Here is a 57671-nt window from a genome sequence, read left to right as displayed (position 1 = left end):
CTGCCTTCAACCCCGCCCGCTACCCTGATGCCCTAGTTATTTTGGACGAAGCGGAGCAGGTCATCTGGCATTTACTCAACTCCAGCACCTGTCAACGTAATCGTCCCGCCATTCTGGAAACCCTGACCGAATTACTCAATGGAGCCAGCCAAATCATCCTCAGTGATGCCGACCTAACCCGCATCAGCCTCGATTACCTAAATGGGCTATTAACCACCCAATCCGCCCCTTGGGTAGTGGTCAACAAATATAACCCCGCCAACGTCCGTAAAGCGTTCCTTTATGACAAACCAGAGGCTTTATTCTCCGATGCCTTGGAATGTATCCAAAACGGCGAGCGCCTGATGATCCACACCGGAGCACAAAAAGTCAGCAGTAAATGGGGAACTATTAACCTAGAGATAACCTTATCAGGAGCATTCCCAGAACTGAAGATTTTGCGGATTGATGCGGAATCCGTAGCAGAACCAGGACATCCAGCCTATGGGGTAATGGGCAACCTGAACACCGTCCTTCCCCTCTACGACATTGTTATTGCTAGTCCAACCCTGGAAACCGGGGTCAGTATTGATATTAAAGGGCATTTCCACCGCGTCTTCTGTTTTGCCCCCGGCAGTCAAACCGCTGAAGCCGTCTGTCAATCCTTAGCCAGGGTACGGGAAGATATCCCCCGCCATCTCTGGGTTAAAAAATATTCCAATCAAAGGATTGGTAACGGCTCCACCATTCCGAAAATATTAATCAACTCCCAGCAAAAACTCTTTCAAGCCAACTCCCTCCTATTGGGACAAGCGGAAGCGCTCGCCAACCTTGATGGCCATTCCCCCCGCCACTTAGCCACCTGGGCAACCTATGCCGCCATTCACAACCACGGCTTTAAAAAATATCGGGATGTGATCCTCAGCCGCTTGGAAGGGGAAGGATATACGATTATCTCCCCTGACCCCCCCGACGATGGGCAGAGCATAGGAGAGTTAATGAAAGCCTACACTGAGGCCAACTATCAGCAACACTGTGAAAAGGTAGCCGCTGCGCCCCTACTCGATGATCTAGAATTTGACCGCATCACCAAAGCCCGGGCCAAAAGTGAACCAGAACGATTGTCAGAACAAAAGACGGCAATCTCCAAACGGTACCTCACCGATGAAATCACCCCTGAACTGGTTACCCAGGATGACAAAGGGCTATATGGTCAGTTGCAGCTGCGCTATTACTTGACCATGGGGCGGGAATTTTTAGCTGACCGGGATAACCATCGGGTCAAAAAGCTCAGCAAACAAACCGGGGAAGCCTTCACCCCCGACATTAACAGCGCCTGCTATAGCGCCAAAGTAAAAACCCTGGAAATTATCAATATCGGGCAATTCCTGGACGGCTCTGCCCATACCTCCGAGAGTCTACGGGATTGGTTTAAGCATATCTGCCAGTTCCGCCATGACATCAAGACCTTCTTGAATCAATCCATCAACCCCGAAGGGGATACGCCCATCGCCGTTGCCCAAAGATTACTGGGATTAATGGGTCTGAAAATGACAAGGAAACAATGCCGGATCAATGGAGGACGGCAACGGATTTATGCCTTGGTAGATCCCCCCCCCGGCGATCCAGCCCTAGCCATTATGGAAAGGTGGTTCGAGCGGGATTCTAACCGTGTCACTTGTCACACCTCCCCTTTAAAAGAATTATGTAGGGGGATAGGGGCATGAGTTAATGGTTATTCCTTCCCTTTCACCCATGTGATGCCTATTTGAGCTTCTAGCCCTAACAGCATCCCCTGACAACCCCAAAAAGTGCCCTAAATCAAGGGACAGGGGCAAAAAAAGCACCATCTCCCGTGGGGGAAATAGTGCAAAGTAGGGACAGAATCTAATCAGTCAACTTATGGGTGAGATCATGACAATTACGACAGATACAGATAATAGTATGGGGAAAAAGAATCTCCTGCCCGCGGAAGTCGTAATTCAAATGATGAACATCTAAAGTATCCCTCAGGCCGCAAAACTGACATCTATACCAGGCGTTGTACCTACAATTACGTGCCACAACCCGCCAATAATCAGTGCGGAGGAAATCCTTATAATTAAGGGCAGCAAGGTGATCCGCCTCAGCCTGATCGTAAGTCAACAGCTTATGCCAAAGGGAATATCGTTCCTTCCAGTGACCATATCCATCATCCAAAACAGCATAAGTAGCAATCTGATTGCGGACATGGCAAAGATGAGAACTGATAGTGGCATGAAATTGCCGGGAATATTTCTCCTCCGGTAAGCTGAAATACTCCTCCAGAAACTTTAAATAAGGGGCAAAAAAATAACCAATAGATTCAGGAGTAGCGGTAATGATCCTCGACCAATGGGGCTGTAGTGCATTCCACAAAGATAAACTAGGTTCAGTAACAGCCCCCTCAAACAAAGCTGTCCGCATTATAAAGATACCAGCCTGGGCATGGTGTCGCCGATTAAGGAAAGTGAGTAATCGAGTAGAGTACTCTTGATAGCGCACCTCCTTGGGACGAGCAAAATACTGCTTATAGGTGTAGTCGTGGTAAGACCGCAAAGCCAAATCAACGGATAAAATATCCTCCTCAATAAACAAATAGTAGGGTTGAAGTTTTTGCACAGAAACCATCGATAAAAATTGCTTGATATTCTGTGCTCGAACAGGATCGACGTAAACCATAACTGTCTGCTCCGATGGGCAATAAACAGTCGAGAAAAAAACAGCGAAATTAACCCCGCCCAAAGGAGAGGATAGGAGGTATTAAAAAGAAGTAAATGCCTTAGTAACGAGACGGAGACAAGAACCCTGATACGCGCCTTATCTCGCTGTAATATCTTCTCGACTCGTAATACAATTATATCATAAATAGAAACATTTATACTATATTTATAATCTTCTTTCTCGTGAAGTAAATATTCTTTTTGACGACCCCATAAGCTTGAGGCTCAGATTAATTATTTAGTAGAGTTAGTTTAGGTTGTTAATGTCTTATTTTATAGGTCAATTTCAATAGTCTGCCATTGCACGATTGAAATAATTATCATGTTTATGGTTAGTGTTTGTTCATCCATAAGTTCCCCCAGTTCTGTGGCCATATTCTAGTTTGCCATAGCGCCAACTCATAGAATGGAGACGAGACTCATTATTAAAATCTCTTGTTCTTTTCTGAGCCTTACTTTCCGTCTCAAGCTATGTTTCAAAAGCCCCTTTAAAATCTTTGTATATTTTCTCAAATTCACTAACTTTGTATGATTTATTCTGAGAATTATTAATAGCCTTATAGCAAACATTAATAACAAATGATGAACAAGAATCTTTAGATTTATTTATATTAATAATATTTAGCTTTTTTAGGCTTTATATTTTCATAATCATTACTAGATACTATTCTACGCGCTAAACTTAATTTTTTACTAATTAATGTTCTAGTTAGGGAGAATTGTAAATTTTGGCAATATTTTCGATTCAATCAATCGGGACTTTAGAAAAGTCAGGTATGATTTTTGGAAGCGTATAAATACAACATAGGTAAGCAGTCAGGCAGAAATCTATGGAAAAGTCCAAATCAGAATTTTTTAACATTTACAGCCGGGGCGGGGTATTACGTTCTCAAGCTGATGAAGCGGCTTGGTTCAATGACGAAAGCAGATCCCGGCCTATCCGTTGGGCCATTGCCAATGAAATCAAACGACTTAGTCAAGAGGATAGGAAGTTTGCTTGAAACAATTTAAAAAGGGAAACCCCAAGCACTCGAACTTTGGTCGGCGAGAGTGCTTGGGGTTAACAAACAAATCGAACAAATCGAATAAAAGGCTAACCATCCGGCGGGGAGGGGGCCTTGTCCTATGCAATTTTTAGCAATTACCAGGGATGTCGGCAATAGGGCCGGTCAAAAAACTTTAATCCTGGGCAACGGGTTTTCCCTCATTGTACAGCTACCAACCCGGCTATTTATCTGGGTTACAGCCCTGCTGATTTGGTTATGCCCGCGGGCAAAATTTCTTGCTCTGGGTATAGCCGATTGCCATCCGTGGCCATCCGATGGCAGGGGGTGGCAATGGGATTAGCCAAAAGGATGCTAGGGGATCGGCACCAGCCCAGGGGCGTAGTTGCCAGCAATCGAGAAGGGTTGATGGTCAAGATTAATGGACACCTGGAATGTATTCCTATCAGGAAATGGGCAGGGAAAGAAGCCAAGTTGCATTTCTGCCAAGGTGGTTTCCGGGTAATGGTTGAGGGTGGCAACTATTTTGCAGTGGCCATCAAGCCTAAGACTAAACCCCAGCCCTGGGAAGTAGAGAAGCCCATCAAGCTAGACCCCTTGGGGGAAAGGTTTACCCAGTATTTCAACTTTGGGAGCTATGCCATTGTTAACAACGGGGAAGGATGGAAAACATTACAGCACCGCATCAGCACCGCCAAAATTTGGGAGTTATGGAAAGACCCCACCACGGCGATCGGCTTACGGTTTGGCAAAGAAACCACCGTTGGGCTTCTGGACATTGATGCCACCGGGGAATATCACAATGAAGCCGATTTACGGGCAATGCGTGAGGCCTTGGAATCTATTGGCATTGGGGAGCAAGTTTTAATCCAGTCAAGCTATAGCGGCGGTTGGCACCTGTATTTTGCATTCCCTCAGAATCTGCCCACATTTGCCCTGGGCTGTGCTGTACCTGAAGTTTTAGCCCGCTTTGGCTTTGACATCAGCCCCGGCAATTTAGAGATATTCCCTAATCGCAAGGGTTGGACTAAGGGGGAAATCACCAAGTATAACGGGGCTAGGTTGCCACTACAGCCCGGTTCAGGCAGTGCCCTACTTGATGATGATTTTGCTCCCTATAGCCAAAGCCTAGAAGTATTCCTAGACCGCCTGGAAGAATCGGCGGCCGCCTGTGACATTGACTTGCTGTTGGAAGCCTGCACGGAAGCCAGAGCCAATTACAACCCCTTTGCCAAGCCCAACGGATTTGTCCCCCACAACAAAAAAGCAAGGCAATGGAAGTTACAGGATGCCCAAGCCATTGCCCAACCCTGGGAACCTCACGACAGCAACACCCGGTTAGGAATCATTGCCCGCTATGGAGTGGTATTTGAAAGACTGACCGGGGATCACTTAGTTAATTACATTGTCCAAACGGCGATCGGCACCCCGGACTATTCCAAACATTGCAGACACCAAGGGGAGATAGAAGCCTGGGCTAGCCGTTGGGCCCACTGTGCCGAAAGGAAATATTACGCCTATGAACCGAAGAAAAAAAACAAGCCCACTGGCCCTAGCAACGATGAACGGAAGCAAGCGGCCATGGAAAGGCTAATCGAGGCAATAGAAGACCTCAAACTTGGCGGCAAGCTTCCCAATGGCGTGAAGAAACGGGAAGCCTTATTAACCCAATTGATTGGAATATCCAAAAGCACCCTATGGAAGCCGGAATATCTGGAGCTATGGCACCCCCGATTTGACCCTGTACCCCATGGCAATCGCCCACCTATTACGGAAGAAGCCCAACACCAAGCCCAGCAAAGGATGGAGTCAGTAGCCCCACACCCCCCGACAAAAACGTTGAGTTGCCTTTCTCCTTCCCTTACTTGCCCTGATAACGAACTTTTTATGCTTCGCCTGCTGGGTAGAGAGTCCTCTGCAGAAAGACTTCCACCGGCTGTACCAATTTCTTGCGCCTCAACTAAAACCAAAATACCCCAATCCCATACAGGGAGGGAGTTAGACGCATTTTCAATACAAAATACTGTACCAATAAAGCCCAGATTAGTGATTGTGCATAACTCCGAAAGTCAAGCCCAGAGGCAATTCCAGCCATCAGTTAAACCAGGAACTCGAATCATTAACCGCCCGGTGGTGGTTTCGATCGCCGATGATCCAAACCTAAAGCCGGGGGACTGGGTGATTGAACCGGATAGACCCGATCGCCGTGACCGCCTGATGAAGTTAGCTTCGATTGATGCCGATGGGGAATGGTGCCGATTGCATAAGCCAGATTGCCACCGCCCTGGGTTGATTGGGGAGCTTGCCTATCTGCCGGAACTGCTACCCGCCCCGCCTGAATTGATGGCTGAATATTTTCCGAACGGCGATCGAGGCCACCAATCCAATGGAGGAACTGCCCATGGTTAAGCAAACCGCCGCCGCAACAATTCAACTTAGGGATTACCAGGAAAGCTTACTTCAAGGAATCTTTGAGCAGTGGAAGTCAGCCCCCAGGGTTATGGCCCAGTTACCAACCGGGGGAGGAAAGACGGTTATTTTTTCCGCCATTGCCCAAGAATTTGCCCGGCACGGCGATCGGGTTCTAGTCCTGGCCCACCGTGAGGAATTGATTACCCAAGCCGCCGCCAAATTGGAAACGGTAACAGGGAAGCCAGTAGGGATTATCAAGGCCGGTTATGCCCCTAACCCGCTTTTCCCTATCCAGGTTGCCAGCGTTCAAAGCTTGATTAGGAGGTTAAGGGATTGGCCAGACTTTGGGTTGATTGTTACGGATGAAGCCCACCACTCCACCGCCAAGACCTACAGGAAAATCTTGGAGGCTTACCCCGGTTCCTATCAGTTGGGGGTAACTGCGACACCAATTAGAACCGATGGCAGTGGGTTCCGTGACTTGTTTGATGGCCTGGTATGTGGCCCAACGGTGAAGGAATTAATAGAGCTGGGGCACCTGTCCAGGTTTAAGTTATTCGGTGCCAAGCCGATGGAAACCAAGGGAGTCCGCACGGTTGCCGGGGATTTTTCCGCCGCTGGATTAGCCAAAGCAAACAACGTGGTTAAGTTATCCGGTGATTTGGTGAAAGCATATCGGCACCATTGCCCCGATCGCCGTTGCTTGGTCTTTGCCATCAGCGTAGCTTACTCCATGGCGATCGCCGCCCGCTATAACGCCGCTGGTATTTCCGCAATTCACCTTGATGGGGAAACTCCCTCAGATGTGAGGAAGGAAGCCTTAGCCCGGTTTGCTGAGGGGGAAATCAAAGTAATTAGCAACTGCGGACTATTTGGGGAAGGTTTGGATATTCCGGCACTGGAAGCCGTGCAGATTGCCCGCCCCACTAAATCCCTTGGGCTGTGGCTTCAAATGGCGGGAAGGGCATTAAGGCCCGCACCTGGGAAAGATTTTGCAATATTGCTTGACCATACAAAGAACCACATGATCCACGGATTGCCCACCCGGAAACGGATATGGACATTGGAAGGAGTGGAAAATCTTGATGGCGATCGCCGGTTGGAAAGAAAACCTGATGGGGAAATAGTCGAAGTAGAGCCAACCGAAATAGAAGAACAGCCCGCCCAATTGGTGGAAGTGGAGGAATTGGAAAGCCCTTGGGGGGAATGGTGGGGAAACATCCTAGCCGTTCAACAAAGCCGGGGCTACAAAGTGGGATGGCTTTATTACCAAGTGGTGGAAGCTTGCCCCCCTGCTGATGTCTGGATTGCCTACGCCAATTTCCTTGGGCGATCGCCTACCTGGGGAATTAGCCGATTTATTGAACAGGAAACCGCCGGGGAAACCAAAGCAACTCCGCCACCATTGCCCAGCTATGCCCGCAATATTGCCCCCTAATTTGCCCAAAGCACAACACTCCTAGCACCTGACACCATGCGTTATCGACCAAGGACAGAACATAATCAAGCCGAGATAGTCCGCATACTGAGGAAAAAGGGTTGCTTGATATTTGACCTTTCCACAGTTGGACAAGGTTGCCCCGACCTAATCGCATTGAACCCCAAGGGGGAAACCGTTCTGATTGAAGTTAAGAACCATCAACCGTGACCGCCTCACCACTGCACAGGAAAAGGCGATCGCCATGGGGTGGACTATCCACGTTGTCCGAAGCCCAGAGGAAGCCCTTGCCCTAGTGGACAGTACAGAAAAGGCACTCCGTAGGGATTAAAGTAAAGCCCATCAGGGTTGCCCTTTCTATCCCTAGATACGGAAATTTTTATGGGCGGTGGTGGTGGGACAGACAGTTATCTGTGCTTTAATCTATCAATATTATTTGATATAAAGGAATCCTTACCCTGTGCGAGTTTTAGCCATTGGAGGAAGCGATCGCCGTTGTGCCGGTTTAATAGTTTTGTTTTGAATTTGGGAGAATTAGCTTAAAAAACGGTGGGATCGTTGCCCATTTTTTCCTGTGGCGAAATTATTTAAAAGCCTTACCCTGTGGGAGCTCTGGAAGTTTAAGGGATTTTGATATGTCCCAAACCTTTCAACCGTTGCACATAGGATGGTGGGGAACTGAGCCAAGTGTTCGGGGCTTTAATTTACTGCTTTTTTTGCCTAGCCCTGGAAATCTATTAGTCATTGCCACCGCCATTGTCTAAGTCACATTACGTCGGTCAGACCGACCCAATAATTCTCAAAGGGGATACATCAGGCAGACCCCCTTTGTCTTATTCCTCCGCCTGGCAGAGGTAACACCCTTTGATGGGATAAAAGGGCATGGAAGCCGAACACCTCAAACCCTTTACTGTCAAGGGCTACGGTCAGTTTAGGCAGCTTTTGCCGAACACCGACTAACCCGGTTCAACAATTCCGAAAACTTCCTACTGTTCCCAACAGCGATCGCCAATGAAGAGAACTCAGAAAATGATTAGGCGTTGCCGCTGCCAAAAGCTTGGTAGGGAACGGTGAAATATAGTGTTTTAAATTTAGTGGTTTACTTGAACTCGCTGGGTTTCCGATCAACCCGGTTAAAAAATTCTAAAAATTAAGGGCTGTTCTCGATAAAGGCGAGGCTGTGGTTTTGAAAAGAATCTTTTAATTCCGGTACTTTCAGCGATAGGACACTTACCACGATCTCTATTTTGGGTCTTTTTTTTTTGCACTAACATTTGTAGTTCAAACTGGGGTCTATCTAATTTTCCTGCCCTGAATTAATTTCCCCGTAGACAAGAAAACAATACCTCTTTACTGTGTCAACTTGACCAAAAAGTCGCAAACATTTTTCCCGTGTCACAGTCTGCTATGTCAAAAACGGACGATGATGGTAAGCAAGAAAGGGGTCGTGATACTACCTACCCCCCCGCAGTTTAAGCATTTGAAATGGGTTAACCATTAGCACTATGCCTAGGGATTTGGGAAAAATCCAAACTTAATTTTCCTCGTTGACTGGATACCATAGCCCGTTCCTAAATTCCCACGGTGGCACGACGATCGCCTCTTGGCTTCCCTTGGGTCTGTATTCCGGTGGAGTGTTGCCCAATTTCTTGCCCCACTTCTGAACCGTCCGTTCATGAATTCCTAGCCTATCCCCTAGGGCAACACTGGTTAACCCTTCCTCTTTCCCAACGGCGATCAGGGCCACCACTTCCACCGGTTCCACTGCGGGGGTTTCCGGCTTGGTGAGGGACTGGACTAGGCGACGGCTTCGAGCTTTTTTAAATCTTCCACTTCCCTGGCCAAATTGGAGATCGCCGTCTCAAACTCAGACCGGCCAATAGCACCGGGGATGGATTCACCCAAGGCAGATCGGCAAGCGTTTCTAATCCAGTCCTGGACACCGATGCCATTAGCCTCGGCCGCCGCTTTGATTTTGTCCACCAGAACGTCATCCATGCGGACGTTAACCTGCTTATTGCCGTATGCAGAAATACTCACGGGTATCACCTGTTATTTATTGCTAGCTTCTACATCCTAACCTTTTTCTATCTACTGATACCGATTGATAGTATTACCTGATACCATGCGCTAGTTTTGCGACAAAAGTTTAATCGTTGTCCTGTTGCTATCATGTGAAACCATGCGATATACTTGTTGCATAAAGCAAGGGAGAGGCAACCATTAGAAGCCCCCGCTGCCAAAGATGCGGTAGCCCAATGGGAAAAAGCTAAGGTGATCGCCGCCGCCGCTCTGAGCAAATATCAACTGCTCTAGTTTCCGTAGCCCTGGGCAGGGCGTAAAACTACCCACTGGATACATTTACCGGGGCATCCCTTCACCGCCTGATCGTCACACCTACGGAGTTAATCAAAATGGAAAATCTAGCTTGTATCGTTTTAATCAAAGAGGAAGCCACCAAGACGGCGATCGGTACCACTGCCCCTGCTACTAACCTTTCCACTCTGGGAGTCCGTGCCCTGTACAAATTGGCCAGTCAAGCGGGGGTGAAAAAAGTTAAGTCCATGACCAAATCCCAATTAATTCAAGCCCTAGGAGGATTGGAACCTGCCACCATGGCCACAGCCTAGGGCTACCAGGGGGGCTAACATTCTCCCCACCAAAAAACTGTTACCCGAAAAAATGGGGGATTATCCCCCCGCTCTAACATCTAAAGGAAATTTAATCACATGAACACCATCGAAGCCCCCGCCGGATTTACTGCTACTGAATTGGCCTCTCATAACTGGATTGCCAGCTTGCCCCCATCCAAAAAAATCAAACTTGCTCAATTGCTACTACTTGGAAATCAACATGAAATTATTTCCATTAATCCGAGATCTTGATCGAACGGCGATCGCCACTTTCCACCTCCCCAGGGGGATTAATCACTAACTACCGAGGAAATTGCCCCAATGGAAAATACCACCCTGATCAACTTGCCAGAACAGATCGCCGCTGAACTCTGGACAAAAGTTGACCAAGCCTATGGCATTGTTCACCTGGCCAAGGATGCTACTCAATGCCACCTTGACGGGGAAACAGAATCAGCAATAGGTTCCAGCTTGGAAGCTGCTTTAACCCTTCTGGCTGATGCGCGTTCCTTGATTGATAATTGCCGCCATTATTGCTAACGGCGATCAGCACCCACTTCTGAAAGTCCAAGATTATTTATTGCGCCGCCATGGAATCCGCTAAGCAACTAACTCAATTAATTCATGATTACCGTACTAATGCCATCATCGGGGGTTTCCCTGGTGATGATGTTATCGGTAAGCAAATCGAAGCCGACACCTTAAGCGACCCTGATGCCCCACAGTTAGCCAAATTTCTTTGTTCAATGGGTGGTAAAGGCGGGGCCGGTATTGCGGCCATGGCTCGGGTTTGGGAATACCAAGACCAAATATTAGCCTATCAAAAGGCTAACAATATCAGCTCTGTTTTATGGGATGAACTTGACTGGAAGGGGGAAAAGGTACGCTTCCCCATTACCCATTCTGACCTCCAACTAATGCCCCAAGACCGAGCGGTGTTAAGCCGGTGGAAATGGCATACAGCAGAGAAATTTTTAGAATTTGTCACCCGCCACCATTTGTACGGGGATTTATATCGGATTGATTACGAGGAGGAAGGGGAAGTAGAAGTTCCTGTGACTCTGGCTGATATTCGCATTGATGTCAGACATTTTGACCATGCCATGTTATGTGGCGGGCGGGAAACCCCAGTTTATTTAGCCCGTGAAACCGGCACCTCTGACCGGCTAACCGTTAGCAAAGAAATTTGCTACCACCTAACCGAGTTCTCGCTTTGGCTTGATGAATTCCCCAGTGATTATGAACCAGAGCCAGACGGGTTACATTTTGCCGTAAAAATCCGCCGCTATTCTTAACCCGGCGATCGCCACCCTCTCCCAAAAATGTCCCAAAAGCATAGAGGGAGGCTAACCAGTACATCATTGTACTGGTTGACCCAGGGTCTCGAATCATTAACTGTCCGAAGGTATTTCCGAATGCGGTGGAGTCAGAATCTGCCCTTAGTTCTCGAAGGTTTAAGCCTGGTGATTGGGTGGTGGAACCTGACACGATCGCCTGATGAAGTTAGCTTCGATTGACGATGACGGGGAATGGTGCCGGTTACACAAGCCAGATTGCCACCGCCCTGGATTCATTGGGGAACTTGGCTATCTGCCGGAACTGCTACCCGCCCCGCCCGGTTTGATTGCTGAATTTTTCCCCAACGGCACCGGTTTAGATGAAGAATATTCAAGCTCTGAGTTGGTTTCAAAATACATCTGAAGACTAACCCTAAACCATACGGGAAAAAGATTACACGGATTACATGTCCACCTCGATGTGGATTATTAAAAACGTATGAACTGTGTCAACTTGACGTAAAAGTTGCCGACGTTTTAGTTTTTCCATCCCTAACTTCATAGAGTGGAACGGCGATTACCTTTTGTCGATAACCTAGAGCAGTAAATTTTCTGGGTGTTATTTCTGGTTATCTGGTAAACCAAATTTCTGGGTTAATGCCTCCACAATGACAGATGTCATCGTTATATCTGACCGCTTTGCTTCCGCCGCCCAATGTTGACGGAGTGACTTTGGCACTTTTACGCAGAGATTAACTTCTGGCTCACTGGGTTTCTGGCCATCTGGTTTTACAGATTGTTCTTTGTTCCAGACGGTATAGGGATCATCTTGAATCTGGTTTTCCTCCTTTCTGGCTTTCTGAATAATCTCGCCAAATTTACCGGACATTGAGGGCCTCCTTTATTTCTTTACCAAGTTGTTTGTAGTCTTGCCATGCGCCTCGCAAACGAGAATCACTTAAGTCTCGAATGGGTTTGCCTTCAAGGGCCGCTTTTTGATAACCCACCGTGCGGCGGATAATGGTTTTAAAAACCGGAATTCCCCCCTCCTGTAAATCCTGCTTCATTATTTCTCCGTCTCTATTAGGGGGCGGTAAAGCAATGGTGATTAAGGCTCGATAGTTGGCTTCCCCTACGTCCTGGGCTGTTTCTAACATGGGCTGGAGGCTCAAAATATCAGGAGCGGTAGGTAGCACCAGTAAATCACAGCCCTTGGCTAATTCTTTGAGGTCATCGGAATTAGGTCGGGCAGGGGTATCAATAACAATAAATTCAGCGCCAGAGATTTGCTTCATGGCTTGGCGCTCATCAGCAACAACAAAAGGTAGATTCCCTCTTTCTGCCCAGTTCAATGAGGTGCGATTGGGATCGCCGTCCACTAATACAGTCTGATAGAACTCGCTGAAATAGGTTGCAAGGTGAATTGCTGTTGTACTTTTGCCTACTCCGCCTTTGTAGCCAGTGATGGTGATGATTTTCATCTGGTTTTATGGCTTGGATTCTGGTTGTCCTTAAATCTGGTTTTGCAGATGGCTGGTTTTCTGGACGACCTAGAGCAATACCAAGTTCCTCAAAAGTTTTTGAGTGAATCTTTTTTGTGTCTTGGTCACTGATCGCCATTTGAAGATTCTGGTTTGCTGGCTTACCAGAAATCAGGATTTTTTAAGATGGTGTTGATTACACTTCGGTACAAGTCCATACTTTATCTAATGTATCTTTCCTGAAGTATGGAAAAGAAGTCTCTCTCAGAAAGGGATATTTGCACCAAGTTCATTACGCCCGCCTTGGAAAAAGCCGGCTGGAATATTCAAACGCAGATCAGAGAAGAGTTTTCCCTTACCGATGGCCGAATTATTGTACGAGGGCATCTCCACACCAGAGGAAAAAATAAGCGGGCAGATTACGTTCTGTTTTATAAGCCCAACATCCCGATCGCCGTTTTAGAAGCCAAGGATAATAACCATACGGTGGGGGACGGAATGCAACAGGCATTGGGTTATGCCGAAATGCTGGATGTGCCGTTTGTATTTAGCTCCAACGGAGATCGCCTCCTGTTCCATAACAAAATCAATACCGATGGGGTAATTGAGAGAGAACTGGAATTTGAGGCAATGCCCTCCCCAGATACTCTCTGGCAATGGTGGTCAGACCATTGTGGACTAAGCGAAGACCAAACCAAAATTATTACCCAGGATTATTACAGTGATGGTAGTGGGAAAACCCCTCGGTACTACCAAGTTTTAGCCATCAATAAAACCATTGAGGCGATCGCCAAAGGACAGAATCGGATTCTATTGGTGATGGCGACAGGTACAGGCAAAACCTTCACTGCATTCCAGATTATTTGGCGGTTATGGAAGTCTAAAACCAAAAAGCGGATTCTCTTTTTAGCGGATCGGAACATCTTGGTGGATCAGACCATGACCAACGACTTCAAGCCCTTTGGGTCGGCCATGACTAAAATTAAAAAGCGGCAAGCAGATAAGTCCTATGAAATTTATCTTTGTCTCTATCAAGCTGTCACCGGTAACGAGGAAGGGAGAAATATTTATAAACAATTTAGTCCGGGCTTTTTTGACCTGATTGTTATTGATGAATGTCACCGGGGCAGTGCCGCTGAAGATTCCGCATGGCGCAGTATTTTAGACTATTTTTCCAGTGCCACCCAAATTGGCTTAACTGCGACTCCCAAAGAAACAAAAATCATTTCTAATATCCATTATTTTGGTGAGCCGATTTATACCTATTCCCTGCGACAAGGGATTAATGATGGCTTCTTAGCACCCTATAAAGTGATCCGTATTGACATTGACAAAGATGTGTCTGGTTGGCGACCCACTAAGGGAATGAAGGACAAGTACGGACAGGAAATTGAAGATCGAGTTTACAATCAGCGGGACTTTGAGAAAGTTTTAATTTTAAATAAGCGGACGGAATTAGTTGCTGCCAAAATTACCGAATACCTAAAAGCCACCAATCGTTTTGATAAGGTAATTGTTTTTTGTGAAAATATTGACCATGCGGAAAGGATGCGGCAAGCCATCGCCAATGCCAATAGTGATTTAGTGGCAGAAAATCATAAATATGTGATGCGAATTACTGGAGATAACAAAGAAGGAAAAGCGGAATTAGATAATTTTATTTTCCCCGAAAGTGTTTATCCTGTCATTGCCACTACATCTAAGTTAATGACCACGGGTGTGGATGCTAAAACTTGTAAGTTAATTGTGCTGGATCAACGCATTCAGTCGATGACGGAGTTCAAGCAAATTATTGGGCGGGGAACTCGCATTGATGAGGATTACGGCAAGTTATCGTTTACGATCATGGACTTCAAACAAGCCACAAAATTATTTGCTGACCCAGACTTTGATGGTGATCCGGTACAAGTCTATGAACCCGGCAAGGATGACCCCATCGTGCCACCAGAGGTTACTGAAGATGAGGAAAAACAGAATCAAGAAACAGAAGATAACGACGAAATTCCGCCTGATGATGAAGGGGAAGATACAGGTGGTGGTGGGACTCCTCCTGAGCCAAAGTTTAAGTATGTAGTCGATAACGTCAAAGTCAGTGTGGCTTCAGAGCGGGTGCAATATTACGACGTGGAAGGGAAGTTAATCACGGAATCCCTCAAGGATTACACCCGTAATACCCTGAGCAAAGATTATCAATCCTTGGATGAGTTTCTGCGACGTTGGGGTGAGGCGGATAGGAAACAGGCCATCATTGAGGAATTGGCAAAAGAGGGGGTCTTTTTTGAAGCCCTAGCTGAGGAGGTAGGCAAGGATTATGACCCGTTTGATTTAATCTGCCATGTGGTCTGGGATGAACCCCCTCTAACTCGTCAGGAAAGGGCAAGGGAGGTCAAGAAACGCAATTACTTTACCAAGTATGGAGAACAGGCCCGACGGGTGTTAGAGGCGTTACTGGATAAGTATGCCGATGAGGGCATTGAGGCGGTGGAGGAACCACAAATTCTCAACATTACCCCATTTACGGAAATGGGAACTGCCATGGAGTTAGTCAAAGCCTTTGGGGGTATGAAAGGCTATCAGCAAGCAGTACAGGATTTGGAAAGGGAGCTTTACAGCGCATAATCAATAAACTTTCCTATTGATCTTTTTTTATCGACAGCAATACCCTATGGCAATTGGCAATCTGGTTAAAAGCATTCAAGACATCATGCGGAAGGATACGGGGGTTGATGGGGATGCCCAGCGTATTAGCCAGTTGACTTGGTTGTTATTTCTGAAAATCTTTGATGATAAGGAGCAGGAGTGGGAATTTTTAGTGCCAGGTTATCAGTCCCCCCTGGCGGTAAAGTACCGCTGGTCAAGCTGGGCCAAGAATCAAGAGGGCATGACCGGGGAGGAGTTGATCGAGTTTGTCAATAACGATCTATTTCCTACTTTAAAAGGATTAGCGACGGCGGCGGGGGTATCCAATCAGGGCAAGGTAATTGGCTCAGTGTTTGAAGATGCCTACAACTATATGAAGTCGGGGACGTTGTTGCGACAAGTGATTAACGTTATTGAGGAGGATGTGGATTTCAATTCCTCGGAAGATCGCCATTTGTTTAACGATATTTACGAGAAAATTCTGGCGGATCTGCAATCGGCGGGCAATGCAGGGGAATATTACACCCCTAGGGCAGTCACCCAATTTATGGTGGATATTCTCAACCCCCAATTGGGAGAATCGTTACTTGATCCAGCCTGTGGAACTGGGGGCTTTTTGACCTGCGCGATCGAGTATTTACGGCAACAGGTGAAGACCGCCGACGATAGCAACCTGTTGCAGGCGACAGTGCATGGCATTGAGAAAAAGCCGTTACCCCACATGCTGGCCATGACCAATATGATGTTGCACGGGATTGATGTGCCCACCAATATCCGCCATGACAATACCTTGGCCAAGCCATTACGAGATTACAAGCCAGCAGAACGAGTAGATCTCATCATCACAAATCCACCCTTTGGGGGTATGGAAGAAGATGGCATTGAGGAAAATTTTCCAACTAAGTACCGCACCAGGGAAACGGCAGATTTATTTATGGGTTTGATCATGCACCTGCTCAAAAATGAGGGGGGACGGGCCGGAGTTGTTTTGCCGGATGGTTTTTTATTTGGGGAAGGGGTAAAAACAACCCTGAAACAGGAGTTGTTAGCGGGGTTTAATCTCCACACCATTGTCCGTTTACCGAAGGGAGTATTTAGTCCCTACACCAGCATTTCCACCAATATTTTGTTTTTTGAGAAGGGAACGCCAACGGAAACTGTTTGGTTTTTTGAGCATCCCTACCCACCGGGCTATAAGTCCTACTCTCGCTCAAAGCCACTAACGATTCAGGAATTTGATCAGGAAAAGGCTTGGTGGAATAACCGAGAGCAAAATGAGTATGCTTGGCCGGTATCGGTGCAGGAAATCATTAACCGTAATTACAATTTAGATTGCAAAAATCCCCATCAAGAAACTATTGATCATGGCGATCCAGCGGATTTGATGGCAGAATTTTTGGAAATTTCCCAACAGGTTGAGGAGATTCAAGGATTGTTGAAATCGGAATTAGTGCAGGCGTTGGGTTAATCTGATATAATTATCTTTTGTATAATTGCAGGGGATAAGATGGAAGTTGAGTTAAGGAAATGGGGCAATAGTCTAGGGCTACGGATTCCCCATAAGTTGGCCGTCAGTTGGGAATTAAATGACCAGACAGTGGTGGATTTGGTGGAGACAGAGCAGGGGTTAATGATTCAGAAAAAGCCATCTCCCCCCAATCTGACATCGTTGTTGGCCTCTATTCCCCCGGATTTTACCTATCCTGATGATGTGGTGGATTTTGTGGCTAGTGCTCCCCAAGGGCAAGAGGTATTATGAGCGATCAGTCTTTTCCAGAGCGGGGAACGGTCATTCGCATAAATTTGAACCCCACAGAGGGACGGGAACAACAGGGGGAAGCCAGACCCTGTTTAGTGTTGAGTCATACAGCTTTTAATCAGGCGCGTAATGGCTTGGTGATCGTTTCTCCGATTACCAGTACTCTGAAGCCAGAAATTCAGACATTAATCCCGATTCCTGCCGATTATCGGATTAAGGGGTCTGTGATCGCTGAACAGGTGCGAACGGTGGATTTAAGTTTACGTTGGTGGCGCGATACGGGGGAGATTATGGCGGCTTCTTTTGTGGATCAGGTTGTCAGTGTTCTTAAGTTGATTGTTGATTAACTAGCAAAGATTTATAGATTTTTTGATGTGTTTTTCTAAATTCAATTAAGAGGTAAAAATGATTACTCGTGAAGCGGTACTTGACTCTTTAAACATCCATCGTTCTGAATTGGAAAGAATGGGGGTTAAATCTTTACGTCTTTTTGGTTCAGTGGCAAGAAATGAGGCAACGGAAAAAAGTGACCTTGATTTCTTAGTAGATTTTTTTGAAACACCTTCTTTGTTTGAATTGCTCAAGGTGCAACACTTTTTGGAAGATTTATTTCAATGCAAGGTTGATCTAGGAATGGAACAGTCTTTGCGAGAACATTTAAGAAATCCAGTTTTAGAGGATGTCATTTGTGCCTTTTAGAAATTATGAACTAAAGCTATGATGAAATCAGGAATTGCCCAAAATTAATAACCTATTTTATGCTTACTCCTAATTTTCCAATACTTCAAAATCTGCCAAAGTCTTTACCGCTCAATGGTACTGTCTAAAAAAACAATTAATCTTAATCAAGGAGTGAAAGCCATGTTAACGTTTGAAAAACTGTTAGATAACATAGAAGATTTACCGATTGATCAGCAAGAATTATTAATGAATATTGTCTCCCATCGGTTAGCTGACAAACGTCGCCAGCAATTAGCCCAAGAGTGTCAAGAAGGTTTAGTAGAGTTTCGTTCAGGTCAATTAAAACCCATGACGGCAGAGGAGGCAATCGCCGATTTACATAATTTTTTAGCAGAGCCAGAATGAAACGAAAAATTGTTATCACATCTCGCTTTAAGCGGTCATTGCGGAAATTTGTTAAGGGAAATCAGCGCCTAGAACGACAAATTGAAGAATCATTATCAGTAATGGCTAATGATGTTTATGCTCCAAATTTAGCTACCCATCGTTTAAAAGGTAATTTAGAGGGTTTTAAGGCTTGTTCTTGTGGCTATGATTGCCGTATTATTTTTACGATTGAAATTGACATGGATACCGGACAAGAATTAATTGTTTTGTTAAATGTTGGTTCCCATGATGATGTTTATTAATTTTCAAACTTTCTAATGATTTTTACTGCTGATGTTTTACTAGATAGGTATTTTGAAACGGCTTTTTCTGCCCCCGATGGCATTAAGCGATTACGGGAATTGATTCTCACTTTGGCGATGCAGGGGAAGTTAGTGCCCCAAGATCCCAGTGATCAACCAGCAAGGGAGTTATTAAAGGAAATTGAGGCGGAAAAGCAGATGTTAATCAAGGCGGGAAAGATAAAAAAGCAAAAGCTCTTACCAAAAATTACAGCAGATGAAATTCCTTATGATTTGCCGGAGAATTGGGAATGGGTAAAAATCAGGAATATCTGTCACGATTGGGGACAGAAAAAACCAGATAGAAACTTCACATATATTGACGTTGGAATTATTGATAATAAAAATGGCTTAATCAGTGATTCAATTCAAATTTTAGAAGCTAAAGATGCTCCTTCCCGGGCTAGGAAAATAGTCAAAAAAGGTACTGTTATTTATTCTACTGTCAGACCTTATCTTTTAAATATAGCGATAGTTGAACAAGATTATAAAGATGAGCCTATAGCAAGTACAGCCTTTGCAATTCTTCATCCATATTCAAAAATTTATAACCGTTTTATTTACTATATTTTAAAATCTCCATATTTTATAGAATTTGTTGAAGATCAGATGAAAGGCGTTGCTTATCCTGCTATAAATGATGGCAACTTTTTTGAAGGGTTATTTCCCCTTCCACCATTGGCCGAACAAAAGCGCATTGTCGAAAAGTGCGATCGCCTGATGGCCCAATGTGACAAATTAGAGCAACTCCAGCGAGAACGGGAACAAAAACGCATCCTGATTCATACAGCGGCACGGGAAAAACTGTTAAAAGCATCGGATCAGGAAACCTTTAGCCAGGCTTGGGATTTTATCAAGGAAAACTTTGGCGACTTGTATGCCGTTAAGGAAAACGTCACTAGCCTCCGCCAAGCCATTTTGCAATTAGCAGTAATGGGTAAACTCGTCCCCCAAGATCCTGGCGATCAGCCTGCTAATGAATTATTAAAGGAAATTGAAGCGGAAAAACAACGATTAATTAAAGAGGGCAAAATTAAAAAGCAAAAGCCCTTACCTGATATTACAGCCGATGAAATTCCCTATGATTTACCTAATAGTTGGTCTTGGTCAAGACTTGAGGATATTGTTGATATTATCACTGGTATTTCAAAAGGTAAAAAATATCAAGATCAAGTCATGAAAGAGTTTCCATATTTGAGGGTTGCCAATGTACAAAGAGGCTATCTTGATCTAAAAATCATGAAATACTTACCAATACCAATTAATGATTTTTCTAGATATGAAGTTTTACCAAATGATTTATTAATTACTGAAGGAGGAGATTGGGATAAAGTTGGTCGTACAGCTATCTGGAATGGCGAAGTATCCTCTTGTATTCATCAAAACCATGTTTTTAAGGCTAGGAGATTCTTACAAAAACAAAATATTTTCTGGTTGCAGCTTTATCTGAACTCTCTACCAGCTAGAACTTATTTTGCAAGCGCTTCCAAACAAACAACAAATTTGGCATCAATTAATAAAACTCAATTGAGAAGTTGCCCTATTCCCCTTCCTCCATTTCCCGAACAAAATCGCATCGTCGCCAAAGTGGACGCATTAACGGCCCTGTGCGATCGCCTTGAAAACCAAATTGACCAAAAGACCTCAAAACAAACCCAGTTGTTAGAGTCAGTGATGGCAGGAGTGTGATTCCATGTATCAACTATTTTGACTCTCATTGTTACCCTTGACTGGCGGATATATATTTTTTGCTGTTCAACAAAGCCGGGGCTAAAAAACGGATTGGCTTTACTACCAAATTTGCGATGCTTCCACCCCCTACTGATGTCTGGATTGTATACGCCAACTTCCTAGGGCGATCGCCATCCTGGGGTATCTCACGATTTATTGAACAGGAAACGGCAGGAAAAATTAGACCAACCCTGCTACCATTGCCCAGTTATGCCCGCAACATTGTCGCCTAATTTCCTTCCCCTAGTGAAGGGGGCATAGAAAAGGTACTGTCCAGGAATAAAAAAGTAATGCGGTATAAATATTGCCCGGTACTTCTAGGTGTAGAAATTTTTATAGGCGTTGCCGCCGCCAAAAGCTTGGTAGAGGATGGTGAAATCTAGTGGTTTACTTGAACTCGCTGGGTTTCCGATCAACCCGGTTAAAAAATTCAAGAAATAAAGGGCTGTTCTCGATAAAGGCGAGGCTGTGGTTTTGAAAAGAATCTTTTAATTCCGGTACTTTCAGCGATAGGACACTTACCACGATCTCTATTTTGGGTTTTTTTTTTGCACTAACATTTGTAGTTCAAATTGGGGTCTATCAAACTTTAGTACTCTGCACTAATTTCCCTGTAGATAAAAAAACGACACCTCTTTACTGTGTCAACTTGACCAAAAAGTCGCAAACATTTTTCCCGTGTCACAGTTTGCTATGGCGATCGCCATAGGTTGTCCGATTTACGGAGAGCAACGGCGGGGAAATTAGGCAACATCGCTTAGGGATTTTGGAAGATGCTAAATAAATTAGCCGCCCCTGCAAACAGGGAGAGTATCACAGCAACGAGTATTCCCTGGTTAATGAACTCCTGATTCTCCAAACCCTTGCCAATGCCCGAAACTTTTTCGTCTAGGGTGTTGATTTGCCCTGACAATTTTTCGTCAGTGGATTTGATGTCTCCCTTGATTTCTGCCTGGGAGACTTTCAACCCATTAAGGGCTTCATCTGTTTTAGCCTGATTGGAGTCTATTTTTTGCTCCATACGGTCTAATCGGGCATCAATTTTTTCCAGAATTTTGCCTAAATCTGTTTCAATGGTTGGCATTTAATTTTCCTCTTAGTTGACTGGATACCATAGCCTTGATTTTTTGTTGTATCTTCATGGTGGAATAGCCCTGATCGCCGGGTGGGTTTCCTTGGTTTTTCCATGGCGGTTGCCCCAGCTTTTGACTGTATTGGCTGATATGCCTAGTTTGTCGCCTAGTTCTGGCCCACTCAGTCCCTTTCATTCCCACCGGCGATCGGGGCCACCGGGGCAATTACCAGCGTTTGGGGGGAGTTATCGGCCAGGTTATGGACAATATCTAAAACTTCCACTGGTTCCATTGCGGGGGTTTCTGTCTTGGTGGGGGACTGGGCTAGGCGACGGCTTCGAGCTTTTTTAATTTGATTAATTCCCCCTCCAACTCGCCAAACTTAGCCGATGTCCTGGCCTCCATATTGGCGATCGCCGGAGAGATCCAGCAATGACAACAAAAATTCATCGGCACTTTGAGCTACTACATTAAATTTCTCTAGGGATTTTTTTGGGAAATGCTTGAGATTATCCGTCACTATGATCTCAGCTTTCCCCACCAATGCCGCTGCTAAAACATGGCGATCTCCCTCATCATTGTCCATGCAGGGAAGCAAATCATCCGTCATATCGATCAAAGCTTCAGGAAAAGCCAGATTCATTACCTGATTTAACCTATCTGCCTGAATCCTATTCATACGACCATCTTTAACGAGATTACGGAAACCCCAGCCAATATTTCTTCAGTCGAGCGCACCTGATACAAACCCGCTTCGGTGGCGCAAAGCAGAGTATCCCTGAGATACATTGGATATAAGACACAAGAATCCAGCACCACAGGCAAAGCAATCATCAAAAATCCTAAACCGCCTCAGTCTGATAAAAACCGAGTTCCTGACTGGTGGTAATTAATTCTGTTAAAGCAGTCTGGCGATCGCCATCCCGTTTTTGTCGATAATCAAGGACATCTTCTGCTTTTATTCTGCGATGGGAACCAATTTTCGTAAAAGGAATTTTATTCTGATCCAAAAGTTTGTAGAGATAGGGGCGGGAAATATTCAGTAAATTCGCCGCTTCTTGGGTGGTTAGATAATGCTCCTGGGGAATAAGTGTTACCCTTTTTCCCTGGGCCAATAGGGGGGTAACTTGTCTTAAAACCTGATAGAGAGATTCCGGCAGATACATTTCTTCCCCATCCATGCCAACCAATTTTGGGTAGGCCTGTTCGAGTAGCTTTGTTAAACGCAGTAAATCACCAGAGTTTAACTCAGAGTCAAAGACAGGGCTATTCACTGGAGCATTAACAGACATAATTGATCACCAGGCTAACTGTAATAAGTGTAACATTATTAAATTAAGGATAGTGATTGCCAGTTATCCTATAGTAATTGAGGCGATCGCCGAATTATTCAGTCCATAACAGCCCTATTTTTCTTCGGGTAGAATTACCCCAAAACTTTGACAGATAGCTATTTAAGGGCATTTTCCATGGTGTCAAATGTACCCAAATAATAGTTGATTCTCAAATAGGTGACTCTTGTACTACTGAGAGAGTTCAATTTGAGCTTGGGCTTGGGCTTGGAGATGGCGGAGTGTCGATTCAGTTTTGAGAAAATGGGAATGAAAACCATTGGTTAATTTGACGGGCACGGGCTACTCAATTTCAGAATGAGATTGTTGATAAAGCTTGCTCCTTCTCCTGTTCAGAAACCTCCAGATAGTGGGACAACACATTCAAATTCTTGTGGCCACTAATTTTCTGAATAACCCTCAAATTAATTCCTTTACGACACATCATAGTTAACGCAGTCCGCCGAAAAGAATGGGTAGATACCCCCCTAACCCCAATCAAATCTGTAGCAGTTTTCAAAATTTTGTGGGCCATGGAAGGATGGAGATGCGACCCAACTCGTTTACCCCTAAATACATAGGACGATGGAAACCTAACGGATTGTTGAGCTTGCCGATATTCATCAAACAAAACTTGCAACGCCGGAGTAATGGCCACAGTCCGACTAGATTTAGTTTTGGTTTTTTCAATACGAAAGGTCATGGCATCGGTGGTGACATCATCCCAAGCCAGAGAACAAGCTTCGCCAATACGGCAACCCGTATAAAGACAGATGCCAAATAATAGGCGATCGCGGGAAGTCAGTAATCCAACCGTGAAAAGGTCATGCAATTCCTGCTCCGTTAATACTTTTGCTTGCCCCTGGCGGTTAATTTTCATTCAATAAAATATATAAAATATTGAATAGCTCCCACAACCCTAAGTTTATCGTGGAATTTTTCAGATTACTCCTCGCCCAACACAGCTTATTACTAATCTTTATCAGTTGATAAATTAGGAAAATTACTAATATTCCTAAAATTGCCCCGTACAGTGTTTTACGAAAGGAGATGATGGATAAATATCTGGAAACCAAAATATCGGGGTTAAAGACGATTCTCAAGGGCGCATTTTGTACTATATTCCTATTATTTTCATTAAACCCTTGGATTTACATAGCCCAAACAAGCAATGGAACATAGAGCATCGAAGTGGGCACGCAGTGTGCCTTAGGCATCTCAAGCGGAAGTCACCAGGACAGTGGCGAACTCGGTTTGAAAATTAGAGTTTTCAAGGCGATCAATCCAAAATTCCATTTTCCGGAAAATGGAATCCATTATCTGGAAACCGTTTTCTTGATTATGGTTTCCGGTTTCCGTATAATGTCTGTAAGTTTTGAGGTTACTGCTTTATGGTTTGTAATTTAGCGGTTTTCAATATGAAGGGGGGAGTGGGAAAGTCCACTACTGCGTATAATTTGGCAGCAGGTCTGGTCAAATTTCATCAGCAAAAGGTTTTAATTGTTGATATTGATCCTCAAGGCAATGCTTCGGCGGCTCTAGGAATTTCTATTTGGGAACTAGAGGCTCAGCTTAAAGATGTACTTCAGCGTCAGATTGCAATTAAAGAGATCATTGTTTCTACTGCGTCAGGGGTAGATGTGGTTCCTTCCAATATTTTATTGGCGGAACAAGAAATTCCCATCGCAGGTTTACCCGGTCGGGAGCTTCTCCTACGAAAAGCTTTGGGTTCCATCCAGAAAGCATACGATTTTATTATCATTGACTGTCCTCCAAATGTGGGAGTTTTCGCCGTCAACGCATTGATGGCCGCTCAAAAGGTTGTTATTCCCGTGGATATGAGTTATCTCGGTTTATTGGGGATTCAGGGAATTGAACGAGCCTTAACATTAGTGCGAGACCACCTTGATCATCCAATCGCTGTTGCTGGAGCATTAGCAACTCGTTACGACAAACGCAATAATCTCAGCCGAGAAGTTCTGGCTTCACTACAAGAGCATTTTGGCGATCTGATGTTTAAAACATTGATTCCTGAAACGGTCAAATTGCGGGAAGCCCCCAGCTATGGGCAATCCATTTTCGACTATGACAGCAATAGTAATGGTGCCATTGCTTATCAGGCGTTAGTTAAAGAGGTAATTGCACGATGAATGTAAAAAGAAAGTCTGGATTAGGCAATAATCCCTTGGCTTCTGCTCCTACCGCGAAGGGAATTTTCCATAAAACAGAAACTGGAAACCAGAATCCAGAAAATGAAACTATCTCAAGCATTGCACAGATACAACCCGACACCCTCCAAACAATTCCCCCCAAAACACCAGAAACTGGAAACCAGAATCCAGAAAATGGATTCCTGCAAGCTAGTCGTGAGCTAGATAAGATTACGTTGCGAATCCCAATTGAGTTAAACGATTGGTTAGATAGTTTGCTCAAACAGGGAAAACGTAAGCATGGACAAAAAATACCTAAAGAAATTTGGGTTCAGGCAGCGTTAGAATTGTTACGGTCAATGCCTGTAGATTGGGCGGAAGTACAAGATCTTGAGCAAATGCGTGAAAAACTCAAGATTCTGGAAAATGGAATCCAGAAACCATAATCAAGATTTCAAGATTTATGGTGTAATTTGAGGGGCGATCGCCAAATTAGCTTTTGATGTTATTCCCCAAGATCCAACTCGTAATGAATATCGACAGGGAAGCACCCTTGGGGATGATTATAAGCACTGGTTTAGGGCTAAATTTTTTCAGCAGTACCGATTATTTTTTCGCTACCACCAAGAAAGTAAGATAATTCTCCTGGGTTGGGTTAATGATGAAAACTCTAAACGAGCCTATGACAGTAGCACAGATGCCTATAAACTCTTCAGAAAAATGTTGGAGAGTGGTCATCCCCCTGATAATTGGAATGATTTGCTGGTAGAGGCTAAAAGTTCAATTGAACGTTTACAGAAAGTTGCTGAAACTGAACTTTAATTTTCTCGCTGCTTGATCCGGCGATCGCCGATGCCAAACATTTAATGAACTAATCCCCAAATTGAGGGAGTATCGAGATGGTACTCCCTTGTTTGTTTGGTCATGGATGGTGGCGATCGTTCTTTATCTAACGACTTGCGCTTCACAAGCGACAAGTAAAACATAACTTGGCAACGGCCTGTATTGACTGTCTTCTGCAAGCGCTGGTTAGCTAGCTCCTATCCATAAACTCGATAAATCTTGAAAACCGATTTCTCCTTTTCTTCCAACCGAACTTATGAACTTATCCAATGAATTAGGATATTAGTCTTAGAGCGTGTTTGAAAAGTAGGTTGAATTTGGAAAAATGGTGAAAACTACAAAATTTTCACCACAGTAATGATAATCAGAAAATCCTACAATACCGACATCAGTGAGCGCCAGTGGCAATTGTTAGAACCTCATCTGGGTAGTGTTATTCATGTAGTGAGGTCAAGATGAAGCCATCTTTAATTCTTCATTATAGTGGTTGATAAAATGCAAAATTGCAGACTCATGATTGAAGAAGCTTTTGGAAAAAGAAAGACACTTCCTAACCAACCTGGAACATCTTTGCCTTAACGTGTTGTTAAATCTTTCGATATGGCTAGTTTCTCCAGTTTCTTTACCACTTGGATGATGTTTATCTGCAGGCACTACCTTCTCATAAGCCTGCCAAAAATCAGTATAGACTTCTGCACCCTGACGATATTCTTTAGGTATTGATTCCCAGAATTGTTTAGCATCTTCTCTTGTTCTATTGCCAAGATGAAAACCTACAATTTGCTTTAAATTTCTATCTAATGCTAGCCAAATATAAACAGGATTTTTTTTAGAGCAAACAAATGACCACAACTCGTCACATTCGAGAATTAAATCATCAAGACAGAAAGCTGGATTAGCTGTATGAAAAGAGATTGAGCGATAAAAATTATTAACGTAATTTTGTAACCACTTAATCGATATTCCCAGCATTCTTGACAAACCTCTGAGAGAAATTCTCTCTAGAAGTCCTCGTTCAATGTATTTAATTTCTTGCCTGCTTATATAACGCTTTGTAGGATTTTCCACAAATTGTCTGCCACAGTCCTTACATAAATATTTTTGTTTTTTGTTATGAATGCTACCATTCTTCAAAATATGCAATGAACCACACGATGGACAGGGAGGACGTTTACCTTTATTGTCGTTATTCATGGGCTTAATTGGTCAAGTCAACAATGCAAATTAATGTAGTTTCCAATATAGCTGAAGTTTTAGGAAAATCAACAGGAATAGTTTTAAACAACTATTTTGACTATTGCTACCGCCCATTTTAAGCTTTCACTACATAGATAACACTACCTCTATCGAGAGCATCCGTTTACGGCAATCAGCCCATCATCAGAAGTACATGCTAATCATTTAGAAGCATTGAACAGTGCGCTACGGCGTCGTGGCACAGCCTACCGACGGAGACAAAACCACTATGCCAAAGAGCTAGAGGGGTTGCAGAGAGCTCTTAACGTGCAGAGGTTGCTCCACAACTGGAGCCGTCCTCATGGAAGTCTGAAGAAAAATACCACTCCAGCTATGGCTATAGGATTTATTGACCGCCCTGTTGAAATTGTAGAAATCCTGACGTGTAGGGGTTTTCATCATTTCACTCCTTAAGAGGACAGTGCCAATTGGCCCCTTAACGGTGTTTTCCGTTCCACTGCACCTCAGACCCCTACTTCTAGGTGTAGAAATTTTTATAGGCGTTGCCGCCGCCAAAAGCTTGGTAGAGGATGGTGAAATCTAGTGGTTTACTTGAACTCGCTGGGTTTCCGATCAACCCGGTTAAGAAATTCTAAAAATTAAGGGCTGTTCTCGGGAAAAGCGAGGCCGTGTTTTTCAACAGAATTCTTTACTTCCAATGCTTTCGGCGATAGGACGCTTACTCTGATCTCTATTTTGGGTTTTTTTTAATTGAACTAATATTTATGGTTCAATTGGGAATGTATCGAATCTTCGTACCATACGTTAATTTCTCCGTCGATGAGAAAACGACAGCCCTTTACTGTGTCAACTTGGCGTAAAAGTTGCCAACATTTTTCCTGTGTCACAGTCTGCTAGGGCGATCGCTACTGGACAAGCACCGAGAACTGGAGAAATCCGCTGCCCAAAATTAGATTTTGACCACCAGTGAGATCAAAGAATTACTAGGGGTTGTTGGGTGTTCCGGCGGGCGCGAAGCGTGCCTTCGGCATCGGGGAAAATTGGTGATCAGTCAGCCTGGATTGTCGAGAAAATTTAATTTTCCTATCACCATTTTAACTGTCTGGTTTTGACTGGACATATCAGTTGCTATTCTTGACACTACATCTAAAATCCTTAATTTATTTATACTTTTTTGTCCAGTCGGTTATTTTTTTACTAGACAAGTAATTAATGAAGGATGAGCGTTATCCCCCAAATTGGAATCAGATCGCCTTGGAGAAAAAGCAGTCTGTTGGCTGGGTTTGTCAACGGTGCGGGGTGCAATGTCTCAAGCCTGGGGAGGGAAAGGGTCTGTTAAAAGAAGAACGCTACCGGCTCAGGATGTCGGTTCACCATTCCGATTACGATCCGGGGAATAATGTGCCGGGAAACTTAATGGCCCTATGCTCCCCTTGTCATCTCCACTACCACCGCAGGCAACAGGGAAATGTGACACCAGGGCAATTATCGTTGAGGTTTTGCTAGGGGATAAGAATATCTAAAACTGGGCTTGTGATGTTGCTTAATTTCATCGCAATTTCATTTTGTTTTGTCACACTGGAATCAAGGAGACAAAATAAAATTTGAGTACTAAAATGCGTCATTCCCTTTGGCTTTATGGATTGGTCGGACTAGTTGTTACTGGTTCTGCCACAGGAGTAGCTTTCGCTTTCCGGAATCAATCTCCAACAGTGTTAGCCCAAAATTCTATGCAGATGGGGTGGACAGACCAGAGTTTTATCGAAATGATGATTCCCCACCATCAGGATGCGGTGGAGATGGCGGAAATGGCCTTGAAGAAAGCCCAACATCCTGAAATTAAAACCTTGGCCCAGGCAATTATCCGAGATCAAGAACGAGAAATTAAAGAAATGAAGACTTGGTATCAACAATGGTTTAACCAGCCCGTTCCTGCTCTGTCAACCCAGGGCATGATGGGTATGGGTCAAGGGCACGGCATGATGGGCATGGGGCAGGGGATGATGGCTATGGATTTAAAAACCTTGGAAACGGCAACCAACTTTGACCAGGAATTTATTCGTCAAATGATTCCTCACCATCAAATGGCGGTGATGATGGCCAGTAATTTAAAAACCAATACAAATCGTCCAGAGATGGATAAACTGATGGATGATATTATTCGCTCCCAGAGTGCGGAAATTAAGCAAATGAAGCAGTGGTATAAAGCTTGGTATGGCGGCTAGGGGGCGATGAGGATTTTATTGGTGGAAGATGAACCAGACCTGGGAATGGCTTTAGAAAAAGCTCTCCGACGGGAAAATTACATTGTCGATTGGGTACAAGAGGGAATCCTGGCCTGGGATTATTTGGATCAAGGTTGGGTCAACTATACCCTGGCAATTTTCGATTGGATGGTACCGGGTCTATCGGGGTTGGAACTGTGTCAACGTCTCCGGTGCCGGGGAAGTTCTTTACCAATTTTGATGCTGACGGCCAAAGACCAGATTGAAGACAGGGTTAGGGGTCTGGACGCAGGGGCGGATGATTATTTAATTAAACCTTTTGGGATGGCTGAACTATTAGCCCGTTTACGCTCCTTGCAAAGGAGATCGCCGGAATTGCAACCCCAGCAGTTACGGGTGGGGGAATGGGAATTAGATTATGGGACTTTTGCGCTGGTAACCCCAGAGCAAGCAAGAATTGCCCTCACAGCCAAGGAGTTCCAGCTTTTGGAATACTTCATGAAACATCCCCAGCAAATTCTTAGTAGTGAACAAATCAAAAATCAACTGTGGGCGCTGTCGGCGGAATCCACCAGCAATGTGGTGGCGGCCCAGGTGCGCCTACTAAGGCGAAAATTAGGGGAATACGGCCATAGCCATCTCATTGAAACCATGTACGGTCTAGGGTATCGTTTCCAGCCCCATTCACTCCATGCAGACAAATAAACTGTTCAACCTATCCCGTTGGCGTTTGGCCAGTTATTATGCTGGGGTTATGGGACTAATTTTGGGTCTGTGCGGCTTAGCCGTTTATGAAATGACCTCCCAGGATCATTGGCGATCACTAGATCAAGAGCTTACATCCCTGGCTGGGACACTCCATGATGGCTTAGAGCCTATTTTGCAGGAACCCGGACAGTTACAGCCGTCAGTTAAACAACTCTTACCCAATCTTTGCTTAGGAACTCAGCCTTGCTTCCTATCCAAACCCCGTGGTCACATTCTTAATGCGACCCAACAACCGGGGTATTATGTGCAATTTTTGGATTTGAACGGTCAGTTATTGGCAACGGCAGGGGAAAATCCTCCTGGTTTGGCCTTTGAGAGGGAAACCACCCGCCAGCGTCCGTTAATAGATCAACGGGGCAATAGGTATCATCAGGTGTCCTTGCAACTCAAAACGGCGACGGGACAGCCCTGGGGTTATCTTAAGGTAGGTCGTTCTTTAGTGGAATATGACCATCATTTACGCACCATTCAGGTATTTCTGATTTTAAGTTTGCCAGTGGTAATGATGGGGGTGGGGGGAGCGAGTTGGTTGTTAGCTGGTTTGGCCATGGGGCCCGTTTATCGTTCCTATCAACAAATCCAACAGTTCACCGCAGATATTGCCCACGAATTACGCACACCTATTACAGCCATTCAAGCCACTTTAGAAACAACCTTAAGTACGGAGCCTAACTCGGAGGAAATCCACAGTACTCTCCAAATACTGAAACGTCAAAATTACCGTCTCACCCATTTAATTCAGGATTTATTGCTCCTCTCTCGCATAGATTTACACGACGCTAATCGAAGTCAATTCCAACCCTGTTGCCTTAATGATTTGGTTAGTGATTTAGTGGAAGAGTTTGCTGGTTCGGGTATTACTGCTGGTGTGCAACTATCTGCTGAAATACGGGTTGAGCAACCCGTTAGGGTCAAGGGGGAAGAAGACCAACTTTATCGTTTAGTAGCCAATTTAATCAGTAATGCCATTCACTACACTCCCGCCGGAGGAATAGTGAAAATCATTCTTGAGACTGACAAACAACAGGCTATCATCCAGGTTCAAGATACGGGTATTGGTATTGCCCCAGCAGAACAAGCTCGGATTTTTGACCGCTTTTATCGGGTGGATGGGGCCCGGTCTCGACAACAGGGAGGGGCCGGATTAGGATTAGCCATTGCCCAGGCGATCGCCATTAAGCATCAAGGCGTTTTGAGCGTAGAAAGTGAATTGGGGCAAGGCAGTTTGTTCACCATACAGTTGCCCATTGTCTCCGCATCAATGGCCCATTCTTAACCTCATTTCATCTTGGTTTCATATTCCTCTGAAAGACTAAAGACATTCCACTGCACCTCAGACCCCTTTATTGGACTGGTTGCCCGTTTCTTTCCATTAAGTTAAGTTTAAAATTTTTCCAATCGCCCTATTCTGATCATTTGCCAAAACCTATGCAGAAAAAAATTTCTCCCCTACCCCGCCTTGCCCTCTGGTTGGGAGGCATTGGTTTAACTGCAGCTAGTTTAGTGCTCCCCACCGTAACCCAAGCCCAAAGTAACCTCTCCGGTGGTAGTGCCATTCCCCCTCTAGCGCCGATCCCCGAATCTACCTATATTCCCCCTTCAGTTCCCTCCGTCCCAAGCACTTCTACTGTAGACAGTAATGCCTTAGCCACTCACTTGCTTTTGGTTTTGGGAGAAAGGAAAGTTTACGCCTATCAAAACGACAAAGTTTTAGCCAGCTACCCCGTAGCCATAGGTAAAAAAGGTTGGGAAACTCCCCAGGGTAATTTCCAAGTTATTCAAATGGTGGAAAATCCTGTCTGGGAAAATCCTTGGAATGGGAAGAAAGTTCCCGCTAGTGTGAACGGCCCAATTGGCATCCGTTGGATTGGTTTTTGGAGCGATGGTAAAAATACCATTGGTTTCCATGGCACTCCTAAAAAACAGGAAAATCTCCTAGGTAAAGCCGTTTCCCATGGTTGTGTGCGGATGCGTAATCCGGACGTAGTCTCCCTATTCGGCATGGTACAAAGTGGTACCCCCGTCAGAGTGGTCCAGAAAAAATAGATTTTAGCCATTGGTGATCGGTATCGGCTCAGAATGGCAGTTCACCATTGCAATTATGACCCAGCTAATAACTACTCCCCTAGTAAATTGACAACTTTATGTTCCTCTTCTCATTTTTACTATCACCGTAGGCAACAGGGGAAGATTCAGTTGGGGCAAATATCTGTAGCGCCTGCATCATCTCAATTATGAAGCAATTATGAAAAGACATCGCTATCCACTATGCTTGTAATTATGAAACAATTATGAAAAGTAATGGATTGGCATGTACAGCGGCGATCGCTCCTTGGAGCCGGGCTTCTAGGGGCTGGTACTTGGTTGGGTAGACGGTTTAGCCAACCAGCGCTGGCTCAGGAGCAGCGTGCCCCGACTGCTCCGGGTCTTTATCACCAGGGCATGACTACCCTAGGCGATGTTGATCACCTTAAAAATGGCTTTGACCCTCACGTACTGCTAACCCAGTGGGATGGAGGACGTGTCTCAACGCTGCCCAGTAGGCAGCGCCTGCGAGAGTACGACATCGCCACCGTTGAGCGAGAGATTGAGGTGGCTCCGGGGGTGTTCTATCCTGCCTGGACGTACAACGGTCAGGTGCCGGGGCCAACGATTCGAGTCACGGAGGGCGATCGTATTCGCATTCGCTTTACCAACCAGGGTACTCACCTACACACCCTGCACTTTCACGGTATTCATGGAGCCAGGCAGGATGGCATTCCCGGAGTGATGGAGGCTGCGCCGGGGCAAACGGTGACCTACGAGTTTGATGCAAAACCCTTTGGCTGCCACCTCTATCACTGTCATTCTGTGCCGTTTAAGCGCCATCTCCACAAAGGGCTCTACGGAGCGTTCATTGTTGATCCTGACCCCCAGCGGCATCCCGACCAGGTAGAGGTTGCCCGATCGCGCCTGCTGGGCTCCCCAGAAAACCAGCGCTGGCAAGAGTTAATGATGGTGATGAATGCCTTTGACACCAACTTTGACGAGGAGAACGAAGTCTACGCGGTTAACTCTATTCCCCATGCCTACATGAAGCAGCCGATTCCCATTGAGCGCGATCGCCCAGTGCGCGTCTATCTAATTAACGTGACCGAGTTTGATCCGATCAATTCCTTTCACCTGCACGCCAATTTCTTTGACTATTACGACCATGGGACGACGTTGACGCCGACTTCCCGCACCGTCGATACGGTGATGTTATGTCAGGGGCAGCGGGGCATCATCGAATGTTCCTTTGCTGACTTTGAACCAGGGGTGTACATGTTCCATGCTCATCAGGCCGAATTTGCGGAACTGGGCTGGATGAGTGCCTTTGAGGTGGTGGCATGAAGGCTTTGCCCTGGCGCTGGATGTTGCCGCCCATTCTATTAGCTGGGTTGATCGCTCTACTGATAATCATGAGCCCGGCTCGGTTGCTCAACTTGAATGCACCGCCCCTGGAGTCTCTGATTGTGGAGCGCACTGTGTTAAATGATCGAGGCATTACCCTTAAAGTGCGGGCGGAGGGGTCAGAACCCATGACTATTGCTCAGGTTCAGGTGGATGGCGCCTATTGGGCGTTTACCCAGCAGCCCCCTGGCCCGATCCGGCGACTGGTGACGGCAACAGTGCAAATTCCATACCCCTGGGTAGAGGGCGAAGCGCATCATGTTCAGTTTTTGACCAACACAGGTGTTACTATTGCCCATCCCATTGAAGTTGCTTTACCCACACCCCCTCTGTCTTTGGGCACACTGCTGAGCTATGGCTGGCTGGGGCTCTATGTGGGGCTGGTGCCGGTGGGGTTAGGCATGTTGTGTTACCCCTATTTAAAAGTGCTGGGCCAACGGGGACTGACCTTTGTTTTAACACTGACGTTGGGTATGCTGGCATTTTTGCTGGTAGATACCATACAGGAAGGGCTGGAGCTGGCCGCAAAGGCGGCGATCGCCTTTCAAGGTCAGGCCTTAGTCTGGTTTGCAGCTATAGTGGCATGTCTGGCCCTATTTGCTGTGGGCCGCCGCCGAGGCAAACCGCCGGAAGGCACTGCCCTCTCTACCTATATGGCTTTGGGGATTGGCCTACACAATCTGGGGGAAGGGCTGGCGATCGGCACTGCTTTTGCTCTGGGGGAACTGGCGCTGGGTTCGTTTCTGGTAATTGGCTTTACCCTCCACAATCTGACTGAAGGGCTGGGCATTGTCGCGCCATTGCTCAAGCAAAAACTGCGTTGGCAGACCTTCATCTTGCTAGCTATCCTAGCCGGACTCCCTGCAGTGCTTGGTATCTGGGTAGGAGCCTTTGCTTTTTCTCCCCATTGGGCAGCCTTGTTCTTGGGGATTGGTGCAGGGGCAATTTTGCAGGTAATTGTAGAACTCGGCACCTACCTACAGCGGCAACTGCATCAGTCAAAGCTCTTCGGCTTGGAGGGGATGAGTTTAGCTGGTTTTACTACCGGGCTACTCGTGATGTACAGCACCGCGCTGTTGGTGAAATTTTAGCCCTTGATAGTGAAGTCAAGTGTAGGGTTTAAGCTAAATTCAACGTTGTTCACAAGATATATATGTCTAAGAGAATTGTCGAAGTGTTTATAGCCGGATGCCCATTATTAAGATCGCTACGTTAGAGCAGGAAATTCAGCAGGCTATGGCCAGTAAAACCATGCTGGAAACCTACCGCACAACCTGGGCTGCCCGACCCTTAGACAATCCATCTGACATTAAAATTTGTAATTGGGCTTTGCTCTAGGGAGAGTGTATCGTGTGCGTCCGCGCTGTAGACAGATATTGAGTTTATCCCAACAAAGGTACGTGAGGCGACATAGCCATTCGCATATTGTCTTATTGCGAATTCTGTTCCAATGCTTGACCCCAAAAACACGATGATTGTAGTCCCATCCATTTATCATTGCGGGTCACTACAACTATTAAGAATGAAGAAAACAAAAACCCACGGGCAAAAAGCTATACGTGGGCAATGTAAAACATATTTTGATCAATATTGATTGTGACAAAAATTTAATTTTGGTCAACTTCCTGGTCCTGGGCTTGGACATATTTCTCAGCTTTCATCAGATTAGCCAAAGCTGATTCTAAATGGGGCCCTGCATCCACCGCAACCCAATCTTCATTGGTCAAGTGCCGCCATTCAAAATGTAGGTGGGGTCCTGTAGACATGCCCGTACTACCAATGCGCCCAATCACTTGACCCCGAGCCACTTGTTGACCTAATTCCACCAAAATTTCCGACATGTGAGCGTAACGGGACTCCTGGGTTCCTTCCAAATGTTGTAGTGTCACCATTAAGCCGTAACCGCCGGACAATTGGGCCGTCGTCACTACACCGTCATAGGCTGCTAAAACTGGGGTTCCCGTGGGAGCACCCATGTCTGTGCCATTGTGCATCCGACCTTGTCCGCTAATGGGGTGCATCCGCCAGCCAAAGGCGGAAGTTATGGGGCTACCACCAGCTATGGGGAAAACTAAGTCCGTCCCTTGCCTCGGTTGTCCTTGGGGGGCATATAAGCCAGTAGCCCTGGTGTATTCGGACAGGGGAGCTAGGGCAATTTTAATACCGCGATTAGCAATGGGTGCCAAGCTAAAAACTTGATTACTTGCCACCGGTTGCCCGATCGCCAGGGAACTAACTTTGGACTGAATATTTAACGGATTGAGGGGAGAACGGTTATTAACGGGGGCAGGATTGTTGGCGTTGATTCTTTGACGACGGGGAGCGATTGCGGTGGGGGGATTCACAGCATTAACCCTTTGCCTTGTTACCGGAGCAGAATTATTGCTGTTGCGATTTGCGGCCGGGTAACGGGTATTAACGGGGGCCGATTGAGCGTTGCGGGGAACAAATTCCACTTCTGTTCTGGTGGGAGCGGAATCAATATAACTGTTTTTTTGTAAACCCTGGCGTATTTTCATCGGTTGGGTTGACACGGGGGCAGAAGGCAAAATGGTCGGGGCAGACAATTTTGGAGCCGCTGGCTTAGCCACAGAGGGAGCCGGGGGAGTAGCAGGTTTGCTTTGGACGGGGGGAGCTATGACCTTGGGGGCGGGAGCGACCGGGGTAACGGGTTGCACTGGGGCCACCGGAGCGGGGGCATCAATTTCCAAGCTTCCTGTAGTACCACCGGGTAAGGACCAAACTAAACTGCCAAGGATAACAAGCCCGCCTAAGGACAGATTGTAGAGACTGTAGCCCTGACGAAAACTTGTTTTCTGGTCTTTTAACTTTGACTGGGACTGCATGGTCAGGTCCTCACACACACATACAGATGGCGAAATACTCCCTTGATTGTAGAGGGTTAGGTTGGAAATGCAAACAGAAGGGGGTGGAACGGAATTTTTCTGGTACTAAGGCTAGGCAACTTCATGGCCCGCCGAGGCGATCGTCAACCCCTTTCCTAAATAGGGTTTCTTTGCTGTGTCTGTAGTGGAAATCTAGGGGTTGACATATCCTTTTATAGTTTTTTGCATAGCCCTGAAAAAAGGCAGGTACCATAATAAGAAGACAAAGTTTCAATCTGCTAATTGAATCTCTTTTGGTACATGCTCCTTGCCGCGGGGCATTGCGGAATTTTATTCCTCAATGGGCGGACAAAACAATACCAGTTCTCATTGTTCCTAGGGATAACAATTGACGACGATTAATCTTAATCATAATGTCTTTTTTGCTTGGGCCTTAATATTTTTCATAACGTTTAAAAATTTCCACCTTTCCTTTATTATTAAATGCTAAAACCTCAAAAGGTTGTTTGCGATTTTCCATTTCCATACCGGGGGTGCCACTGGGCATGGCCGGGACAGATAACCCCGCCATTTGAGGCTTTTGTTTGAGAAAACGTTTAATATCATCAGCCGGAACATGGCCTTCTATGACGTAGCCATTAATAATCGCAGTATGACAAGAGGCTAAAGTTTGCGGCAATTGATGCTGTTGCTTAATCACGTCCATTTCATCGGTTTTAATATCCGTAACTTGAAACCCTTGTTTTTTTACATGGTCAATCCAACCACCACAACAACCGCAGGAAGGACTACGATAAACGGTCATCTTGTTATTCCCTGTGTAAGATTCTCGGGACTGATCCCAAACACTGGCTAAGACAGTGGCATTATTCTCATGAGAAAGCGCGATAGCATTGTTGTTCGGGTAAAAAGAAAGGTTCCCGAACAAGGCGACTAAATTAGCACCGGCGATTGCCGCAATAAAACGAATATTTAACATAATTTTTGTTCCTTCAATGGTTTACCAACCATCCTATCAGATTAGCTAAACTGATAGGACAAGTGTTGCTAGTTTTTATATTAACAGATAACTATAAAATGGAGATGAAATCAACAATTTTTTGCATCATATTAACGCCCCTTACTGCTACTATTATATTTGTTGACGAAGTAGGAAATATTCCCAGGTATTTGTCATTTAGCATGGTAAAGTTACCTTGACAAATGGTAGATACACAAAAAAACACTGCTCTTTTCCCTTCGACTTTTCACCTCGATATGCCCTTGATGCTTAATGGCGATCGCCTGGGGGAGCGGGTAGCGATGACGCAGAGAGGTAGAGATAAAACCTGACCTTATGTCGTCTCGCGTATCTTTGTTGTGGTAGACCTGATATTTTAAGCATGACCTGGTTTGAAAGATCGCAGCCCCTACTAATTATCTTTTCAGTACTACTGGGGTTAGGTCTGTCCCTAATAGGTGATGTTGCTACCCTGTCAGGCCATCTTATTACACCGCTGTTGATGGGAATGTTGTACGCGGCGTTTTTGCCTATTCTGCTGCGGCATCTGGGCGGAGCTTTTCGCAACTACCGCGTGACTATTTCTAGTTTGGCGATCAACTTTGTCTGGACACCCCTGCTGGCTTGGGGGTTAGGAGTCCTGTTTCTGCGGGATGCGCCGGATTTGCGGGTGGGTCTACTGATGTTGATGGTGACCCCCTGTACAGACTGGTATTTATTATTTACTGGCATTGCCAAGGGCAATGTTAGCCTCGCAACGGCGCTACTACCGCTGAATTTTATTTTGCAGATGGTGCTGTTGCCCGTTTATCTGGCTCTATTTGCCCAGGCCGAGGTGTCCCTCGATTTTGGCGTATTGGTAAGCAAAATAGCTATCGTTCTGTTGATTCCGATGGGGTTGGCTTTACTGTCTCGTTACGCAATAGGCCGGCTAAAGGGTCCAACCTGGCTCCATCAAAAGCTGCCGCAGGTGGCGATGGTACAGCTCCTTTGCTTAAACTTGGCGATCGTTGCTATCTTTGCCGCCGAGGGAGCTACCGTTTTACAACAACCCGACCTCGTGCTGCGGTTACTTCTGCCAATTGGTCTATTTTTTATCATCAATTTCCTCCTGTCCCAACTGGTAGGCCGAGCCATAAAGTTGGCCTATTCAGAGGTAGCTTGCCTAACTTGCACAACCCTAGCGCGGAATTCTCCGGTTGCTCTAGCAGTAGCTGCAGCCGCCTTTGGCGATCGCCCCTTGATTGCCCTAACCCTGGTAATCGGCCCGCTGATAGAACTGCCGATTATGGCACTGGTGGCGCAGGTACTCTTGCGCTCTCGCTCTGACTATTCCAAGCCCTCACGTTTGGAATAGAATAAACCACCAAAGTTTTGGATTCATGGGGATAGCTCAGCTTGTAAAGCGTCCTAAGACCCTAGTTTAGAGTCCTGTCTAGCCCTTACGGTACAGATTAAAGGTTAAGACCCATAGCTCACTCATGCGGTCGGGAGAAGAACCATGCAGATCCAAAAAATGTTAGCGATAGCTCTAGGAATCGTGGTTGTGGCAGCCCCTGGAAGTCCAGTAGGCATGCGGAGTGCCCATGCGGTGGAGCAAGCTAGCACTAGTCTCGTAAATCAGGGCCGACAGCAGGCGAAGCAGGGGCAGCTAGAGAAAGCGCTCTCAACCTACAGCCAAGCTATTCAAGCCAATGGCAGCAGTGCCGACGCCTATTTTTATCGCGGTATTGCCTACCACGACCTAAGAAATTATCAGCTAGCCATCACCGACTTTTCCAAAGCACTTGAGCTTCGCCCCAACCATCCAGAAACCTTGTACAACCGGGGAGAGGCTTATGTTCACATAACCAATACCGATGCAGCGATCGCCGATCTGACCCAGGCTATTAAGTTAGCTCCTGACGTTGTGCAGCCTTACTTAGATCGCGGCCTTGTCTTTGCCTCCACCGGCAAATTGCCCCAGGCCCTCCGTGACTTAGATACTGCCATTACTCTGGCCCCAGGTAACGCCGATGCCCACTACAACCGAGGCAAAATCTACACTGAACTGGGCAATGGTAAAGCAGCCATTTCAGACTTCAATACCGCGCTCCGCTTCAATTCTGAGATGGCTGAAGCCTACGGCAATCGGGGTATTTTGCAGTACCAGCTCGGCAACCCGCAAGCTGCCATGGCCGATTTGCGTCAGGCGGAAGCGCTCTTTCAGACCCAGGGCGATGCTCAAGGCTATCAGCAAACTTTACAGTTCATACAGCAGGTGAAACAGGGGAGTAAACAAACCCCATAAAACTAACAAACCTAAATCTCTGAACAGATTTCCAATGGGAACGATTCTCAGTATCATGGACAAAAAGCCTAGGAACCTAATTGATGGCTAATGCTCGTCCAACAAACAAACTTCCCATTCAAGCGACTGGCGCTCCCGGCTGTGACACATCACTAGTGCATTTAGACAACGTGCGCCAGGTACAACCCGAGGTTTTGAGTACCGAGAAGGCCCAGCGGATGGCAGAGTTTTTCAGTGCGCTTTCCGACCCCCACAGGCTCAAGCTACTGTCGGCCCTAGCCCAGCAAGAACTTTGTGTGTGCGATCTGGCGGCGGCGGTGAAAATGGGTGAATCGGCGGTGTCTCATCAGCTACGGGTGCTGCGATCTCAGCGTCTAGTCACCTACCGTCGCCAAGGCCGCAACGTCTACTATGGACTTGCCGACGACCATATTATGAACCTCTACCGGGAAGTGGCCGAACACCTGGATGAGTGACATAATGCTTTGCAGTTCAGCAAGCAAATTTTTTTATTGATAACTAACGCCACTGTCATGTGACTTAGGCAAGTACCGTAGACCCATTGCAATAAAGGATAGAAACAGGACTCCCATGGCTCCGGCTAGCGGGTTTTGGTTTAGCCCCGTTACCCACTCCGGCACTTGCTCAGTGTAAATCACCAAATCCCCCACATCGACTAGGTAATAGCCCGCTACTAGTCCCCCATGCAGTCCAATGGCCAGTCCTAGCCGTCCGGCAGTGTGCTGGCGTGCCCAGCCAAGGGTCAGCCCCAGCAGTAGTAGGCCCGGAAAACTAGGCAGGCTCTCTACAATAGCTTCCCACGGTTTGATAAAGTGCACTGCCGCATAGATAGTGCCGCTGGCCCACAGTGCTGGAGTAAACCCCCAGTTGTACCGCAGTTCATCTATCAGCCAGCCGCGAAATAGTAGTTCTTCGGCCAAGCCAACAGCTAGACCCACCAATAATCCCTCTAGGGCAATTCGGACTAGGGTGGGCGGTGCTGGTTGCCAAGTGAGCCAACCTAACCAACCCTCCAGGGTAAACAGTAGCTTCAGGCTCACTAGACCCACGACTATCCCCATTGCTAGCTCTCGCCCAAATTGGGCTGTTGCTTCTAGCCCGTGGGCGCGCAGCGGTTGAGTTTGTCCATGCACGCGGCGACCCCATGGCACCAGCCAAACCACAAATAAAACGTAAAGCAAAACTAAGGGAATAACGCTCAGAGAGCCATCGGTGCCCAACCACGCATAGAGAAACAGGGCAATGGGCACCCAAACCAACGCCAACAATAACAGAAAGCACAAAACCCTTATTGCGGCAGGATAGTGAACCAGCTTATGCAGTTGAATCATGCCAAAAACATCAGTTTAATCCGGTTGCCATTGTATTTCAGCATTCGGGAAGGAATATAAAACACTGGTTCTGCTCCTGGCAATAAACCTGGAAGAGAGGTTATAAGTCGTCTTAGATTCTATTTTATGATGTATTATCTGAATAAGTTTTCAGATGTTCAGGAGAATATCTTCAGGTAATCCAATGGCAGACTCCCACTCGAACGGTACTTGCGCTCACGACTCTAACCAAAGCGGTGACGTAGATAGCTGTGCTGCTCACCCGTCAGCTACCAATCAGGGGTCAGAGGCTCAGGGCAGCTGCTGTGGTGACGAGCATGGTCACACCCATGATCGCGACGATTTCAACTTGCGCCGCGAAATAACACCGGTCGCCATCGCCGCCATTCTTTTTCTCATTGGACTAATCTTTAATGAGCGACTGCACAACACCCCCTACGCCATCGCCGAATATTCGGTGCTGATTCCGGCTTATCTAATCAGCGGTTGGAGCGTATTGACCACGGCGGGGCGCAACATTCTGCGGGGGCGCATCTTTGACGAAAACTTTCTGATGACGATCGCAACTCTCGGCGCGATCGCCATTCACGAAATTCCCGAAGGTGTGGCGGTAATGCTGTTCTTCCAAGTGGGGGAACTATTTCAGGGCTACTCGGTGGGGCGATCGCGCCGCTCGATCAAAGCCCTGCTAGAGATACGGCCCGACACCGCTAACCTCAGCATTGATGGTGACATCCGTGCGGTTTCCCCTGAGACCGTTAAGGTTGGGGATGTGATTGTGGTGCGTCCCGGTGAAAAAGTACCTCTAGATGGCGAGATTCTGGAGGGTAAATCCCTGGTTGATGCCTCCGCCCTGACAGGCGAATCGGTACCCCGCACCGTTGCCTCTGGCGAGACCGTGCTTGCTGGGATGATCAACCAGTCTGGACTACTCACGGTACGGGTGACCAAACTCTTTGGAGAGTCCTCGATCGCCAGAATTTTGGAACTGGTCGAAAACGCTAGCAGTAAAAAAGCCGACACTGAAAAATTCATCACCCGTTTTGCTCGGTATTACACCCCGGTGGTGGTGTTTCTTTCCTTGGCGGTAGCGATTTTGCCACCCTTGTTTATTGAGGGAGCGATCCAGGCTGAGTGGACTTATCGCGCTCTGGTGATGCTGGTGATCTCCTGTCCCTGCGGGTTGGTGATCAGTATTCCCCTCGGCTACTTTGGCGGGGTGGGTGGTGCAGCCAAACGCGGGATTTTGGTCAAAGGTTCAACCTATTTAGACACCTTGACCCAAGTGAAAACGGTTGTATTCGACAAAACCGGCACTCTCACCCAGGGCAACTTTCGCGTGACGGATGTGGTCACCCACAATGGTTTAAGCAAACCTCAACTGTTGGAATTAGCCGCCCAAGTCGAGTCCCAGTCAACTCATCCGGTAGCCCAGTCAATTCGCCAAGCCTATGGGCAGACCATTGATACCTCCGACGTGCAAGACTACGAAGAAATTGCCGGTCATGGCATCAGCGCTACGGTTAACGGTCGCGCTGTTTTGGCGGGGAATGATCGGCTACTACACCGCGAAGCCATCCCCCACGATGTCTGTGTAGTAGACGGCACCGTGGTTCACTTGGCTGTGGATGGTGAATATAGTGGCCGCATCATTATTGCTGATGAGCTGAAAGAAGATGCCGTTGAAGCCATTCAGGCGCTTCATGCCCAGGGTATTCAGACAGCGATGCTAACTGGGGATAGTCAATCGGTAGCTGAACACGTCGCCAAAGAGCTGGGGCTTGATCAGTATCGAGCCGAGTTGCTGCCAGAAGACAAGGTAAATGCCCTAGAAGAATTCTTACGGCGTGCCCGCCAAACCAAGAGCAAAGTGGCCTTTGTGGGCGACGGCATCAACGATGCCCCAGTCATCGCTAGGGCTGATGTGGGCATCGCCATGGGGGGGCTTGGCTCCGATGCGGCGATCGAAACCGCTGACGTGGTAATTATGACCGATGCACCGTCAAAGGTGGCTGAAGCAATTCAAATTGCCAAAAAAACCCGGCGCATTGTTTGGCAAAATATCATCCTTGCCATGACCGTCAAAGCCCTCTTTATTGCCCTAGGCGCTATTGGCTTGGCCACCCTTTGGGAGGCTGTCTTTGCTGATGTCGGGGTGGCACTGCTTGCCATCCTGAACGCCGGGCGGATTATCCGCAATCCACGATAGATCGAGATCAGGCAAAATCACCATCACCATTGACATGCCTACACTCATCCAAATCTTGTTTGGTACCCTGGCGCTGAGTTTCATTCATGCCTCAATTCCCAGTCACTGGTTGCCCCTTGTGACCATCGGCAAAACCGTAGGTTGGTCTCGTGCAGAAACTCTTTGGATAACTGCCATAACAGGCTTTGTCCATATCACCAGCACCCTGTTGATCGGGATAGCTGTGGGACTGCTGGGCTATCAATTAGGCGATAACTACAAAATTGTGACCCATCTGATAGCTCCGATAGTGCTCATTGGGTTGGGTCTGGGCTACCTCAGTCACCCCCTGCGTCAACGCTTTCTGTCAAGTTCCGCCCAGCATGATCATGATCATGTCTCCGTAGAGGCAATCGCCGGTAGTTCTGACCATAGTAAATGGGGCATTGTAATGACCCTATCCGCTGCCATGTTTGTTTCTCCGTGCCTTGAGATTGGCGCATTTTATTTATCAGCAGGGGGGGGCGGATGGCTCGGCATTGTTCTGGTTTCCACCGTGTATTCCCTCGTAACAGTGCTTGGAATGCTGATGATAGTGAATTGGAGTTGGCACAAAACTGAGCCGTTTTTGGCAGCTTTTGACGATTGGAACCTCGATAGCCATGTTCTGACAGGCGCAATTTTAATCGCTTTAGGTTGTTTCACATTTTTTATCAATATCTAAAAATTATGCTTCGTAAAAAAGAGATGCCCTGGATTCAACGTTATGCTCGTCCTTTAATGGCGGGGTTAGCCACCATCGGCGCTGTTGTCACTGCCTACTTAACCATGAACAAGCTCACAGGTAGTGCCACGGCTTGTCCTACTAAAGGCTGTGATATTGTGCTGTCTAGTCCCTATGCCACGCTGTTTGGACAGCCTCTGGCGCTATTTGGTCTTCTGGCTTATGTAGGTATGATTGTGCTGGCGATCACTCCCCTATTAGTAAGTGGGTCTAACCAAAAAGACCTCAGAAATAAACTAACCCGATTGACCCAACCTCTACTACTGATCGGCGGTACCGCCATGATGATCTTTAGCGGGTACCTCATGTATTTGCTCACCGCAGAAATCAAAGCCGCCTGCCTTTACTGTATCGGTTCAGCTCTCCTCTCCACCAGCCTCTTTCTACTTGCCCTCATCGGACAAAATTGGTCGGATGATTTATCTCAACCCTTCTTAATTGGTGGCATTACAACGTTGGTGGTGGTGGTGAGTACCATTGGCGTCTATGCCAATGTCAACAACCCAACTACTGCGAACAGTTTAGACGCTCTACTCGGGCCTCCTATTACCACTCAATCTGGGCAGGCTGAAATCGCTTTGGCCCAGCATTTAGAAAAGACTGGCGCTATTTTCTATGGAGCTTGGTGGTGCCCCCACTGTCAAGACCAAAAGCAGCTTTTTGGAAAGGAAGCCAGCCAGGTTATACCCTACGTAGAGTGCGCCACCCCCGAGGGAAAAGAGCAAACACCCGAATGTCAGAAAGCTGGCATTACCGGTTATCCCACCTGGGAAATCAATGGTAAACGCTTGTCGGGGACGAAAACTTTAGAGGAACTTGCCCAGCTCTCGGGCTATACCGGGCCCACCACGTTTCAAAATTCAATTTATTGATTGGCGATTGTGAATGATTCCCAGGGAAAGCACATTTAAAAAGCGAGGCCCGAAGTGACCTTGCCTCGAAAAAGTAAACAAAAAAGTTAAGCTGGGAATTTGGCTGTCCACTATCTTAAAACATAATGGACACTTCCAATTTTGCCCTGAAAAGTATCCAGTAACTCCTTTTTGCTAGACTTAATGGACATCATGTCCATTGATCAATTGATCAATCTAAGAGACACTTGTGCACTCTTTTGGCTATGCCAGGGTATCCACCAGCCAACAATCCCTCGATATTCAAATTGTCTTCCTAACCCAGTATTCCGTTCCCCAGCACCTGAGACTCCAGGAATCTGAAAACCTTACGGGGAAACATTTTTACGAGAAAATGTAACTGTCTGTTTAAATGCCAGCGCTTGTGGTGTCGGCGATCGCCGCTTGATGGGTGAGTTTGTTAATCCCAAATGGTTGAAAGTGTTGGCTTGGGCAGTTACAACCATTATTGTTGCGCTGAATGTTTGGCTACTTTTACAAACAGCAATAGGATTAATTAATTAGCCTCTCAGTAATCGTAATCCACTCAACGTTACGATTACCGTCGAACCTTCATGCCCCAAAACACCCAATGGTAGTGTGATATTACCTGCGAAGTTTGCAATTAATAAAATCACCACAAAACTGAGGGCAAAAACAATGTTTTGTTTGACAACTCCTTGAGCACGACGACCCAAACGAATTGCGTGTTCTAATCGCTCCAAACGATCCGCCATTAAGATAATATCTGCTGTTTCTAACGCCACATCACTACCAGCGGCCCCCATTGCAATGCCAACGGATGCTTGAGCTAAGGCGGGTGCATCATTAATGCCGTCCCCCACCATAGCTACTGATTGATACTGCTTCTGGAGTTTGCGAATCACATCCACTTTATCTTCGGGTAAAAGCTCTGCATAGACTTGATCGACTCCAACCTGTTGAGCAATGCTGTGGGCGGTGCGTGAGTTATCTCCCGTGAGCATGACAATTCGCTCAATTCCTAATCGTTTTAATCGGGCGATCGCCTTGGCGGCGGCGGGTCGTACAGTATCTGCCACGGCAATGAGACCTAAAATCTCTCCGGCGTAGGCAACCCAGACGACGGTTTTACCTTCAGCTTCCCACTGTTGACTTTGCTCTATCAGGTTTGTGGCAACCTCATTCACCTGGGCCTGGACAAACGCGACTTTACCGACCATCGCCCGTTGCCCCTCAATATCTCCGATAATTCCCTGCCCTGCCTGAGCTTGAACGTTTATGGCTGTCGCCCAGGTTTGGTTCTGTTGACGGGTAAATTGGGCGATCGCCTCTCCGATGGGATGTTCCGATAAACTTTCCAGGGCCGCCGCGATTTGCAGAAGTTTATCGGTGGATGGCTGAGTAGCGAGAACGTTCACAACTTCAGGTTTTCCAGTAGTCAATGTTCCAGTTTTATCAAAAGCAATCACCCGCACTCGTCCAATCCGCTCCAACTGCCCCCCGTTTTTGAATAAAATGCCTTGACGCGCTCCATTGGCAATACCAGAAAGTAAGGCCGGCATAATTGATGCCATTAGCGCACAGGGAGAAGCAACCACGAGAAAAATTAATGCACGGTAGATTGTCTCTTCCCAACTCCAACCCAGCAAAAAAGGAGGTAATGTACTGAGCAAAATTCCAGCGATCACAATCACCTTGGCATAACCGCGCTCAAATCGTTCAATAAACTGCTGGGACGGGGGAGCTTCCGTTTGGGCCTGTTGAACCAAACGAATCACTCTTTGAATCAAACTACTTTCCGGTGGTTGATGGATTTTGAGCCGCAGTACCCCATTGCCGTTGATCGTGCCTGCAAACACCTCATCTCCGATCGCCTTTTCCACCGGCATAGATTCCCCCGTGATGGAAGCCTGGTTCAGGGTGCTAAACCCTTCGATGATCAAGCCATCCGTTGGCACCAACTCTCCCGGTTTCACCAAGACTTGATCACCAATCTTAAGTTCTGCAATGGGAATGGTTTGCTCCTGCCCGTTCCGCAACACTCTTGCTACATCAGCCGTTAAACTCATCAATCCCTGGATACTCCGCTCCGTCCGTTGCATCGCGTATCCTTCCAATGCCCCACTGATGGCAAAAATAAGAATCAGAACTGCCCCATCCACAATCAGGGTATATTCCCGTCGCCAAAGTCCCAACCCGGCGGCTCCCAAGGCGGCCACAATCATCAGCAGATCTACATCAAGTTCTTTTTCCTCAAAGAGGGCTGTTAATCCTTCACGAGCGCTGTCAAACCCACCAATTACATAGGCCGCTGTTAAGACAAAAAGGGCAATTCCCAACCAACCCAAGTTAAGCATCTGCCAGCCCAGAAAGACCAGCCCGCCACAGGTGATCGCCGCCACTGCATCGGGATGATCTTTGAAAAGGTTAGAAAATCGAAAGGCAGAAGAAGGGGGAGTTACAACCATGCTTTTTAACTTGGATTTTTACCTTCCCAGCCTAAACCTTAACATTAGTGTCAATGTCAAGGTTTTGAGTAAACTAAAAGGATGAAGACTGATCACTTGACGATTAAAGAACTCACGGATGCGGTGGGAGGAGGCGTTACACCTCGCATGGTGCGCCATTACCACACGCTAGGACTACTCCCTCCTGTCAAACGTTCAGAAAGTAACTACCGCCTCTATACCCAGCAGGATGTGCAACGGCTCCAACGAGTTATTGCCCTAAAACAGCAGGGTTTTCAGTTGTCTCATATTCGACATCTGCTAGATAGCCATTCCGAGGAGAATCTTGATCCAACCTTGATGGTGCAGTTACAACAGCAATATCATTCTGTGATTCAGCAGATTACCCGACTCCGCCAAACGGCATTTGCTTTAGAAGGCTTACTGGGGCGCGATCAGAATTGCCAGATTACCCAAGCGGAAGCTCTGGCCCAACTAAAATGCCTCGATGTGGATGTCCAAGAGGGGTTAGGAAAACTTGATCAGTTGTGGATGAACCTAGATGCGGAGACAACGACTCATCCAGAAGCGTTTCAGGAATCCCTGAAACATCTGCTACCTGATTTATCGGCTTACTCAGAAATCACCATTCACTTACTACATCAATTAGTGCTGGCCTGTGGCGATGTTAGCTTGGTAAACGCCGTTCGGTTGAGCCAGGGAGCGATCGCCACTGCACGAGATGCACTAAAAGGTGGATGTTTAATTATGACTGATGTTCCCGTTGTCGCGGCGGCCTTGGATCAAACTCGGTTAGCTCATTTAGGATGTACGGTTGAAACGCTGATTGATGAACCTCACATCACGGGTGTTAGTGAAGCCGAGCAAGCCTTTTGGAACCATGACCACTGCCAACGTCGATTACAACAAATTCCCAAGGGATGTGTACTTGTGATTGGCTATGCCCCTTCTGTTTTACTCACTGCCTGTAAGCTGATGGAGCAACAGCAAATTCAGCCAGCTCTTGTCATCGGAATGCCGATCGGTTTTAGTCATGCTCCAGGAGCGAAACGACGACTGATAAATACCCCCGTTCCCCACATCACGATTCAGGGTAGCCTTGGTGGGGGTCTTCTAGCCGCAGTAACGCTAAACGCTTTGGTGGAAACATTAATTGCAAAACCAGATTGCCACTGCTATCTCACTTGTCTTTAGTAAAAATGGCTGTCATTTAAGCAAGAGAATAATCCAGGCAGCAATAATGCTAAGCAAAATAGTCATTTCAAGCACCATTAAAATAGGTGAAGATTGAAACCAAGTTGACCAGAAACCTTTCTGAAATCCACTCCACCATTGGGAGAGATGATTTGTCCAAAATTTGTAATTATCTTGATCATGAAATTGCCAGGTCAGCATTGACAGCAACAAAGGAAACCTCCCAGCTTTGGCATTTATCAACAGGTGTAGAGCGATCGCTCCCACCATTACCACCCACGAAATTAGGTGAGCGTAGTACCAACTATGGGTGAGTTTTCCCTTTTTTAAGCAAATGCTTTAAGAGTTGGCCTTATAAAAATGAAAATGAAGATGGTTATGGCTAAAATTCACTGTGGTTATAACGGAGTGAAGATGGCCATGGTCTGAGTCGTGGTGATGGCAATGCTCATGCCAAAATCCTTGTTCTACTTGGTCAAATTGCTCAGAAGGTCGTAAAAGATAAAACAGGGCAAACAAGCTGAGGGCTAAAATACCCAGGTAGAAAAAACTATTTTGAGAAAAGCGACTGCCTAACCATCCCGCCAGAGGATAGGAAAAAGCCCACCAAAGATGGCTCCAGGCAAAATGGGCACCATACACCCGACCTTGGAGGTCTTTAGCGACTCGGTTCGCAATCAGGGTTTGCATGGGTACATTTACCAGGGTTTGACCGATACCAGCCCCAGCCCACAAAATTAGTAATCCCTGTAGATTGACCATCGGGACAGGAAGGATAGCAAGGGCCATTAGGATGGCCCCAAAAGTAGTTAGAAGGATTCGTTTTTCCTGTTGCTGAGTGTTGCCTAAACCGAGGGAAGCCACCGTTGCTCCCAGCCCAAAAGCCGCCATTACCCAACCGTACTCAATCTTGCCTAGGTGTAAAACGCCTTGGACATAACCCACAGTATTCACCAAAATTCCTGCTCCAGCCAAGGAAACCACTAACTGCATGGTTAGGGCATAACGAATCAGGCGGTCGCCGAAAAGACATTGAGTTCCTGTGCCGATATCCCGTCCAATTTGGCCCGGGGTACGAACCGGCTGGGGAGTTGAGTTAGCCAAAAGTTTTCCTGGCAATGTGAGGATCAAACCGGCGGCTATCAGAAAAGTCAGGGCATCCCCCCAAAAGATATTTTTTATTCCAACAAAAGCCGCCAAGCTACCTGCTAACCCGGGCCCCAAGACTCCCAAAAGTTGATAGGTTGCACTGGAGAGGGCGATGGCCTGGGGATATTCATCATCCTTTGTCACTAGGGGAATCGTCGCAGTATAAGTCGGGGTAAAAAAAGCATTAAACACATTTAGCCCCAGAACTAGCCCATAGATTTGCCAAGCTTGGGTCACCCACGGAAATAGACAAATAATTCCGAGTCTTGCCAGATGGGTGATTACCATAATTTGCTTGCGATCATAACGGTCGGCGATCGCCCCTGCTAATGGTGACAGCAGTACAAATACCGTTACTCTCAGGGTTAAGGCTCCTGCCAGGATAACTCCGGCTCCTTCACCAGCCAACTCAAAGGCTAATAGGGCCAATCCCACCCAGGTGAGTGCATCCCCCAGCAAATTTATGGTCTGTGCCAGGTATAACTGGGCGAATAGACGGTTCCGCAAACAGTGGAAGATGGGGGGCAGTTTGCCCATAGTGCTGATGGAGAGGGGAAAGTTGATCTCCATTTTATGCCCCTAGGGGGGATATTAGGGACTAAATGAATAGGAATTTTAGTTGTATGCTCTCTGCTTTTTCATGGCAAAAATATTTAATAACTCAACGAGCAGATTGTTCAAGTTCTTCTGCTAATACTTTTTCATAAATTGCTGGTAAAGAAGCAGTCATCGAATTGTCTTCAATGCCGTAACCTAGACTTGTCCAAGTGCCGGAAAGCTTTTTCAATACTTCTTTAACCTGACCCTGTTGCAATTGCTCTGAAAAATCTATTCCCCAACGATGTTGATCCATCAGCCATCTATAGGTTACTAAATCCTGGGATTCAGGTTCAAAACTATAGTTTGTTTTTCTTATTTGACGTTGAGGGTGATACAAAGCCGCTTTTTCCTGCCAAGTTTTAGTCAAAAATTGATAACGTCCAGCCGCTGTTGAACAAAGCCCTTGATTTACTTTTGTTTTAATGGGGATACAGGTATTGGGATGATGGCTTAAATCATGGGTATGTTGGCCGCCATAAAGCAAAATATAGGGATTTTTACCATTAGATTCACTGGCAGAAATTGTCCGCATTAAAGCTCTAATGTAAGGATCACCCCCTTCCATTGCTAGGGGTGGTAAATGCCCAAAAAAGGGATTGATTTTGTCAAGATCAGGAGACTTTTTAACAAAAGTTGCCAAACAAAGAGCAAATAATAAAGCCGTCAGGGCAAAATGGGGCGACCAAGATGATTGTTTAGATCTTCGACGATGGCGATTATAGTGAGTCAAATTTTGAGTAATGGTCATAAAAATTAACTAGCAAAAAGTATAGTTAAAAATCTCTCCCACTATTTTTTAAAACAGCCAGGAGAGATAAAAGTTCAGGTTTAAAAATTCGATTTTTGGGCCCCCACCATATCATTCATATCATTGCGGACAAAAGGAGTAATCTGATCTACATTCTTGGCCCGTTTTGGCATTAACCATTTACCAAATTTGGCATAGAGAGCAGGAATTACTAAAAGTGTTAGAGCGGTAGAAGTACACAGCCCACCAAGAACAACGATCGCCAAGGGTTGAAGAATTTCATTACCTGCACTGCTGGCCGTAGCGAGGGGCAACATTCCCAAAGCTGAGGTTAAAGCGGTCATTAAAATAGCATTAACCCTTTCCATAGACCCTTTTAAAATGGTTTCCTTTAGTTTCATTCCCTGGGCGAATTTGTTGTTGTAATTGTCCACCAGCAGTAATCCGTTTCGTACTGCTACCCCAAAGAGGGTAATAAAACCCACTAGGGAGGCAATGGAAATAACACCGCCAGTGAAAACAACGGATAACAAACCCCCGATTAAAGCTAAGGGGAGGTTGATCATAATGGCGATGGTAGCGGGGAGGGATTTCACCGAAAAGAACATCAACACCCCAATCACCAGGGCGGCGACAAAGCTAAATAAAAGTAAACTGTTCGTTGCCCTTTGTTCAGATTCAAACTGACCCCCGTAATCAATGAAATAGCCCTGGGGAAGTTGAACTTTCTGTTTAATTTGAGCCTGGACATCCCCCACCACACTACCCAAATCTCGCTCAGCGACGTTGGCGGAAACCACAATTAAACGGGAAACATCCTCCCGGTTAACCACATTGGCTCCCATTCCATATTCCACCTTAGCCACATCTCCTAGGGTAATGATTTGGCCGGTGGGCGTACTAATGGGAATTGCACTCATAGCATCGAGACTATTCCGCTCAGTCTCCGGTACCATCACCACCACATTAATTAACTGTTGATTTTCAGGAACCTGGGAAACAATCCGTCCATTTAAAGCAGTTTCAACAACAGCGGAAATGTCAGCCATCCTTAACCCATACTGGGCGGCGGCGGCACGGTCATAGTGAATTTGCACTTGGCGGATAGGAAGTTGGGGTTCGAGTTGCAGGTCAACAATTCCTGGCACAGTTTTCATCGCTTTTTGTACCTGCTCTCCGATGGCCCGTAGTTCCTTTAAGTCAGGGCCAAAAATTTTTACGGCGATCGCACTTCTGACCCCGGATAGTACTTCATCCATGCGGTGGGAAATAAAGCCCCCCATATTGGACGCGACCCCCGGCAATTGGTTAAAGGCTTCCCGTAATTCTTTAACGCTGGCCTCCCGGTCTTTGAGGGCTTCATCACTCAATTCCACATCTACATGGGCCATACTAACCCCAGCCCCATCGGCATCCCCCGGCGCACGACCAGCTCGAATTTGTACCCATTCATAGAGGGGATTATCCTTCAAGGTATTGAAGAGGGCCATCCCGGCGCGATTGGTCATATCTAGGGAAACTCCAGGAAAGAGAACCATGGAATTGACCATGGATTTTTCTCGAAACTCTGGCAAAAATACCCGTCCCAGACTCGGAACCAAAGAAACAGAGGCTATTAAAGCGATCAGGGCTATGCTCAAAATCACTTGGGGTGCCCGCAGGGAAAAATTTAACAAGGGACGATATAATCGCTCTGCCCAACGAGAAACAAAAGTGCCTTCCTGGGGCAGTTGTTGGTTCGCCAAAAGAATCCCACACAAAGCAGGGGAAACGGTCATGGCCACTAGGGTAGAAGCACCAATACAAAGTAAATAAGCCAAGCCCATGGGGGCAAAAATACGCCCTTCGACCCCCGTTAGGCTAAAAATGGGGGCGAAAACCACCACAATGATCACAGTGGAAAAAATCACCGCCAATCGCACTTCCACGGAGGTGTCATAAACCACCCGCAAGGGATGTTTGGGATTGCCTGCGGCTTGGTTGGTGCGTAGACCCCGATAGCAATTTTCCATATCCACAATGGAGTCATCCACCACGGAACCGATCGCCACCACCAGCCCCCCCAAGGTCATGGTATTAATGCCCAATCCCCAGACTTTCATAAACATCAAACCAATGAGCAGGGAAAGAGGGATAGCTGTTAAGGTAATCACCGCCGTGCGCCAATTCATCAAGAAAATCAGCATAATCACCGAAACGATGACAATCCCTTCTAAGAGAGAACTGCTGACGTTGCGAATGGCGGAATCAATAAAGTTAGCTTGGCGAAAGGTTTGGGCAATTTGTACATCGGCAGGAAACGTGGGTTTTAGCGATTCAACCACTGCTTCCACCGCTTTAGTCACTGTGGGGGTGTCCACATCGGGTTGTTTATTGACCATCATCACGATCGCCGGTTGACCGTTAAAGCTCCCATCCCCCCGCTTCAGGGCACTGCCGGTTTTAACTTCAGCAACGTCCTCCAACAGAATTGGTTTACCATCCACCACTTTCACCACCGATCGCCGTAGGTCTTCAATGCTTTGCATTTGGCCCAGACCTCGCACTAATAGCTCTTGGCCACCGCCAATTAAGAAACCCCCTGGGGCATTGGAATTTGCCCCTGCACTAGCTTGGGTAACTTCATTGAGGGAAACCTTGAGAGAACGCAGTTTGGCCGGATCAACTAAAACCTGTTCCTGACGCTCATCCCCTCCGTAGATAGTGACTTGGGATACCCCAGGTATCGATAAAACTTGATTACTGACCGTGGTTTCCAGTAGTTTTCGTAACTTCATCAAGTCAGAACTTCCCTCTCCATTCACCGTAAAGGCATATTGCAAAATCGTCCCTAACGGAGAAACTAGGGGAGAAATTTCCGGGGGATGGCTTCCTTCTGGCAGTTGATTAGTGACCTGTTGTAGCCGTTCCGTAACTGTTTGGCGAGCTTTATAGACATCCGCATCTTGGTCAAAGACCACACTCACCATCGAGAGACCCACTTTCGAGGAAGACCGTACCGTTGTTACCCCAGGTAAACCATTCACCGCACTTTCAATGGGAACGGTGATTTGGGTTTCCACTTCTTCCGGTGCTAGGCCAGGAGCTTCTGTGTGAATATCCACCTGGGGCGGCGCAAATTCAGGAAAGACATCCAGGGGCATTTGGCCGACACTGATAATCCCCCAAATGGTTATGCCAATGGCCGCAATAACGATAAACCACCGTTGGGCGATCGAGGTTTTCAGAATTTGATTGAGAAGACTATTAAGCATTGATTTCTAGGGGTTACTCCTTCCTAGCTAGTAACGATGACAAACTTCAAAACGAAGAGAAACAGATTTACTCCCGGTAGGAAGGTTGAGCCTCAGGGGCCTCCTTTTTACGGGAGATACGACTCTTTTTTTTGCTTAGATTAAAAGCGCGAAGGGAGAAGATGAAAACTGTGCTTCCCACCAGCAAGCCGACAATTCCCCCCACAATGCCAACCAGGGGATTGCCGCCAGCCTGACTTGTTTCTACGCCATCAGTGCCACTGGCCATATTGCCCGCCGTATCGTGCTGATGGGGAATCCCTTCGGCATCCGCTTGGGCATGGCTAGGGTCTGGGGAGACAATGGGAGCAGGGGCAGGGGCTGTTTCAGCGGTTTCCGTTGGTTGGGTCTTCCGAGATTCAGCGTAGAGGGACAACGAGCCTTGGGTAACCAGTTTTTCCCCCACGGATAACCCATTAGTAACTTCAATTAATTCTCCTTGGGTACTTCCAGTCGCCACAGGAACCGGCTCATAAAATTCTCCATACTGCACAAACACCAGTTGCTTATCCCCGCCGTCCACTAACGCTGTGGCAGGAATATAAACTCCAGCATTGCCATCCGGTGCAGACTGGATCGGTTCCACCACAATGCCTAACACGGAATCGGTTTCTGCATTCACACCAACCCGATTAATGCCTCCCTCGGCTTGAAACTCGTCACCGTGACCCACATGGGCGATCGCCACGTTAGGAACTCCTAGGGTCAAACCTAGAGCTATAAGGGAACTTGCTAATTGAATCGTTTTCATCACACCACCTCACATTGGGAATTTGGCCAAGATTTTTCTCAGTCTGCCAGAGGGGGTATGAAATTCAGGTGAAAATCTCCGTCCCCCACTAAGATGAGGCTGTTGTGGAGGAGACAGAGGCAATGCGGATTTTATTAGTGGAAGATGAAATAGATTTGGGACTAGCAGTTAAAAAAGTGCTGGTCAGTGAAAAATATGTGGTGGATTGGGTAACGGATGGCTCCCAAGCTTGGGACTATTTGGACAATCAGTGGACGGACTACACCCTTGCTATTGTGGATTGGTTACTGCCGGGATTATCGGGTTTGGAACTCTGTCAAAAACTGAGAACCCAGGGTAATTCCTTGCCGGTGTTGATGTTAACAGCGTTAGGAGAACCGGAAAATCGGGTCGAAGGACTAGATGCCGGGGCAGATGACTATCTAACAAAACCGTTTGTGATGGCAGAGCTATTAGCAAGACTGCGGGCACTACAACGGCGATCGCCGCAATTTCAACCGCAAATTTTGACTTTAGGCAACTTCAGCCTTGATCCCAGTAATAATCTGTTATCGGTAACTATCTCGGAGCCGTCAAACCCAGAAAGACAGGAAATTGCCTTAACCGTCAGAGAATTTCAAATTTTTCAATATCTGATGCAAAATCCCGAGCGGATCATTTCCGGTAGCAAGATCCGGCAACAACTGTGGGATCTTGATGAGGAGCCCATGAGTAATGTGGTGGCGGCCCAAATGCGTTTGATACGGCGTAAGCTAGCTCAACAAAATTGTCCTTGCCCAATTAAAACAGTTCCTGGTCAAGGCTATCGGTTCACCCTATCGCCATGAATACCCGTCGCCTCTTTGCCCGCAGTCGTCTGCAATTAGCTTTCTGGTATGCCCTAGTAATGGGGGGAATTCTTACCATGTTGGGGTTGGGGGTTTATCGTGCCATTGTGCAGGCCAACTGGATGGCGTTGGAGCGAGAAGTGGAGTCGATCGCCGGAACGTTGCATGACAGTTTAGAGCCAATGCTACCGAGGAATGCCAGTCCCACGGGGGTATTACAAAAAATGTTGCCCGATCTATGTTTGATTAACCAACCCTGCCAGGTTACTCCCACCCTGATTGAACGCCACACATTGGGCATTAGTGATCGCCGTTTATACTACATTCGCTTATTTGATTATCAAGGCAACCTGCTGGCCTTTTCCCCCAATCAACCGTCTTCCCTATCCCCCATTTTCAACAAGGAAATTTGGCAGACTATTCAACCACCAAAGGGCGATCGGTATCGTCAATTCACCACTATTTTGCATAGTGCCAGTAATACAGACCAATCCTCCTGGGGTTATCTACAAATTGGCCGGAGTCTGGCAGCTTTTGATGCCGAAAATCAACGTATTCTTTGGATTTTGGGGCTTAGTTTTCCCTTTGCCTTGAGTTTGGTCGCCTTCTCCAGTTGGGGCTTAGCGGGGTTAGCCATGCGTCCCATTTACCAGTCTTACCAACAACAGCAACAATTCACCGCCAATGCGGCCCATGAATTACGATCGCCGTTGGCTAGTTTATTGGCCACAGTTGAAGCTGTGTTACGCATCGACTGTGGCCATTCCCCAGAAATTAACACCATGTTGCATACCGTTGAACGACAGGGAAGGCGGTTAAGCCAATTGATCACCGATTTATTACTGCTAAGTCGTTTGGAGCAGGAAACCACCGTCGAAGATTGGCGAGTTTGTTGTTTAAATGATTTAGTCAGTGACCTTGCTGAAGAGTTTTTGGAGTTGGCGATCGCCGCTGACATTGATCTAGCCAGTGATCTGAGTTCGGAGGAAGTTTATGTTTTGGGTAATGAATCCCAACTCTATCGACTGGTCTCAAACTTGATTGCCAACGCTATTCAATACACAACTATCGGGGGAAGTATCCGTATTGCTCTGACATCTAATGAAGAAATAGCTATCATTACTGTGCAAGATACTGGCATTGGTATTGCCCCCGACCAACAGGAACACATTTTTAATCGTTTTTATCGGGTGGATGGGGCCCGGTCTCGGCAACAGGGAGGGGCCGGATTAGGGTTAGCCATTGCCCAGGCGATCGCCGTTAAGCATCAGGGCGTTTTGAGTGTAGAAAGTGAATTGGGAAAGGGTAGTCTTTTCACCATCCATTTGCCCCTTGTTTCTGCACCGATAGTTCGGTCGTAACTCCATTTCATCTTGGTTTCATATTCCTGTGAAAAACTAAGAACGTTGCGCTGTCGGAATTCTATGCAAAACCGAATCATTGCCCGGAGTTGGGCCTTCTCCCTGTTGTTGGGGTTACTGGTGCTGTCTCCCAAGGCGACCTTAGCCCACGCAGGCCATGGAGATGAATTTAACCAAAGTGAATCGGCCCAGTCTGCCCAGGGCGTAGCCCTTGATGGGGATACCATTCGTCGCCTGAAGATTCAAGTAGAACCATTGCAATCTCGTTACCTGGCCACTGGCCTCAGAACAACGGGCCAGATCGAAACTCTCCCGCAACAACGGGTTGAGGTCACAACGCCTGTAGGAGGGAAACTGCTCAAACTGTTAGTTAATCCAGGGGACAGCGTTAAGGCCGGTCAACCAGTCGCCACCATGACCAGTGC

General features: G+C 46.6%; 60 protein-coding genes and 2 pseudogenes (1 of these 62 running past the window's edge). 42 read left to right on the top strand and 20 right to left on the bottom strand.

Translation table 11 applies throughout. The annotated features are described in order from the left end of the window. On the top strand, positions 1-1706 hold the 3' portion of the coding sequence (locus H6G45_RS00735) for a plasmid replication protein, CyRepA1 family (protein WP_190595642.1). 1183 nt of this gene lie to the left of the window's left edge; the window shows 1706 of its 2889 coding nt (coding positions 1184-2889); the start codon falls outside the window, past its left edge; its stop codon occupies positions 1704-1706. Positions 1707-1866: 160 nt separating this feature from the next. Here H6G45_RS00735 and H6G45_RS00730 read toward each other — a convergent pair whose 3' ends face one another. Beyond that, on the bottom strand, positions 1867-2679 hold the full coding sequence (locus tag H6G45_RS00730) for a hypothetical protein (RefSeq protein WP_190595640.1): 813 nt from the start codon (positions 2677-2679) through the stop codon (positions 1867-1869). Positions 2680-3550: 871 nt separating this feature from the next. Between H6G45_RS00730 and H6G45_RS00725 the strand changes: the two genes are divergently transcribed. The 4 genes from H6G45_RS00725 (at position 3551) to H6G45_RS00710 (ending at position 7905) form a co-directional block, all read left to right on the top strand. Beyond that, positions 3551-3721 carry a hypothetical protein gene (locus H6G45_RS00725; RefSeq protein ID WP_190595638.1) on the top strand — a complete coding sequence of 57 codons (171 nt, stop codon included), beginning with the start codon at positions 3551-3553 and terminating at the stop codon, positions 3719-3721. A 309-nt stretch (positions 3722-4030) separates the two neighbouring features. Beyond that, complete coding sequence (locus H6G45_RS00720) at positions 4031-6133, top strand: hypothetical protein (RefSeq protein ID WP_190595636.1); 2103 nt, start codon at positions 4031-4033, stop codon at positions 6131-6133. Further along, entirely contained in the window at positions 6126-7574 is a 1449-nt protein-coding gene (locus H6G45_RS00715) for a DEAD/DEAH box helicase (protein ID WP_190595634.1), read from the top strand. The genes H6G45_RS00720 and H6G45_RS00715 overlap by 8 nt, the downstream gene beginning before the upstream one ends. A 184-nt stretch (positions 7575-7758) precedes the next feature. Beyond that, positions 7759-7905 (top strand): hypothetical protein, encoded by a 147-nt coding sequence (locus H6G45_RS00710; RefSeq protein WP_190595632.1) that lies wholly within the window; start codon positions 7759-7761, stop codon positions 7903-7905. A 1203-nt stretch (positions 7906-9108) separates the two neighbouring features. Here H6G45_RS00710 and H6G45_RS00705 read toward each other — a convergent pair. Both H6G45_RS00705 and H6G45_RS00700 read right to left on the bottom strand, forming a co-directional pair. Beyond that, a complete protein-coding gene (locus H6G45_RS00705; protein ID WP_190595630.1) occupies positions 9109-9339 on the bottom strand; it encodes a hypothetical protein in 231 nt (76 codons plus the stop codon). 32 nt (positions 9340-9371) lie between these two features. Further along, a complete protein-coding gene (locus tag H6G45_RS00700) occupies positions 9372-9614 on the bottom strand; it encodes a hypothetical protein (protein ID WP_190595629.1) in 243 nt (80 codons plus the stop codon). Positions 9615-9767: 153 nt separating this feature from the next. On the opposite strand from H6G45_RS00700, the gene H6G45_RS19750 reads away from it, so the two are divergent. From H6G45_RS19750 to H6G45_RS00675, 5 genes are all read left to right on the top strand, one after another. Then, on the top strand, positions 9768-9890 hold the full coding sequence (locus tag H6G45_RS19750; protein ID WP_277922695.1) for a hypothetical protein: 123 nt from the start codon (positions 9768-9770) through the stop codon (positions 9888-9890). Positions 9891-9988: 98 nt separating this feature from the next. Beyond that, positions 9989-10204 carry a hypothetical protein gene (locus tag H6G45_RS00695; protein ID WP_190595627.1) on the top strand — a complete coding sequence of 72 codons (216 nt, stop codon included), beginning with the start codon at positions 9989-9991 and terminating at the stop codon, positions 10202-10204. Positions 10205-10528: 324 nt separating this feature from the next. Next, the gene (locus H6G45_RS00685; RefSeq protein ID WP_190595623.1) at positions 10529-10747 is read left to right on the top strand and encodes a hypothetical protein; all 219 of its coding nucleotides are present in this window, start codon (positions 10529-10531) and stop codon (positions 10745-10747) included. A 50-nt stretch (positions 10748-10797) separates the two neighbouring features. Next, the gene (locus H6G45_RS00680) at positions 10798-11502 is read left to right on the top strand and encodes a hypothetical protein (protein ID WP_190595621.1); all 705 of its coding nucleotides are present in this window, start codon (positions 10798-10800) and stop codon (positions 11500-11502) included. Positions 11503-11704: 202 nt separating this feature from the next. Then, positions 11705-11908, top strand: coding sequence for a hypothetical protein (locus H6G45_RS00675; RefSeq protein WP_190595619.1), 204 nt, complete (start codon positions 11705-11707; stop codon positions 11906-11908). A gap of 195 nt (positions 11909-12103) precedes the next feature. On the opposite strand, the gene H6G45_RS00670 is transcribed toward H6G45_RS00675, so the two are convergent. Then, positions 12104-12373, bottom strand: a complete 270-nt coding sequence (locus H6G45_RS00670) for a hypothetical protein (RefSeq protein WP_190595617.1) — start codon at positions 12371-12373, stop codon at positions 12104-12106. Next, positions 12363-12965 (bottom strand): ParA family protein, encoded by a 603-nt coding sequence (locus tag H6G45_RS00665; protein WP_190595615.1) that lies wholly within the window; start codon positions 12963-12965, stop codon positions 12363-12365. The genes H6G45_RS00670 and H6G45_RS00665 overlap by 11 nt, the downstream gene beginning before the upstream one ends. A gap of 246 nt (positions 12966-13211) precedes the next feature. Between H6G45_RS00665 and H6G45_RS00660 the strand changes: the two genes are divergently transcribed. The 9 genes from H6G45_RS00660 (at position 13212) to H6G45_RS00620 (ending at position 20737) form a co-directional block, all read left to right on the top strand. Next, positions 13212-15584: a DEAD/DEAH box helicase family protein gene (locus H6G45_RS00660; RefSeq protein ID WP_190595613.1), complete on the top strand. Its 2373-nt coding sequence runs from the start codon at positions 13212-13214 to the stop codon at positions 15582-15584. Positions 15585-15630: 46 nt separating this feature from the next. Beyond that, the gene (locus H6G45_RS00655; protein WP_190595610.1) at positions 15631-17073 is read left to right on the top strand and encodes a class I SAM-dependent DNA methyltransferase; all 1443 of its coding nucleotides are present in this window, start codon (positions 15631-15633) and stop codon (positions 17071-17073) included. A 39-nt stretch (positions 17074-17112) separates the two neighbouring features. Further along, positions 17113-17364 carry an AbrB/MazE/SpoVT family DNA-binding domain-containing protein gene (locus H6G45_RS00650; protein ID WP_190595609.1) on the top strand — a complete coding sequence of 84 codons (252 nt, stop codon included), beginning with the start codon at positions 17113-17115 and terminating at the stop codon, positions 17362-17364. Beyond that, positions 17361-17711, top strand: a complete 351-nt coding sequence (locus H6G45_RS00645) for a type II toxin-antitoxin system PemK/MazF family toxin (protein WP_190595606.1) — start codon at positions 17361-17363, stop codon at positions 17709-17711. The genes H6G45_RS00650 and H6G45_RS00645 overlap by 4 nt, the downstream gene beginning before the upstream one ends. A gap of 58 nt (positions 17712-17769) precedes the next feature. Beyond that, positions 17770-18063, top strand: coding sequence for a nucleotidyltransferase family protein (locus tag H6G45_RS00640; protein WP_199309496.1), 294 nt, complete (start codon positions 17770-17772; stop codon positions 18061-18063). A gap of 114 nt (positions 18064-18177) precedes the next feature. Then, on the top strand, positions 18178-18450 hold the full coding sequence (locus H6G45_RS00635) for a hypothetical protein (RefSeq protein WP_206754983.1): 273 nt from the start codon (positions 18178-18180) through the stop codon (positions 18448-18450). Beyond that, complete coding sequence (locus H6G45_RS00630; RefSeq protein WP_190595602.1) at positions 18447-18734, top strand: type II toxin-antitoxin system mRNA interferase toxin, RelE/StbE family; 288 nt, start codon at positions 18447-18449, stop codon at positions 18732-18734. Before H6G45_RS00635 ends, H6G45_RS00630 begins: the two co-directional genes overlap by 4 nt. A 15-nt stretch (positions 18735-18749) precedes the next feature. Next, positions 18750-20462: a restriction endonuclease subunit S gene (locus H6G45_RS00625; protein WP_190595601.1), complete on the top strand. Its 1713-nt coding sequence runs from the start codon at positions 18750-18752 to the stop codon at positions 20460-20462. A gap of 116 nt (positions 20463-20578) precedes the next feature. Next, complete coding sequence (locus tag H6G45_RS00620) at positions 20579-20737, top strand: hypothetical protein (RefSeq protein ID WP_190595599.1); 159 nt, start codon at positions 20579-20581, stop codon at positions 20735-20737. 524 nt (positions 20738-21261) lie between these two features. Here H6G45_RS00620 and H6G45_RS00615 read toward each other — a convergent pair. From H6G45_RS00615 to H6G45_RS00600, 4 genes are all read right to left on the bottom strand, one after another. Further along, positions 21262-21588 (bottom strand): hypothetical protein, encoded by a 327-nt coding sequence (locus tag H6G45_RS00615; RefSeq protein ID WP_190595597.1) that lies wholly within the window; start codon positions 21586-21588, stop codon positions 21262-21264. A 371-nt stretch (positions 21589-21959) separates the two neighbouring features. Then, positions 21960-22256: a hypothetical protein gene (locus tag H6G45_RS00610; protein WP_190595595.1), complete on the bottom strand. Its 297-nt coding sequence runs from the start codon at positions 22254-22256 to the stop codon at positions 21960-21962. Between the two features lie 163 nt (positions 22257-22419). Next, a complete protein-coding gene (locus H6G45_RS00605) occupies positions 22420-22869 on the bottom strand; it encodes a helix-turn-helix domain-containing protein (protein WP_190595593.1) in 450 nt (149 codons plus the stop codon). 352 nt (positions 22870-23221) lie between these two features. Beyond that, positions 23222-23788, bottom strand: coding sequence for a site-specific integrase (locus H6G45_RS00600; protein ID WP_190595591.1), 567 nt, complete (start codon positions 23786-23788; stop codon positions 23222-23224). 511 nt (positions 23789-24299) lie between these two features. Between H6G45_RS00600 and H6G45_RS00595 the strand changes: the two genes are divergently transcribed. Genes H6G45_RS00595 through H6G45_RS00585 form a run of 3 tightly spaced genes read left to right on the top strand, consistent with a single transcriptional unit; the run spans position 24300 to position 25880 of the window. Continuing rightward, a complete protein-coding gene (locus H6G45_RS00595; RefSeq protein WP_199309495.1) occupies positions 24300-25058 on the top strand; it encodes a ParA family protein in 759 nt (252 codons plus the stop codon). Then, positions 25055-25504 (top strand): hypothetical protein, encoded by a 450-nt coding sequence (locus H6G45_RS00590; RefSeq protein ID WP_190595589.1) that lies wholly within the window; start codon positions 25055-25057, stop codon positions 25502-25504. Before H6G45_RS00595 ends, H6G45_RS00590 begins: the two co-directional genes overlap by 4 nt. Positions 25505-25541: 37 nt before the next feature. Next, complete coding sequence (locus H6G45_RS00585; protein ID WP_190595680.1) at positions 25542-25880, top strand: type II toxin-antitoxin system YhaV family toxin; 339 nt, start codon at positions 25542-25544, stop codon at positions 25878-25880. A 471-nt stretch (positions 25881-26351) separates the two neighbouring features. Here the strand turns inward: H6G45_RS00585 and H6G45_RS00580 are convergent, their stop codons facing one another. Then, on the bottom strand, positions 26352-27095 hold the full coding sequence (locus H6G45_RS00580) for an IS1 family transposase (protein WP_190595587.1): 744 nt from the start codon (positions 27093-27095) through the stop codon (positions 26352-26354). A gap of 144 nt (positions 27096-27239) precedes the next feature. Between H6G45_RS00580 and H6G45_RS19380 the strand changes: the two are divergent. The 9 genes and pseudogenes from H6G45_RS19380 to H6G45_RS00545 form a co-directional block, all read left to right on the top strand. Continuing rightward, positions 27240-27551 (top strand): annotated as a pseudogene (locus tag H6G45_RS19380) (IS1 family transposase); the annotation flags it as partial. A gap of 759 nt (positions 27552-28310) precedes the next feature. Further along, the gene (locus H6G45_RS19945) at positions 28311-28604 is read left to right on the top strand and encodes an HNH endonuclease (protein WP_347338231.1); all 294 of its coding nucleotides are present in this window, start codon (positions 28311-28313) and stop codon (positions 28602-28604) included. Between the two features lie 110 nt (positions 28605-28714). Then, entirely contained in the window at positions 28715-29323 is a 609-nt protein-coding gene (locus H6G45_RS00575; RefSeq protein WP_190595586.1) for a DUF305 domain-containing protein, read from the top strand. Positions 29324-29329: 6 nt separating this feature from the next. Then, positions 29330-30028, top strand: a complete 699-nt coding sequence (gene rppA, locus H6G45_RS00570) for a two-component system response regulator RppA (protein ID WP_190595584.1) — start codon at positions 29330-29332, stop codon at positions 30026-30028. Beyond that, positions 30015-31367: a two-component system sensor histidine kinase RppB gene (rppB, locus tag H6G45_RS00565; protein WP_190595582.1), complete on the top strand. Its 1353-nt coding sequence runs from the start codon at positions 30015-30017 to the stop codon at positions 31365-31367. Before rppA (H6G45_RS00570) ends, rppB (H6G45_RS00565) begins: the two co-directional genes overlap by 14 nt. Before the next feature lie 152 nt (positions 31368-31519). Continuing rightward, complete coding sequence (locus H6G45_RS00560; RefSeq protein WP_190595580.1) at positions 31520-32137, top strand: L,D-transpeptidase; 618 nt, start codon at positions 31520-31522, stop codon at positions 32135-32137. 255 nt (positions 32138-32392) lie between these two features. Continuing rightward, a complete protein-coding gene (locus tag H6G45_RS00555; RefSeq protein WP_190595578.1) occupies positions 32393-33463 on the top strand; it encodes a multicopper oxidase domain-containing protein in 1071 nt (356 codons plus the stop codon). Next, positions 33460-34614 carry a ZIP family metal transporter gene (locus tag H6G45_RS00550; protein ID WP_190595576.1) on the top strand — a complete coding sequence of 385 codons (1155 nt, stop codon included), beginning with the start codon at positions 33460-33462 and terminating at the stop codon, positions 34612-34614. The genes H6G45_RS00555 and H6G45_RS00550 overlap by 4 nt, the downstream gene beginning before the upstream one ends. A gap of 97 nt (positions 34615-34711) precedes the next feature. Then, on the top strand, positions 34712-34861 hold the full coding sequence (locus H6G45_RS00545) for a hypothetical protein (RefSeq protein ID WP_190595574.1): 150 nt from the start codon (positions 34712-34714) through the stop codon (positions 34859-34861). A gap of 269 nt (positions 34862-35130) precedes the next feature. Here the strand turns inward: H6G45_RS00545 and H6G45_RS00540 are convergent, their stop codons facing one another. Both H6G45_RS00540 and H6G45_RS00535 read right to left on the bottom strand, forming a co-directional pair. Further along, positions 35131-36369, bottom strand: coding sequence for a M23 family metallopeptidase (locus H6G45_RS00540; RefSeq protein ID WP_190595572.1), 1239 nt, complete (start codon positions 36367-36369; stop codon positions 35131-35133). Positions 36370-36802: 433 nt separating this feature from the next. Continuing rightward, the gene (locus H6G45_RS00535; protein ID WP_190595569.1) at positions 36803-37348 is read right to left on the bottom strand and encodes a DUF411 domain-containing protein; all 546 of its coding nucleotides are present in this window, start codon (positions 37346-37348) and stop codon (positions 36803-36805) included. A 224-nt stretch (positions 37349-37572) separates the two neighbouring features. Here H6G45_RS00535 and H6G45_RS19745 point away from each other — a divergent pair, with 224 nt between their 5' ends. From H6G45_RS19745 to H6G45_RS00520, 4 genes are all read left to right on the top strand, one after another. Then, complete coding sequence (locus tag H6G45_RS19745) at positions 37573-37701, top strand: hypothetical protein (RefSeq protein ID WP_255512790.1); 129 nt, start codon at positions 37573-37575, stop codon at positions 37699-37701. Positions 37702-37751: 50 nt separating this feature from the next. Then, positions 37752-38726, top strand: a complete 975-nt coding sequence (locus H6G45_RS00530) for an arsenic resistance protein (RefSeq protein WP_190595567.1) — start codon at positions 37752-37754, stop codon at positions 38724-38726. 144 nt (positions 38727-38870) lie between these two features. Then, the gene (locus H6G45_RS00525; RefSeq protein WP_190595565.1) at positions 38871-39659 is read left to right on the top strand and encodes a tetratricopeptide repeat protein; all 789 of its coding nucleotides are present in this window, start codon (positions 38871-38873) and stop codon (positions 39657-39659) included. 194 nt (positions 39660-39853) lie between these two features. Continuing rightward, complete coding sequence (locus tag H6G45_RS00520; protein WP_347338230.1) at positions 39854-40135, top strand: metalloregulator ArsR/SmtB family transcription factor; 282 nt, start codon at positions 39854-39856, stop codon at positions 40133-40135. Between the two features lie 33 nt (positions 40136-40168). Here the strand turns inward: H6G45_RS00520 and H6G45_RS00515 are convergent, their stop codons facing one another. Then, entirely contained in the window at positions 40169-40930 is a 762-nt protein-coding gene (locus H6G45_RS00515) for a CPBP family intramembrane glutamic endopeptidase (protein ID WP_347338229.1), read from the bottom strand. A 430-nt stretch (positions 40931-41360) separates the two neighbouring features. Between H6G45_RS00515 and H6G45_RS00510 the strand changes: the two genes are divergently transcribed. Genes H6G45_RS00510 through H6G45_RS00500 form a run of 3 tightly spaced genes read left to right on the top strand, consistent with a single transcriptional unit; the run spans position 41361 to position 44855 of the window. Beyond that, the gene (locus tag H6G45_RS00510; protein ID WP_242017984.1) at positions 41361-43220 is read left to right on the top strand and encodes a heavy metal translocating P-type ATPase; all 1860 of its coding nucleotides are present in this window, start codon (positions 41361-41363) and stop codon (positions 43218-43220) included. Between the two features lie 34 nt (positions 43221-43254). Beyond that, on the top strand, positions 43255-43923 hold the full coding sequence (locus H6G45_RS00505) for a hypothetical protein (protein WP_190595557.1): 669 nt from the start codon (positions 43255-43257) through the stop codon (positions 43921-43923). 5 nt (positions 43924-43928) lie between these two features. Continuing rightward, a complete protein-coding gene (locus H6G45_RS00500) occupies positions 43929-44855 on the top strand; it encodes a vitamin K epoxide reductase family protein (protein WP_190595555.1) in 927 nt (308 codons plus the stop codon). A gap of 347 nt (positions 44856-45202) precedes the next feature. Here H6G45_RS00500 and H6G45_RS19340 read toward each other — a convergent pair whose 3' ends face one another. Together H6G45_RS19340 and H6G45_RS00495 are read right to left on the bottom strand one after the other, a co-directional pair. Continuing rightward, on the bottom strand, positions 45203-45340 hold the full coding sequence (locus tag H6G45_RS19340) for a hypothetical protein (RefSeq protein ID WP_206754982.1): 138 nt from the start codon (positions 45338-45340) through the stop codon (positions 45203-45205). 54 nt (positions 45341-45394) lie between these two features. Further along, positions 45395-47323, bottom strand: coding sequence for a heavy metal translocating P-type ATPase (locus H6G45_RS00495; protein WP_190595553.1), 1929 nt, complete (start codon positions 47321-47323; stop codon positions 45395-45397). 81 nt (positions 47324-47404) lie between these two features. Between H6G45_RS00495 and H6G45_RS00490 the strand changes: the two genes are divergently transcribed. After that, positions 47405-48517 (top strand): precorrin-8X methylmutase, encoded by a 1113-nt coding sequence (locus H6G45_RS00490; protein WP_190595552.1) that lies wholly within the window; start codon positions 47405-47407, stop codon positions 48515-48517. A gap of 12 nt (positions 48518-48529) precedes the next feature. Here H6G45_RS00490 and H6G45_RS00485 read toward each other — a convergent pair whose 3' ends face one another. From H6G45_RS00485 to H6G45_RS00465, 5 genes are all read right to left on the bottom strand, one after another. Beyond that, on the bottom strand, positions 48530-48787 hold the full coding sequence (locus H6G45_RS00485; protein WP_190595550.1) for a hypothetical protein: 258 nt from the start codon (positions 48785-48787) through the stop codon (positions 48530-48532). A 69-nt stretch (positions 48788-48856) separates the two neighbouring features. After that, the gene (locus H6G45_RS00480; RefSeq protein WP_190595678.1) at positions 48857-50203 is read right to left on the bottom strand and encodes an MFS transporter; all 1347 of its coding nucleotides are present in this window, start codon (positions 50201-50203) and stop codon (positions 48857-48859) included. A 124-nt stretch (positions 50204-50327) separates the two neighbouring features. Then, positions 50328-51014 (bottom strand): glycoside hydrolase family protein, encoded by a 687-nt coding sequence (locus H6G45_RS00475; protein ID WP_190595548.1) that lies wholly within the window; start codon positions 51012-51014, stop codon positions 50328-50330. Positions 51015-51094: 80 nt separating this feature from the next. Continuing rightward, on the bottom strand, positions 51095-54268 hold the full coding sequence (locus H6G45_RS00470; RefSeq protein ID WP_190595546.1) for an efflux RND transporter permease subunit: 3174 nt from the start codon (positions 54266-54268) through the stop codon (positions 51095-51097). A gap of 67 nt (positions 54269-54335) precedes the next feature. Next, complete coding sequence (locus tag H6G45_RS00465) at positions 54336-55058, bottom strand: efflux RND transporter periplasmic adaptor subunit (protein ID WP_190595544.1); 723 nt, start codon at positions 55056-55058, stop codon at positions 54336-54338. A 122-nt stretch (positions 55059-55180) separates the two neighbouring features. On the opposite strand from H6G45_RS00465, the gene rppA (H6G45_RS00460) reads away from it, so the two are divergent. From rppA (H6G45_RS00460) to H6G45_RS00450, 3 genes and pseudogenes are all read left to right on the top strand, one after another. Next, positions 55181-55885, top strand: a complete 705-nt coding sequence (rppA, locus tag H6G45_RS00460; protein ID WP_190595542.1) for a two-component system response regulator RppA — start codon at positions 55181-55183, stop codon at positions 55883-55885. Next, on the top strand, positions 55882-57246 hold the full coding sequence (gene rppB / locus H6G45_RS00455) for a two-component system sensor histidine kinase RppB (RefSeq protein ID WP_190595540.1): 1365 nt from the start codon (positions 55882-55884) through the stop codon (positions 57244-57246). The genes rppA (H6G45_RS00460) and rppB (H6G45_RS00455) overlap by 4 nt, the downstream gene beginning before the upstream one ends. A 63-nt stretch (positions 57247-57309) precedes the next feature. Continuing rightward, a pseudogene (locus tag H6G45_RS00450) lies at positions 57310-57671 on the top strand (efflux RND transporter periplasmic adaptor subunit); the annotation flags it as partial.

It is taken from the genome of Synechocystis sp. FACHB-383 (genome assembly GCF_014698605.1).
Taxonomy (GTDB): Bacteria; Cyanobacteriota; Cyanobacteriia; order Cyanobacteriales; family Microcystaceae; genus Synechocystis; species Synechocystis salina.
This window is presented reverse-complemented; position numbering and strand designations above follow the sequence as displayed.

Coding starts and splice junctions, on each gene's coding strand:
- H6G45_RS00590 (WP_190595589.1), top strand. CDS start 25,055: ATGAATGTAAAAAGAAAGTCTGGATTAGGCAATAATCCCTTGGCTTCT.
- H6G45_RS19945 (WP_347338231.1), top strand. CDS start 28,311: ATGAAGGATGAGCGTTATCCCCCAAATTGGAATCAGATCGCCTTGGAG.
- H6G45_RS00535 (WP_190595569.1), bottom strand. CDS start 37,348: ATGTTAAATATTCGTTTTATTGCGGCAATCGCCGGTGCTAATTTAGTC.
- rppA (WP_190595584.1), top strand. CDS start 29,330: ATGAGGATTTTATTGGTGGAAGATGAACCAGACCTGGGAATGGCTTTA.
- H6G45_RS00550 (WP_190595576.1), top strand. CDS start 33,460: ATGAAGGCTTTGCCCTGGCGCTGGATGTTGCCGCCCATTCTATTAGCT.
- H6G45_RS00495 (WP_190595553.1), bottom strand. CDS start 47,323: ATGGTTGTAACTCCCCCTTCTTCTGCCTTTCGATTTTCTAACCTTTTC.
- H6G45_RS00580 (WP_190595587.1), bottom strand. CDS start 27,095: ATGAATAACGACAATAAAGGTAAACGTCCTCCCTGTCCATCGTGTGGT.
- H6G45_RS00500 (WP_190595555.1), top strand. CDS start 43,929: ATGCTTCGTAAAAAAGAGATGCCCTGGATTCAACGTTATGCTCGTCCT.
- H6G45_RS00645 (WP_190595606.1), top strand. CDS start 17,361: ATGAGCGATCAGTCTTTTCCAGAGCGGGGAACGGTCATTCGCATAAAT.
- H6G45_RS19340 (WP_206754982.1), bottom strand. CDS start 45,340: ATGGTTGTAACTGCCCAAGCCAACACTTTCAACCATTTGGGATTAACA.
- H6G45_RS00485 (WP_190595550.1), bottom strand. CDS start 48,787: ATGGTGGGAGCGATCGCTCTACACCTGTTGATAAATGCCAAAGCTGGG.
- H6G45_RS00715 (WP_190595634.1), top strand. CDS start 6,126: ATGGTTAAGCAAACCGCCGCCGCAACAATTCAACTTAGGGATTACCAG.
- H6G45_RS00465 (WP_190595544.1), bottom strand. CDS start 55,058: ATGAAAACGATTCAATTAGCAAGTTCCCTTATAGCTCTAGGTTTGACC.
- rppA (WP_190595542.1), top strand. CDS start 55,181: ATGCGGATTTTATTAGTGGAAGATGAAATAGATTTGGGACTAGCAGTT.
- H6G45_RS00695 (WP_190595627.1), top strand. CDS start 9,989: ATGGAAAATCTAGCTTGTATCGTTTTAATCAAAGAGGAAGCCACCAAG.
- H6G45_RS00620 (WP_190595599.1), top strand. CDS start 20,579: ATGCTTCCACCCCCTACTGATGTCTGGATTGTATACGCCAACTTCCTA.
- rppB (WP_190595540.1), top strand. CDS start 55,882: ATGAATACCCGTCGCCTCTTTGCCCGCAGTCGTCTGCAATTAGCTTTC.
- H6G45_RS00725 (WP_190595638.1), top strand. CDS start 3,551: ATGGAAAAGTCCAAATCAGAATTTTTTAACATTTACAGCCGGGGCGGG.
- H6G45_RS00675 (WP_190595619.1), top strand. CDS start 11,705: ATGAAGTTAGCTTCGATTGACGATGACGGGGAATGGTGCCGGTTACAC.
- H6G45_RS00635 (WP_206754983.1), top strand. CDS start 18,178: ATGGTACTGTCTAAAAAAACAATTAATCTTAATCAAGGAGTGAAAGCC.
- H6G45_RS00615 (WP_190595597.1), bottom strand. CDS start 21,588: ATGCCAACCATTGAAACAGATTTAGGCAAAATTCTGGAAAAAATTGAT.
- H6G45_RS00640 (WP_199309496.1), top strand. CDS start 17,770: ATGATTACTCGTGAAGCGGTACTTGACTCTTTAAACATCCATCGTTCT.
- H6G45_RS00605 (WP_190595593.1), bottom strand. CDS start 22,869: ATGTCTGTTAATGCTCCAGTGAATAGCCCTGTCTTTGACTCTGAGTTA.
- H6G45_RS00490 (WP_190595552.1), top strand. CDS start 47,405: ATGAAGACTGATCACTTGACGATTAAAGAACTCACGGATGCGGTGGGA.
- H6G45_RS00545 (WP_190595574.1), top strand. CDS start 34,712: ATGCCCATTATTAAGATCGCTACGTTAGAGCAGGAAATTCAGCAGGCT.
- rppB (WP_190595582.1), top strand. CDS start 30,015: ATGCAGACAAATAAACTGTTCAACCTATCCCGTTGGCGTTTGGCCAGT.
- H6G45_RS00685 (WP_190595623.1), top strand. CDS start 10,529: ATGGAAAATACCACCCTGATCAACTTGCCAGAACAGATCGCCGCTGAA.
- H6G45_RS00660 (WP_190595613.1), top strand. CDS start 13,212: ATGGAAAAGAAGTCTCTCTCAGAAAGGGATATTTGCACCAAGTTCATT.
- H6G45_RS00575 (WP_190595586.1), top strand. CDS start 28,715: ATGCGTCATTCCCTTTGGCTTTATGGATTGGTCGGACTAGTTGTTACT.
- H6G45_RS00560 (WP_190595580.1), top strand. CDS start 31,520: ATGCAGAAAAAAATTTCTCCCCTACCCCGCCTTGCCCTCTGGTTGGGA.
- H6G45_RS00525 (WP_190595565.1), top strand. CDS start 38,871: ATGCAGATCCAAAAAATGTTAGCGATAGCTCTAGGAATCGTGGTTGTG.
- H6G45_RS00600 (WP_190595591.1), bottom strand. CDS start 23,788: ATGAAAATTAACCGCCAGGGGCAAGCAAAAGTATTAACGGAGCAGGAA.
- H6G45_RS00505 (WP_190595557.1), top strand. CDS start 43,255: ATGCCTACACTCATCCAAATCTTGTTTGGTACCCTGGCGCTGAGTTTC.
- H6G45_RS00670 (WP_190595617.1), bottom strand. CDS start 12,373: ATGTCCGGTAAATTTGGCGAGATTATTCAGAAAGCCAGAAAGGAGGAA.
- H6G45_RS00625 (WP_190595601.1), top strand. CDS start 18,750: ATGATTTTTACTGCTGATGTTTTACTAGATAGGTATTTTGAAACGGCT.
- H6G45_RS00595 (WP_199309495.1), top strand. CDS start 24,300: ATGGTTTGTAATTTAGCGGTTTTCAATATGAAGGGGGGAGTGGGAAAG.
- H6G45_RS00650 (WP_190595609.1), top strand. CDS start 17,113: ATGGAAGTTGAGTTAAGGAAATGGGGCAATAGTCTAGGGCTACGGATT.
- H6G45_RS00680 (WP_190595621.1), top strand. CDS start 10,798: ATGGAATCCGCTAAGCAACTAACTCAATTAATTCATGATTACCGTACT.
- H6G45_RS00655 (WP_190595610.1), top strand. CDS start 15,631: ATGGCAATTGGCAATCTGGTTAAAAGCATTCAAGACATCATGCGGAAG.
- H6G45_RS00475 (WP_190595548.1), bottom strand. CDS start 51,014: ATGACCATTACTCAAAATTTGACTCACTATAATCGCCATCGTCGAAGA.
- H6G45_RS00480 (WP_190595678.1), bottom strand. CDS start 50,203: ATGGGCAAACTGCCCCCCATCTTCCACTGTTTGCGGAACCGTCTATTC.
- H6G45_RS00730 (WP_190595640.1), bottom strand. CDS start 2,679: ATGGTTTACGTCGATCCTGTTCGAGCACAGAATATCAAGCAATTTTTA.
- H6G45_RS00610 (WP_190595595.1), bottom strand. CDS start 22,256: ATGAATAGGATTCAGGCAGATAGGTTAAATCAGGTAATGAATCTGGCT.
- H6G45_RS00540 (WP_190595572.1), bottom strand. CDS start 36,369: ATGCAGTCCCAGTCAAAGTTAAAAGACCAGAAAACAAGTTTTCGTCAG.
- H6G45_RS00530 (WP_190595567.1), top strand. CDS start 37,752: ATGACCTGGTTTGAAAGATCGCAGCCCCTACTAATTATCTTTTCAGTA.
- H6G45_RS00665 (WP_190595615.1), bottom strand. CDS start 12,965: ATGAAAATCATCACCATCACTGGCTACAAAGGCGGAGTAGGCAAAAGT.
- H6G45_RS00470 (WP_190595546.1), bottom strand. CDS start 54,268: ATGCTTAATAGTCTTCTCAATCAAATTCTGAAAACCTCGATCGCCCAA.
- H6G45_RS19745 (WP_255512790.1), top strand. CDS start 37,573: ATGGTAGATACACAAAAAAACACTGCTCTTTTCCCTTCGACTTTTCAC.
- H6G45_RS00555 (WP_190595578.1), top strand. CDS start 32,393: ATGGATTGGCATGTACAGCGGCGATCGCTCCTTGGAGCCGGGCTTCTA.
- H6G45_RS00630 (WP_190595602.1), top strand. CDS start 18,447: ATGAAACGAAAAATTGTTATCACATCTCGCTTTAAGCGGTCATTGCGG.